Here is a 57,671-nt window from a genome sequence, read left to right on the forward strand (position 1 = left end):
GCCGCTGCGTGGACATCAACAACTCCACGACGGTCAACGGCACGCAGGCCGCGCTGTGGGACTGCAACGGCGGGGCCAACCAGCGGTGGACGTACACCGCGAGCAAGCAGCTCATGGTCTACGGCAACAAGTGCCTTGACGCTTCGGGTCAGGGAACCGGCAACGGCACCGCGGCGGTGATCTGGGACTGCAACGGGCAGGCGAACCAGCAGTGGAACGTCAACACCGACGGCACGATCACCGGGGTGCAGTCGGGCCTGTGCCTCGACGCCGCGGGCACCTCCACTGCGAACGGAACGAAGATCCAGCTCTGGAACTGCACGGGCGGGTCGAACCAGCAGTGGGACCTGCGGAGTTGAACAGGACTCCGGGGCCGGACGCCGCGCCGCGTCCGGCCCCGATTCTGTGCTCAGAGGGTGATGCGTGCACGCCTCTTGACCCGGAAGCAGCCCTCTGACTAGCTTCGCTTTCGCGAAAGTATTGCGGCTTGATAGAGAAACTTTCTACATTCGTCCGCCTCCAGGGCGCTCGCGACACCGCACCTCACAGCAGCCCGGCTCGTCGAGCCGAGCGCCGCGCTCGCCCACTGGCCTCGTCCCGGAGGAGCTACATGCGCACAGCCATCCGCGCGTTGCGGTCCCGCCCGCTCGCCTGGGCCGCAACCATGCTGCTCGCCGCGGTGGGAGCCGCCGTGGCAGACGCACCCGCCGCCACCGCCGCCACCACCGCCTCGGTGTCGATCGACGCCGGACAGAGACTGGCGACGATCCCGGCCGGCGGCGTCGGCACGAACGTCGCCGTCTACGACCCCAACATGAACAGCGCGCCCATACCCGGCTTGCTCAACGCCGCCGGCATCAACTCCGTCCGGTACCCCGGCGGGTCGTACGCGGACGGCTACCACTGGCAGACCCACACCGTCGAGGGCGGCGGCTTCGTCGCGCCCAACACCGACTTCGACACCTACATGAGCACTCTGAGGACCGCCGGAGCGCAGCCGGTCATCACCGCGAACTACGGCAGCGGCACGCCGCAGGAAGCGGCGGGCTGGGTGAAGTACGCCAACGTGACCAAGGGATACGGCGTCAAGTACTGGGAGGTCGGCAACGAGGTCTACGGCAACGGCGAGTACGGGTCCAAGTGGGAGACCGACAACCACTCCAGCCACAGCGCCACGACCTACGCGAACAACCTGGTGCAGTACGTCTCGGCGATGAAGGCCGTCGACCCCGGCATCAAGATCGGCGCGGTGCTCACCACCCCGGGAGCCTGGCCCGACGGCATCACCGGTCCCGGCGACACCCAGGACTGGAACCACACGGTGATGTCGATCGCCGGATCGAAGATCGACTTCGTGATCGTGCACCAGTACCCCAACAGCACCGGCGAGGCCGACATGCTCGGCAAGCCGCAGGCCGAGATTCCCGGCGTGGCGAGTGCGCTACATTCGCTGATCAACCAGTACGCCGGTGCCAACGCGGCGAATGTGGGCATCGCGGTCACCGAGGCCAACGGCAACGCCTACAAGAACACCGCCCCCAGCGGCCTGTTCGCCCCGGACAACTACCTGACCTGGATGGAGAACGGCGCCTTCAACGTCGACTGGTGGGCCCTGCACAACGGCACCGACTGCAGCAAGGTCACCAGTGTCGACGGTGCCACCGACTACGACGACTTCGGCGTCCTCTCCAGCGGCGCCTCCTGCGAACCGGCCCTCAACACACCGTTCGCCCCGTACTACGGCACCGAGATGATCACCAAGCTCGGCGCGCCCGGCGACGCGCTGGTCAAAGCGAGCAGCTCCACTGCCCTCGTCTCCGCGCACGCGGTCAAGCGGGCCAACGGCGACGTGGACGTCATGCTCATCAACAAGGACCCCAGCAACGCCGCCAATGTGTCGTTGAACTACGCCGGCTTCACACCGTCCTCGTCCACGCCGACGGTGTACACGTACGCCAAGAACGCCGCGTCGATCACCTCGGCGTCGTCAGGCAGCGCGACAAGCCAGACCGTACCGGCGTACTCGATCGCGGTCGTCCAACTGCATCCCGGCAGCGGCGGCACGACAGGCTCGTCAGGCCCACTGCACGCGGTGGGCGCGGCCAAGTGCCTGGATGTGAACGGTTTCAGCACGACCGCGGGCACCCAGCTCCAGACCTGGGACTGCAACGGCCAGGCCAACCAGTACTGGACGCGCACCGCAGCGAACCAGCTGACCGTTTACAGCGGTAGCAGTCAGATGTGTCTGGACGCGTACGGCGGCGGGACCAGTCCCGGCACGAAGGTCGTCATCTGGCAGTGCAGCGGCTCCGCCAACCAGCAGTGGAGCCTCAATTCCGACGGCACGATCACCGGCGTCCCCTCAGGGCTCTGCCTCGATGTGAGCGGAGCGTCCACGGCCAACGGCGCCCTGGTCGAACTGTGGACGTGCAACGGCCAGTCCAACCAGCGGTGGACCCTCGGATAGCCCCACCGCGCGACGCGGGCGGACCGGGGTCCTGCATGGGGGTCGCGGTCCGTCCGCCGTGCTGATGTACGGGTACGGGCTACAAGGGGGCGTCAGCGGCGGTGAGTTGGTCGTTGAGCGCACCGGAGCGGAAAGGCAGCAGCTCGACCGCGTCCGCGTCGAACCCGACGGCCGCGAGGTCGTCGAGGAGTCCCGAAACCCTGCCCACCGCGGGAAGGACACCCGCGGGAACCTCGATACGTGCCCGGCCCCCGCCCAGGTCCCGTACCCGCAGGTCCCCTGCCTCGATCCCCGCCGCGGCGAGCCGGGCCCGCACGGCGGTCTCCGCCCGGTCGATCCTGGCCAGCCGGGGACCGGAGATCCGCAGACCGTAGGCGATACGGCTGGCCAGGCAGGGCATGGCCGGTCTGTCCCAAGTGGGCAGGGACCAGTGGCGGCTGAGCCGGCGCACCTGCTGCTTGCTCAGGCCGGCGCCCAGCAGCGGGGTCAGGACGCCGCGTTCCTTGCCGGCCCGTATGCCCGGCCGGAAGGGGTCGGTCGCGTCGTCGGCGTTGGTGCCGGTGGCCACCTGGCCGAAGCCCTCTTCGGCCGCGAGCGCGACGATCGCGTCCAGGACCTCCGACTTGCAGAAGTAGCAGCGGTCCGCGCCGTTCGCCCGGTAGCCGGCGCGGTCCAGCTCCCTCGTCCTGGGCGTGAGGTGGGCGACGCCCAGAGAGGCGGCCAGTTCCGCGGCCCGCTCCAGCTCTCCCGACGCGAGGCTCTCGGAGACGGCCGTGACCGCCAGGACGTTCAATGGCCCCAGAGCCCGTACCGCGGCAGCCAGCACCAGCGCGGAGTCCGCGCCGCCGGAGAACGCGACGGCCAACCGACCCCCGCCGTCGAACTGTTCCAGCAGCGCCACCGCGTCGCGTTCCACACCGCTCATGTCTCGTCCTCCTCCCACCACGCCACGCCGATGGCCACGGGGCGGCGGCGTCACCCCGCACTAGCCGTTCGCGGGCCCGCCCGTGCCGGTTGCCTCCTGGTCGAAGTGCTCGCGCAGCCACAGCTCGGTCGTACTCACGTGGATCAGGGCCGCGGCTTCGGCCAGGGCACTGTCCCGGGCGGCCAAGGCGTCGTAGATCGCCCGGTGTTCCGCGATGGTCCGATCCCCGGCGTTGTCGTCGACCAGACCGCGCCAGATCCGGGCGCGCAAGGTGGGACTGGAGATGCCCTCGATCAGCGTGGCCAGCGTGCTGTTCCCCGCGGCCGCGATCACCGCGCGATGGAAGGCCGCGTCGTGCTCGTTGAGCCGTTCGATGTCATCGCTGGCGAGGGTCATCGCGTCCAGGTGGTGCTTGATCTCGGCGAGGTGCTCCTCGGTGATCCTGCTGGCGGCCAGTCCGGTGGCGATCGGCTCGAAGAGCCTGCGGACCTCGGTCAGTTCCAGCAGCTTGTCGCCGCGCAGGAGTTCCACGGCCGCGCCGAGGCCCTCCAGCAGCAGCTCAGGACCCAGGCTCGTCACATAGGTGCCGTCCCCCCGCCGGATCTCCAGAACACGTGCGACGACCAGGGCCTTGACCGCTTCGCGCATCAGGTTGCGCGAGAGCCCGAGATCAGCGGCCAACTGCTGTTCCGGGGGCAGCTTCTCCCCGGGAAGCAGCTCACCGGACTGGATGAGCTCCCTGATACGTGCGATGGCTTTGTCGGTCAGCGACATCGATCGATCCCCACTCCCTGCAGGTGCCAGGCGAGCCTAGCAGGACATCCCATGTCTGTGCCTCATCTACGCATCCCACCGCGCAACCCACCAAGAGCTGGAGGAAGAGACGTGAGGAGCGGGGCCCACTCATCCCATGTCATGGCCACCGGGAGCGGTGGCCGGGTCGGGTACGCGGGTCGCCTACGCCCGGCGGTGCGCGGGGGCGGCGCCGGTGCTGGAGCGCAGCGAGATCGGTGGCGCGAGCAGGATGTGGCGCGGCGGCGTGAGCGGCGCGGCGATGCGCTCGACCAGCAGGGCCACCGCCTGCCCGCCCATCTCGACAGCGGGCACATCCGCCGCGGTGAGCGGCGGACGGAAGTCCTCCGCCCACAACTGGGCCGCCACACCGGTGAGGGAGAAGTCCCGCGGCACGGTCAGTCCGGCGTCGGCGAGCGCCCGCTGGATGCCGGGCAGCGCGGCCTCGTTGATGGTGGTGACGGCGGTGAGGTCCGGATGCGTCCGCAGGAGTTCTTCGATGGTTTCCTGGCCGGAGCGCGCGTCGTCCCCGCACGTCACCTCGAGGCCCGTCATACCGCGCTCACCGACGGCCGCGAGGAATCCCTCCCGCGCCCTGACCGCGGGGCCGTAGCCCGCCGCGACGAGTTCCGGGGAACGGGTGATGAGCGCGATCTCGCGGTGGCCGAGGTCGGCGAGGTGCCGGACCGTATGGCCGATGAGACCGGCGTAGTCGATGTCGATCCAGCACATCGCCTGATCCCCGGCGGTGTGCCCGATACCGACGAAGGGCAGTCCGGCCTCCTGGAGCCGGCCGACGCGGGCGTCCTCCAGCCGGATCTCCATGAGGATCACTCCGTCGACGCGGCTCTCCGACACCAGCCGTTCGAAAGAACGGTCGTGGTCGCCGCCGGACGGGGAGAGCAGCACGTCCAGGTCGGCGCGGGCGGCCGCGTCGACGACGCTGGCGACGAAGTCCAGCTGCATGTGGGTGAGCCGGTTGCCGGCAGGCGGGATGACCAGGCCGACCGTGCGGGTACGGCCTTCCTTGAGCGCCCTCGCGGTCGCGTTGGGCCGATATCCGAGTTCGTCGATCACGTCCTGGATGCGTTTACGGGTACCGGCCGCGACGGGGCGCTTGCCACTGAGCGCGTACGACACCGTGCTGCGCGACACTCCCGCTCGCCGCGCGATCTCACCGATGTTCATGCCGCTCCCTAAGTACATCCGCAGACGTGATCATACCGCCTGCGAATCGATTCGGACGCGGCACGGACGAATCCTCAGTATGAGGGTGTCCGCGCCCGGCTCGGAGGAGCTCAAGAAGCGGGTACAGCACTATTGACGGGTGTGGGTGAGCGTCCTACGTTCGCTGTCGAATCGATTCGCTAAATCACCGAACGCAAGGGGCAGGTGCCATGAGCAGATCCGCAGGGCGGCGGCTCGCCGTCGCATCGCTGGCCGCCGTCACGGCGGCCGGCGCGATCACCGCGTGCGGGTCGTCGTCCTCCCCGGGCGACGGGTCCTCGTCGTCCGCGGCGGGAGGGACGTACACGGTCTGGGACCCGTACCCGCAGTTCGACGGCTCCTCGGCCTGGGCCAAACTGCTGGCCGACTGCGGCACCCGGGCCGGGGTGAAGGTCAAGCGCACGGCATTCGACACCACCGATCTGACCAACAAGACGCTGCTGGCCGCTCAGCAGGGCAGCGCTCCGGACGTGCTCATCGTCGACAACCCCGTCGTGTCCACCCTGGCGGACGGCGGGGTGCTCACCAGCACCCAGGAGAACGGGATCGACACCGCGCAGGCGGAGCCGAACCTGCTGGCGGCGGGTCAGAGCGGGGGCAAGACCTACGGCACACCCATCGGCTCCAACACGCTGGCCCTTTACTACAACGCGAAGATCTTGAAGGCCGCCGGCGTCGATCCTGCGTCGATCAAGGACTGGGCGACGCTGAACGCGGCGCTGGCCAAGGTGAAGGCAGCGGGCAAGAAGGGCATCACCTTCTCCGCGATCGGTACCGAGGAGGGCAGTTTCCAGTTCCTTCCCTGGTTCTGGGGAGCCGGGGCCCAGTTGACCGATCTCGGCTCCGCGAAGGCGGTCTCCGCCGTCACGCTGTGGAAGGACTGGCTGAAGCAGGGGTACGCGCCGAACTCGGTGATCAACAACACGCAGACCACGAGCTGGCAGGAGTTCGCCACCGGCGACTTCGCCTTCGCCGAGAACGGCACCTGGCAGCTGGCCAACGCCAAGAAGGCCGGCTTCGCGTACGGCACGATCCCGATCCCGGCGACCTCCGGTGGTACCGCCCCCGCTCCCACCGGTGGCGAGTTCGTGACCGTGCCGGTGCAGCGGGACACCGGCCGCTACAAGGCGTCGGAAAAGCTCGTGACATGCCTGACCGACGCCGAGAACCTGCTGGCGACCGACACCACCCTGTCGTATGTGGCGCCGACCGACGCGGTGCAGAACCAGCAGGTGGCCGCGGCCCCGGAGTTGAAGGTGTGGGTTCAGGCAGTGCGCGGGGCCAAGGGACGCACCAGCGACGACCTGGGCACCAAGTACCCCAGGATCTCGGAGCAACTGTGGGGTGCCGTGCAGGCGGCACTGACCGGTGCGAAGTCGCCGGCGGACGCACTGTCCGCGGCGCAGTCCGCCGCATCCAAGTAGTACCTAACTTGTCAGGATCGAGCCCCCACCGATGACCGTCTCCCCCGACAGCTCCGCCTTCGCGATTGAGGAGATACCGTTCAGCCGCCAGGGATCATGGTTCAACATCTCCCCGGTCATCGCCCAGCACAGCCTCACCCGGGACCTGCATCTGGTCTCCCACCAGAACGGCATGCATGCCGTTCTGCGCTTCGTGCCGCTCCACACCTCCGGCGGCGAGCGGGCAGAGACCAATTGGAACGTCACACCGGCCCGACTGATCTGGGAGGCGGAGGCCGGCCGGATCGAGCTGGTCTACGAGAGCGCTGACACCGTCCGGCTGCGCGGGCGCGACCTCGATCTGATGATCACGCCCGCGACCCCCGAACTGACGCCGTTCAGCGGCACGTACTTCTACCGCGACCCCGTGGACGGGTCCTACCACTTCACCTCCTACGAGACGGGCCGCCGCTACCGGATCACCCTTCTGGAAGGCGCGGTCGCCACCTCGGCTGGACTGGAGGACCTGGGGGGCGCCGACCGCCGGGTCGTCCTGTCCGGCGCGCAGGGCTGGGAAGCCGCCGTCGAGGAGATGGACAGCGCGCGTCCGCCCTACACCGCTCCTGGTGACTTCGACACCGCGGCGGCATCGCACCACAGGGCGTTCCGCGACTTCGCCGACGCGGTGACCCCGCGGACGGCCGGCCATGCGCCGGCCGCGGACCTCGCCGCCTACGTCCTGTGGTCGGCCACTGTGCGTCCCGCCGGATTCGTACGCCGTCCCGCCGTCCTGATGTCCAAGCACTGGATGGACAAGGTGTGGAGCTGGGACCACTGCTTCAACGCCCTCGCGCTGGCGGCGGGCCTGCCGGACCTGGCCTGGGACCAGTTCCAGCTCCCGTTCGACCACCAGGACGAGACCGGCGCCCTGCCGGACTCGGTCACCCATTCCGAGGTCCTGTACAACTTCGTCAAACCGCCCATCCACGGCTGGGCCCTGCGCCGAATGCGCGAACGCCTGCCCCGCCCGCTGGGGACGCACCAACTCATCCAGGTCTACACCCGGTTGACGCGCTGGACGGACTTCTGGCTCACCGCTCGCATCGCGCCCGGCCAGAAACTGCCCCACTACCAGCACGGCAACGACAGCGGCTGGGACAACGCCACCACCTTCGATGCCCACAGGGTGACGCTCACCGCGGACCTCGCCGCCTTCCTCGTACTCCAGCTGGCCGAACTGGCGGAGCTTGCCCGGCTGTTGGGGAACAAGAAGGGGGCCGCGCAATGGCTGCGCACCGCGGACTCACTCCAGGAATCCCTTGTGGAGCAACTGTGGGCGGGCGACGGCTTCCGCACCGGTTCCCCGCACGGCGGCGGGCTCAGGGCGAGCCGCAGCCTGCTGGACCTGATGCCGATCGTGCTGGGTGAGCGGTTGCCGCGCGAGATCGGCGACCGGCTCGCCGAGCGGATCGCCTCCCATCTCACGCCGTACGGCCTGGCCACCGAACACCCCGACTCGCCGCACTACGAGCCCGACGGCTACTGGCGCGGCCCGATATGGGCTCCGCCCACCGTGCTCATCGAGGACGGCCTGCGCCGCGCCGGTCACACCGGCCTCGCGGACGACATCAGCCGGCGCTTCCGGTCGTTGTGCGAGAAGTCCGGCTTCGCCGAGAACTTCGACGCCCTCAGCGGAGAAGGCTTGCGGGACCGCGCGTACACCTGGACCGCCAGCGGTTATCTGCTGCTGGCCGACGACTGCGCCCGCCGAGGAGTGGCCGGGTAGGGGAATTCGGCCTCCGGGGTGCCGGCGGGGCTGGTGTGGAGGGGGCCGTCCGGTCCGCCGATCCGGAGCCGCCAGGGGTGGGGGCTGTCGGTGGCGACCCGGAGCCAGTCGCCCTCTCGGCGCAGCCGGAAGCGCGCGGTCTCCCCCGGGCCGTCGGTGCTGGGGATCGCCACGTCGCGTTCCCATCCGTCGGGGAAGGCGTGGACCCGCAGCTCGACGCCGTCCGCCCAGGCCGACACGGGGTGCTGGTCGTCGGCGGCGAAAGGGATGACCGAGCCGGGGCGGGCGAGCAGCGGCAGCGTGTGGAAGCCGTGCCGCTCCCGCACCCAGCGGGGGCCGGTGACCCGGTCGCCGGTCAGGATGTTGGTCCAGGTGCCCTCGGGGACGTAGTAGTCGACGGTGCCGTCGTCGGTGAACACCGGGGCGACCAGCAGGTCCTCCCCGAGCACGTACTGCCGGTCGAGCACGGCCGCGGCCGGGTCGTCGGGGAATTCCAGCACCATGGCGCGCATCACCGGGAGGCCGGTGGTGTGCGCCTGCTGGGCCGCTCTCTGGAGGTACGGCGCGAGGCGGTGCTTGAGGAGGGTGAACTCACGGGTGACCTCCACCGCCTCCTCGCCGTAGTCCCACGGCACGCGGTAGGACTTGCTGCCGTGCAGGCGGCTGTGGGACGAGAGCAGGCCGAACTGCACCCAGCGCTTGAAGACGGTCGGGGTGGGCGTGCCCTCGAAGCCGCCGATGTCGTGGCTCCAGAAGCCGAAGCCGGACAGCCCGAGGGACAAGCCGCCACGCAACGACTCGGCCATGGCGTTGAAGTGGGACTCGCAGTCGCCGCCCCAGTGGACCGGGTACTGCTGGCCGCCGGCCGTGGCGGAGCGGGCGAACAGCATGGCCTCGCCCTCGCCGCGCTCCTCGCGCAGCAGGTCGAAGACGGCCTGGTTGTACAGGTGGGTGTAGTAGTTGTGCATCCGCTCCGGGTCGGAACCGTCGTGCCAGACCACGTCCGTGGGGATCCGCTCGCCGAAGTCGGTCTTGAAGCAGTCCACGCCCTGGTCCAGCAGGACCCGCAACTGCCCGGCGTACCACTCACGCGCGGCGGGGTTGGTGAAGTCGACCAGCGCCATGCCGGGCTGCCACAGGTCCCACTGCCATACGCCGCCGTCGCTGCGGCGTACCAGGTAGCCCTCGCGCAAGCCTTCCTCGAACAGGTGCGACTTCTGCGCGATGTAGGGATTGATCCACGCGCAGACCCGCAGCCCACGCTCCTTGAGCCGGGCCAGCATGCCCACCGGGTCGGGGAAGGTCTCCGCGTCCCATGTGAAGTCGGACCACTGGTACGCGCGCATCCAGAAGCAGTCGAAGTGGAAGACGCTCAGCGGGATGCCGCGCTGGGCCATACCGTCGACGAAGCTGTTGACGGTGGCCTCGTCGTAGTCGGTGGTGAAGGACGTCGTCAGCCACAGCCCCAGCGCCCAGGCCGGCGGCAGGGCGGGGCGCCCGGTGAGCGCGGTGTAGCGGGACAGGATCTCCTTCGGCGTCGGGCCGTGGACGACGAAGTACTCCAGCGACTGGTCCTCGACGCTGAACTGCACCTGGCCTACGGACTCGGAGCCGACCTCGTAGCTGACCTTGCCGGGGTGGTTGACGAAGACGCCGTATCCCCGGTTGGTGAGGTGGAAGGGAATGTTCTTGTACGCCTGCTCACTGCTGGTGCCGCCGTCGGCCTGCCAGATGTCCACCGTCTGGCCGTTCCTGACGAACGGGGTGAACCGTTCGCCGAGACCGTAGACCAGCTCGCCGACACCCAGGGAGAGCTGTCCCAGCATGTGGTGCCTACCGTCGGCGTCCGTGACGAAGCCGGTGCCGCGCGCCCCCGCGGACGTCAGCACCCGCCCGTCGGCGGTGAACTCCAGCCGCCACGGCTGGGAGGTGTCCACCCGCAGCGTCAGCTCACCGGAGCTGAGTTCCACGACCTCGCCGTGCCGGTGCACCTTACCGGCGCCCTCCCCCGCACCGGACAGCGCGAACTGCGGCCCGCGGCCCACCGATCCGGCGTGGTGGGTGGTGCGCACACCGATGACGCCCTCGGCAGGCGACCAGCATTCGACGGTCAGCAGCGGGCTGTTGAGCGTGCCGCCACGGCCGGTCACGTGCTGCACGGGCGCGTAGAGCGTCAGCCGGTGCTCGTCGGCCCGGACGTCCGCGACCTCGGCGGCGTAGCGCGCGGTACAGCCGGGGCGCATCAGCCAGTAGCCGTCGGTGAACTTCATCAGGCAGGTTCCTCACGTTCGTGCGTGGTGCGTGATCCCGCGTTCCGCGAGCCATGCGAGTCGGACCGGAGGCTGGGAGCCGTAGCCGCCTCCGTGGTCGGCGAAGGGCCAGACGGTCATGGTGCGGTCCTCGCCGGCGTAGTGGTTGAAGGCGGCGTAGACCGTGGAGGGCGGGCAGACCGGGTCCATCAGGCCGACGCTGAACAGGGCCGGCGCAGTGGCGCGCTGTGCGAAGTGGACGCCGTCGAAGTAGTCGAGGGTCGCGAAGGTCGGCTCCACGCGGTGGCGGCTGTGCCATCGCAGGTACTTGGCGAGTTCCTGGTAGGGCCCGTCACCGCTGATCTGGGCCGCGCGGCGGAACTGGCACAGGAAGGGCACGTCGGGCAGCGCCGCCGCCACCCGGTCCCCCAGGAGTCCGGCCACGGCGACGGCCAGTCCGCCGCCCTGACTGCCACCCGCCACCACCACCCTGCCGGCATCGAGTCCGGGAAGGTCCGTGACAGCGTCGACCGCACGTACGCAGTCGGTGATCAGGCGGCGGTAGTAGTACGTTTCGGGAGTCTCGATGCCGCGGGTCATGAAGCCTCCGGCCCACTGGGTCCCCGCTCCCGCGCTCAGGTCCGGGGTGTCGTGTCCCTGGCCGCGGCTGTCGACGACCAGCTGGGCGTACCCGGCGGCGGACCAGAGCAGGTGCTCGGTGGGCAGGCCGCGGCCGCCGCTGTAGCCGAGGTAGGTCACGACGACGGGCAGCGGGCCCTCGGTGACGCGCGGGCGCACCAGCCAGGCGGCCACCGGCTCGCCGTTCCAGCCGGGGAAGCGGACGTCCTCCACCTCGACGGTGTGCAGCCGGAAGCGGCCCGTGACGTCCTCGGCCTTCACCGCGACCGCGTGGGAGCGAGCTTCCTCGAGGGTGCGCTGCCAGAACGCGTCGAAGTCGTGCGGCGCGGTCGGCTCCGGCCGGTAGCCGACGAGTTCCTCGAGGCCGAAGTCTGTCAGCGGCACAGGGGTTCCTCCGGAGGGCGCGAGGGGCGGGACGGGGGGCGATGGAGAGCGGACGGCCGTACGCGCCCGACTGGCCCCCATGACCGTCACGCTAGCCGCATCAGCGGTGCCGGCCGTGGGCCGCGTTCACCCTCTGCTGGTCGATTCTCACCCTGGTCAACGGCCCGCACGGCCTGGGCACCGGCGCCGAACGGTCGGCCCGCCCATGCCCCTCCGGCGTGACGGCGAAGGGTGCCAGAATGACCCCGTCAGGCGGGCTGGGCCGACTCCTGGACAAGGCCCGCCCCACGATGGCGAACTCGACGAGCCGCCATGGAGCGGGAGAGCGAACATGGCACACCAGGCAACGGACGGGACACCGGACGAGTCGGCGGCCGAGGAGAGGGCCGCGCAGGACGACGGGCTGACCTCGGTCACGATCGCGTACGTCGCCGACGCCGCACGGAACCCGATCCCCTCCGCACCGTCGGCGCCGGGAGGCCACCCGAGTGTGTCGGAGCGGACCCGTGCCTGCATCGAGGAGCTGCTCAGCCACCACGGGTACGGCGAGTCGGACGACAGCGGCGCCGATCTCGTCGCACTCGTCTTCCACGAGCTGGCGAACATGTGGGGTGAGGAGATCCTGCGCGGGGTCGAGGAAGTGGCCCGGCGGCACGGGGTCGCGGTGGCGGCTTTCGACATCGGGCAGCACCAGGGCCGGTCTCAGCCCGTCGACGACACCCCTGGGGGCCGCCCGGACCGCTACCTGTCGGTGCAACGGCTGACGTCGGCGGAGCGCGAGCGGCTGACGGCGCGGGGTGTCCCGTTCGTGGTCTACGACCCCATCAGCGAACTGCCGGACGACACCCCCTTCGTCGGGGCCACCAACTTCCGCGGCGGCCACGCGGCGGTGCGCCACCTGCTCGCACTCGGGCACCGCCGCATCGCGCTGATCAGCGGCCCCGACCACCTGTTCTGCACAGCCCGCAAGGCCGGTTACCGTGCCGCCCTGGCCGAGGCCGGCATCACCGCTGAGCCCGAGTTGCAGCCCTGGGCCCCTCTCACCTTCGAGGACGGCCACGCGGCGGCGCGCGACCTGCTGTCGCTCCCCGACCGGCCCACCGCCGTCTTCGCCGTGACCGACCTCCAGGCGCTCGGCGTCTACCAGGCCGCCCGGGAGCTCGGGCTGTCGATCCCGCGGGACCTGAGCGTGGTGGGCTTCGACGACCTGCCCGTCGCGCCGCTGCTCGCTCCGCCGCTGACCACGGTCCGGCAGCCGCTGAAAGAGATGGCCGCCACCGCGACCGAGCTCGCGCTCGCCCTGGGGCGCGGCGAGCTGGCGCCGCAGGTCGGCCTGGAGATCGCCACGACGCTCACGGTCCGGGAGAGCACGGCTCCCCCGAAGCGCTGAACACGGTCGTCGTCACCTCGCCCCGGTGCCCCCGGGACGGACGGCGACCGTCTGCGCCGCGCGGACGCCCCGTGGGGACGCCCCGAGTTCGCGGCGGCACGCCTTGTTGAACGCCTGGAGGTCGGGGATGCCGACGGAGGCGGCGACAGCGGGGATGGAGAGCGTGGTGGCACGCAGGAAGTGCCGCGCGCGCTCCATCCGGCGGGCGCGGATGTAGCCGACCACGGTCTCCCCCGTGGCGGCGCGGAACAGCCGGGTCAGATGGTTGTGCGAGACACCTGCCGCCTTCGCGATGTCCGCCACGGCCAGCGGCTCCGCCAACCGTGCCTCGATCGCGGCCACCGCCGCCGCCACCGCCGGGTGGATGGTCCGCGCACTGCGCTCCCCGGACGGGCCGAGCTGGGCCACCCGCCACAGCGCGGACCACACCTCGGCCGCCGCCCTCGCCGGGGCGTGCGGCCACGCGGCCAGCGCCTGCTGCAACTGGGCGGTGAGCGCGGCGCGTTCGGGCCCCGCGTGCTGGACGGTGGGCACGCTGCGCACGGCGCCGCCCGAGGCCATCCGCAGGTGGACGTAGAGATGCTCGGAGCGGCCCCGGTAGCGGTAGCGCACGCTCGCGCCGGGCGGCACGAGGCTGACGCTGCCGGGCCGGACGGTGAACGCGGCATCGTCCACCGTCAGGTCGGCTTCGTAGCCGTAGAGATGGAACTGCCACAGGTCCGGCAGCCGGAACTCGTCGGTGTGCCCGCCGAGGCCGTGCACACCGATGCCGATGGCGACGGGGACGGGGGGCGTGTCCAGAAGGACGAGAGCCGTGTGCGGGGGCGGGAGTTCGGTCATGGTGCCTCGGCAGGATGTGTGGTGAAAATCGACCAGTGGAGGGTGAACGACGCCCACGCGCCGCCCGTCGGCCGCGGCCTAGCGTGGCGGTCATGGAACAGATCAGAACACTGCTCAGTTCGGTGGAGATGGCGCGCTTCGTGGCGCGCGGCTCGCTGCGGCTGGACGCGGTGGTCCCGGCGGACATGAACGCCGAGGGACTGCGGGTGCTGGCGGGCGGGCTTGCCGACGTGCCGTACGGGACACCGGTGTCCGAGAGCTACCCGGAGGGCTCCTTCGCCCGCAGGCTGCTGGAACTGCCGCAGGTGGCAGGCGCGCTGCACAGCCTGGTGGGTCCGGAGCCGACCGTGGACCACCACGCCGTGCACACCCGCGAAGCGCACGGCGGCGACGCCCAGCCGCTGCACGCGGACGCCATCATCGACGTCCGGCCGGACGCCTTCGACGTGCAACTCATGTACTACCCCCAAGAAGTGTCGCTGGAGATGGGCGGCACGCTCAGCCTGCCCGGCAGCCACCTGCGGCGGATCAACGAGTCCGACACCGGTCGCTACCAGAACCTGCGCGGTCAGGACCGGCTGGTCTGCCCGGCCGGCACCGTGGTGTTTCTGCACCACGGCCTCTGGCACGGGGGCCGGCGCAACGACAGCGACACGACCCGCTACATGTTCAAGATCCGCTTCAACCCGACGGTGCGTCAGCGCCTCCTGTGGGACACCTCGGATCTGGGCGATCCCCGGGTGCGCACCGAGCTCGACCAGGGGTTCCCCTGGTACGAGCAGGCCACGGGACGGCTGGAGCGGTACAACCGCGTCCTGCTGTGGCGCGAACTGACCGGTGACCCCGGCTTCGACCTCGACCACTGGGTGACCAGGGTCTCCAACCGTCCCGAGGGGGCCGCCGTATGACCGTGGAAGCGACAGGCACAGCCCCGCCGGCCGAACGTGGGCCGGTGCTGCGGCAGCAGGTGCTGGTGCTGTACCTGGCCACCTCCGCCCTGGACTCCTGGGTCGTCGGCTGGTCACGGTACGACGGCACCGGTCGCACCCACCCGACCACGGGCGACGGCGACGAGCCGCCGTACGAGTCGGGCACGGCGGCGCTCCGCGACGGCTGGCGGCTGATCCAGGCAGCGCAGCTGATCCCGCCTTCTCCTGGTCATGAGTACGACGTCTCCTTCCTCAAGCACGAGTTCCTCTTCGAACGGCTCGTCGACATCGGCGCGGACACGCGCTGACGCCCCGGTCCGGCACGGCAGCCCTACTGCCGCGCCGGGCCGGAACTCTCCCGGGGCGTCAGCACCGGGGTGAGGAGGGTCACCTCCTCGGTCTCCCGGCCGTCGAGCCGGGACACCACCAGTTCCACCGCCCGGGAGCCGAGTTCTCTCGCCGGGCCGGTGACGGCCGTGAGCCGGGGTGAGTACTGCTCCGCCAGCGGCTCCGGGCAGAGCGCCACCACCGACGCGTCCTCGGGCACCACGCGCCCCGAGGTCCGCAGCAGGGACAGCAGCGGGCCGAGCGCCCCCTCGTTCTGGACCACGAAACCGGTCGTCCCCGGCCGGTCGGCCAGGATGCGCGCCAAAGTGCCCGCCGTGGACTCGTACGTGCCCTCGCAGGGGCGCTGCAGCGCGGACAGCCCGAGGTCCCGGGCAGCCGTCCGGAATCCGTCCAGCGTCCGCTCGGCATAGCCGGCGTGCCGCTCGTAGACGGCCGGCGCGTAGCCGATGAAGGCCACCTCCCGGTGGCCGAGCCCGGCAAGGTGCTCCGCACACAGCGCGCCCGCCCTCGCGAAGTCGTGGTCGACGCAGGCGAGTCCGCGTGGGTCGTCGGGCAGACCGATCAGTGCGGCCTGGGCTCCGGTCTCCCGCAGAACGGCGACCCGCGGGTCGTCGAGCTGGACGTCCATCAGGATCACACCGTCGGCCAGACCGCTCCTGGCCACCCGGCGCACCCCGTCGGGGCCTTCGTCGTTCGTGAGCAGCAGGACGTCGTAGCCGAACTGGCGGGCCGCCGTGGTGACCGCGATGGCGATCTCCATCATGACCGGCACATAGACGTCCGTGCGCAGCGGGACCACCAGCGCGATGATGTGCGACCGCTTCCCGGCCAGCGCCCTGGCGCCGGCGTGGGGGTGGTAGCCGAGTTCGCTGATCGCCTTCTCCACCCGTTCCCGGGTGGGTCCGGAGATCACCCGCTTGCCGCTGAGCACATAGCTCACCGTGCTCGGCGAGACGCCTGCGGCCTTGGCCACCTCGGCCAGTGTCACCATGCCGGTGGTTCCCTCTCTGCTTCCCGCTCTGTTTCCCGCTGTGTTTCGTTCGTCGGCCCCGCTGTCGCCCACGGGCCGCGCGCGTGGGGTCACCCCTTGATGGCGCCGGTGAGCATGCCCGTCTTGAAGTGCTTCTGCATGAACGGGTAGACGAGCAGGATGGGCACCAGGGTCAGCACCACCACCGCCATCTGCAGCGAGAGCGGTGCGATCTGCGAGTGGACCGAGCCGAAGCCGCCGTTCGAGGTGCCGGGGATGTTCATACCGGCGTTGACGTACTGCAGCAGTACGTACTGCAGCGGCCACTTGGTGCTGTCGGTCGGCATGTAGAGCATCACGTTGAAGAACGAGTTCCAGTAGCCGACGGCGTAGAACAGCGCCACGACCGCGGTGACCGCCCGTGAGGTGGGCAGGACCACGGACCACAGGATGCGCCACTCCCCCGCGCCGTCCATCCGGGCGGCGTCGATCAGGTCGGCGGCGGTACCGGAGTAGAAGGCCCTGAGCACCAGGATGTTGAAGACGGACACCGCGCTGGGAAGGATCAGCGCCCAGTACTTGCCGTATCCGCCAAGGCCCGTGACCACGAGGTAGGTCGGGATGAGGCCGCCGCTCACGAACATGGTGACGACGAGCGTCATCAAGATGGTGCGGTGGCCGACCGACCGGGAGCGGGACAGACCGTAGGCGGCCAGCACCGAGACGGCCAGGGAGAGCAGTGTCCCCACGACGGTGACGGCGAGGCTGACCATGATGGCACGGGTGACCGGTCCGTCGGTGAGCATCTCGCGGTAGGCGTCCAGCGTGAACCCGTCCGGCCACACCACCAGACCCCCGGCCCGATTGATGGCGCCCGGCGTGGAGAAGCTGGTCAGGACGATGATCCACAGCGGCACCAGGACCGCGGCGAGCACCAGGAACAGCACTCCGCCTTTGATCGTCTGCCCCGCGACGGTGGGCGGCTCCTCCCATACGGGGCGGCTCCGGTGACGGTCCGGACGGAGGGGAAGGCCGTTGTGCGTGGGTGTCAGCGTCTGGCTCATTTGCGGTACAACCCGTCCTCGCCGAAGGTGTGCGCGAGCTTGTTGGCGCCCCAGATCAGCAGGAGCGAGATGACGCTCTTGAAGAGACCGGCGGCGGCGCCGTAGCTGTAGTTGTTGGTGGCGATGCCGTAGTAGAAGGAGAAGGTGTCCAGTACGTCCGCGGTGTCGTGGCCGACGGCGTTGCGCTGGATCAGGAACTGCTCGAAACCGACGCTGAGCGCGTTGCCCAGCCGAAGTACCAGCATCAAGACGATGACACCGCGCATGCCGGGGAGGGTGATGTGCCACATCCGGCGCCAGCGCCGGGCACCGTCCACCGCCGCCGCCTCGTAGAGGCTCTGGTCGATGGCGGACAGCGCCGCGAGGAAGACGATGATGCCCCAGCCGGCTTCCTTCCAGACCGACTCCGAGCTGATCAGCAGGGAGAACGTGTGCGGGTCGGTCATGATGTTCCAGGGCCCCATGTCGTGCCGGGTCAGGAAGTGGTTGAGCACTCCTGCCCCGCCCAGCATCTGCTGGAAGACGGTGATGGCCAGCACCCAGGAGAAGAAGTGCGGAAGGTACACCACCGACTGGACGAAGTTCCGCAGCCGTTCGTTCATCACCGAGTTGAGCATCAGTGCCAGCGCGATCGGCACCGGGAAGAAGAGGATCAGCTGGACGAAGCTCAGCCACAGGGTGTTGCGCAACGCCTCCCAGAACACCGGGTCGTGGAAGAGCATCCGGAACTGGTCGAGTCCGGCCCAGTCGCTGTGGAGCACGCCGACCAGAGGGTCGTAGTACTCGAACGCGGTGATCAGCCCGAACAGCGGCAGGTAGTTGAACACCAGGAGCAGTACGACCGCCGGGACGGTCATGATGATCAGCGACCGGTCGCGGCGCAGCCGCGCCCGCCAGGGCATTCCCTGGCCGCGGTCCCGCTGGGGCCGCGCCTTCGGGGGGACGTCGCTGCGGGAACCCGATCTGCGGATCTTCTTCGCCTTGGTGGTGAATGTGACGGCCACCGTTCCTCCTCGCTGCGCGGGGGCCGTCGGCCGCGGCCCGCCGCACCGTCGTCTGCTACTGGCCGGTGCCGTGCTTCGCCAGAACCTCCGTCTGGAACCAGTTCCTCAACTGGTCGCCCCCGTTGGACCTCCACGAGGAGACGACGGCCTGGTAGTCGGACACCTTCTTCAGGCCGTGGACGACGTCCTTGATGGCGTCCGTCACCGCTTGCCCGGTGTTCGCGGTGGCCAGGCGCTGCGGCACGGTGATGTTCATGCCGTAGAACAGCGGCTTGTAGACGTGCCGCACGGTGCGGGCCGCCCAGGCGGCGCTGTCCTTGGTGACCTGGTCCGCGCCGGGGTTGCTGTTCACCTGCGGGCCTGCTGCCAGGAACGGGTAGGTCTGCTGCTGGGCGGTCTTCTTGCCCGCGTCGGTGTAGGTGGGCACACCGTTCTTCATGGTGTAGTGGACACCCTCGACCCCGTAGGTGAGCAGGGTGTACTCGACCGAGCCGTAAGGCGCCGCCAGGTAGTTGGCGACGGAGAGCAGTTCCTCGATCTGGGCCGCGCTGAGCCTGGCGTTGAGGTAGCTGACGATGCTGGTCGCCGACCCCAGGAAGATCTGCGGCTTGGACTTGCCGTCGGCGGCGATGACGTCGAAGGCGAGGCGGTGGTAGTGGGGGTCGGCCGCCGTGCCGGACTGGTAGTCGCTGAGGCTGAATCCGCTCGTGCCTCCGCCCTGGATCAGCACCTTGCCCGAGTAGAAGCGGGTGTTGCCCGCGTTGGTGTTGCCGGCCAGGGCGTCAGGGTGCACATAGCCGGCCTTGGCGAGCCGGTAGTGCCAGTCCAGCGCCTCCAGAATCTGCGGCGACTCCCACACATGCGTCAACTTGCCGTTGTCATCGATCCACGCGGGCGGGAGGTTCCAGGCCGGGGACAGATACGTCCACACGTCGTCGAAGGCCCAGACGCCCGCCTTCGCGTTGGTCAGCTCCTTGCCGAGGTTCCACAGGTCGTCGGCGGACGTGACCTGGTCGGCGGTGATGCCCTTCGCGCCCAGGATGTCGGCGCGGTAGTAGAGGGCGCCCGCGAGCGCCATGCCCGTGGAGAAGCAGGGGATGCCGTAGAGCTTGTTCTCCCAGGCCCCGATCTCCCAGGCGGCCGTGGGGAGCGCGGCCAGGTTGGGGTACTTCTTGATCTTGTCCCCGGCCAGATAGGGCGTCAGGTCGGCGAGTTGGGTTCCGGCCAGTTCACCCACGTTGAAGTTGGAGTTCCACCAGGTGGGCATCTGGATCCAGTCGGGCAGCTTCCTCGACGCGGTCATCGTCGGGACGACGGTCGCGTAGTCGTTGCCGTTGGCCGGCTTGATCGTGAGGTCGACGCCCAGGGCCTTGTTGACGGCCTTGGCGTACGCGTTGTTGGCCGCCGGTATCGAACCCCACAAGGGGGTGACGGCCGTGTAGCTGCCGCCCCTGCCGGGCGTGCCCGAGACCGTGCTCACCTGGTGTGCCGGGTAGGTGAGGAACCCGGGGTCGGTGAACGCCCCTGCCGCGCCCGCCACCGAGGGGATGTCCGGCTTGACCGGGGTCGCGGGCTGGTAGGCCGGCAGCGCGGCGGACAGGCCGCTCTTGCTGCTGGTCCCGCCCTTGCTGCGGGAGGACCCGTCGCCGCAGGCGGACAGCAGCGGGGACAGCGCGGCGGCCCCTGCCACGGCGACTGCGCCGTTCACGAAGGCTCTGCGGTTCATTGCGTTGCTCATGGTGGGCGGCCCTTCGCCGTTGAGGTTCCATGTCGAGCGTCTTGTGGGGATGAGCGACGGTGCGGAAGGCGCGCACGAGCGGCTTCACCAGAGGGAGGCACAAGCCCGCCGGGAGTTGTTTCGTTCATGCGGAGCCTTCGAAGCGCTTCAATGTTGCCGAGAGGTTAAAGGCGCCTCCGGGCCGCGCACAAGAGGGTGTTCCAGAAAACTCAAGCCCAATCCGAGCGCAAGTTTCTTGGAAACTTTCTCTTGACACCCCTGTGACCCCATGTCAGCGTCGAAGGGCTTCAACGCCCGGCGGGACGGCCGTCGTCGCTGTCCGCCGGCGCTGATCCCCGTCTGCCATGAACTGCAAGGGACCACCACCTGTGAGCACCGCTGCCGTCACGCTGCCCTATCGCGATGCCGGGCTCCCGCTGGCCGAACGGGTCGAAGACCTGCTCTCCCGGCTCACGCCCGAGGAGCGGATCGCGATGCTGCACCAGTACTCCCCGGCGATCCCCCGCCTCGGCGTCGAGGAGTTCCGTACCGGTACCGAGACCCTGCACGGTGTCGCCTGGCTGGGCGAGGCCACCACCTTCCCGCAGGCCGTCGGCCTGGGCGCGACCTGGGACGAGGCCCTGGTCCACGAGGTCGCCGAGGCGGTCTCCGTCGAACAGCGCGCCTTCCACCACCACAGGCCGCCGGTGACGGGAGCGGGCCGCAACAGCCTCCAGGGCTGGGCCCCGGTGGTGAACCTGCTGCGCGACCCGCGCTGGGGCCGCAACGAAGAGGGGTACTCCGAGGACGCCCTGCTCTCCGCCCGCCTCGGCGACGCCTTCTGCCGCGGTATGTCCGGCGACCACCCGGAATACCTGCGCACCGCGCCGATCCTCAAGCACTTCCTCGCCTACAACAACGAGGACGACCGCTGCACCACCTCCTCGGGCGTGCGCCCCCGGGTACTGCACGAGTACGACCTGGCCACCTTCCGGCTCGCCATCGCCAGCGGCGCCGCCACCGGCGTGATGGCGGCGTACAACCTGGTCAACGGTCGGCCCTGCCATGTCAGCCCGCTGCTCGGGCAGGAGCTGCGCCGCTGGGCGGAGCCCACCGGCCACGAGCTCTTCGTCGTCTCCGACGCGCAGGCTCCCTCCAACCTGGTCGATCCCGAGCACTACTTCGACGACCACGCCGAATCCCACGCCGCGGCCCTCAGGGCGGGCATCGACTCCTTCACCGACAACGACACGGACACGCGGACCACGTTCCAGCGCATCAGCGCGGCACTCGAGCGCGGGATGCTCGCCATGGAGGACGTGGACCGCGCCGTCCGCCGCCAGTTGTCGATACGCTTCCGCCTCGGCGAGTTCGACCCCGAGCGCGACCCCTACGCCGACACCTCGTGGAAGGTCGTCAACTCCCCGGCTCACCAGCGGCTGGCGCTGCGGGCCGCCACGGAGTCGGTCGTGCTGCTCAAGAACGACGGCGTGCTGCCGCTGGCCGCCGAGCGCAGCGTGGCCGTCGTCGGACCGCTGGCCCGCACGCTGTACGAGGACTGGTACAGCGGCACGCACCCGTACCGGATCACGGTCGCCGACGGACTCGGTACCGAGGGCGTCGAGGGTGCGGACCGGATCGTGCTGCGCACCGCCGACGGCCGCGCGCTCGCCGCCGTCGGCCCGGAGGGCCTGCTGGCCCTGACGGACGCGCGGAACGAGGACGCGACCGTCCAGTTCGACGTCTTCGACTGGGACCTGGGCGTTCTCACGCTGCGCTCGGCGGCCACCGGCCGGCACGCCTCGCTGCGCGACGAGGACCAGAGCGTCGCCGCCGACCGCGCCCAGCCCGGCGAGTGGGCCGTCCACGAGACCTTCCATCTCGACCCCGCCGAGGGCGGCGCCGAACTGCTGCGCAGCGCCCTCACCGGCCGCTGGGCACAGTCCGACCCGGACTCCGGCGTCATCACCATGACCGCCGGGAGCGCCGACCGGGCGACCCGGTTCACCCGGGCCGTGGTCCGCGACGGCGTCGCCGCCGCGGTCGCCGCGGCCCGGGCCGCCGACGTCGCCGTGGTCGTCCTCGGCAACGACCCGCACATCAACGGCCGCGAGACCCAGGACCGGGCCGGGCTACGGCTGCCCCCCGCCCAGGATCGGCTGCTGCGCGCGGTCGCCGCCGCACGGCCGGACACCGTCCTGGTCGTGATGTCCAGCTATCCCTACGCCGTGGACTGGGCCGACGCCCATCTGCCCGCCGTCCTGTGGACCTCGCACGGCGGCCAGGAGACGGGGCGCGCCCTGGCGCGGGTGCTGCGCGGCGAGGCCGACGCCTCCGGCCGCCTGCCCCAGACCTGGTACCGCGGCGACGATGAACTGCCCGGCCGCCTCGACTACGACATCATCAAGGCCGGCTGGACGTACCAGTACCACCAGGCGGCCCCGCTCTACCCCTTCGGCCACGGGCTCTCCTACACCTCCTTCGCGTACGGCGAACTCAAGACCGCCGCGAGCGAGCTGGGCCAGGACGGGGAGATCGCCGCGACCGTGACCGTGGCCAACAGCGGCACGCGCGCGGGCGTGGAGACCGTACAGCTGTACGCCAGGGCCCTCGGCGCCCGGTACCAGGCACCGCTGCTGAGGCTGATCGCCTTCCGGAAGCTGCGGTTGGGCGCCGGCCGGACAGCCGAGCTGGAGTTCCGGCTCCCGATCGCCGACGCGCTCAGCCACTGGGACGTGACAACGGGCCGGTTCGCCGTCGACCCCGGACCCTACGACCTGCTGGTCGCCAGGTCCGCGGCGGAGCCGGTCGGCAGCGCCCAGCTGACCGTCACCGGCCCGGCTCCCAGGGCCCGCCAGGTACTCGGCCGCCCGCTGCGTGCCGTCGACTTCGACGACCACCACGGCGTCGTCCTGACCGACGCCACCCGCACCGCCGGTGACGCGGTCACGCCCGACGGCAACCGGGGCGAACTGCTCTTCCGCTCCCTCGACCTCAGCGGCGCGTACACCGTCACGGCCGAGGTCTCCCGCCGCGCTTCCGGCCCGGCCATGCTCGAACTCTGGACGGGAGAGCGCCTGCTGGCGGCCTTCACCATCCCCTCCACCGGGGACCGCTACGCCTGGACGAGGGTGACGTCCGCCCTCGCCGAGCCGCCGGAGGGCGTCCACGACCTCCGGGTCGTGCTCGTCGGGGAGCAGCGGCTGACCACGCTGGCCTTCGCCCCCTGAGACCGGCGGCGGCCGCGCTCCTGCCGAGTCGAAGCGCGGCCGCCGCCCCACGCACAGCCCGCACCGCCATCGGCGTGTGTGCCCGGCGCCGCCCGCGCCTACGTCGCTCCGGTCCCCCAAGACCTCTCTGCCCTAGGACGTCCACCGTGTCCAACCACCCGGCCACCGCGGCCAACCCGGTCATCCCCGGCTTCCACCCGGACCCCAGCATCTGCCGGGTGGGCGAGGACTACTTCCTCGCCTGCTCCAGCTTCGAGTACTTCCCCGGCATCCCCCTCTTCCACAGCCGCGACCTGGTGAACTGGACCCAGATCGGCAACGCCCTCGACCGGCCCAGCCAGCTGAACCTCCCGGCGGGCACCCTGTCCTCCGGCGGCCTGTACGCGCCCACCCTGCGCCATCACGACGGGCTGTTCTGGCTGATCGTCACCAATGTCAGCGGCGGCGGCAACCTGGTGTACACCGCGACGGACCCGGCCGGCCCCTGGTCGGAACCCGTGCCCGCCCCCGGCGTCCCCGGAATCGACCCGGACCTCGCCTGGGACGAGGAGGGCAACTGCTGGTGCACCGTCGCCGGCGTCGCCCAGGTGCGCTTCGACCCCCGTACCGGCGAGACCATCGGTGAGCCGTACCCCGTCTGGTCCGGGACGCCCGGCGCCGCGGCCCCCGAGGCGCCGCACCTCTACCGGATCGGCGGCAACTGGTACCTGATGGTCGCCGAAGGCGGCACCGAGCGCGGCCACGCCGTCTCCATCGCCCGCGGCCCTTCGCCCAGCGGCCCGTTCGAGCCGTGCCCGGCCAATCCGGTCCTCACCCACCGCGGTACGAACCGGCCCGTCCAGAACACCGGCCACGCCGACCTGGTCCAGGCACCGGACGGAAGCTGGTGGATGGTGCTGCTCGCCGTCCGGCCGCAGGGCGGCACGCCCGGCTGGCACGTCCTCGGGCGCGAGACCTTCCTCGCCCCGGTCACCTGGGACGACGGCTGGCCCGTGATCGGCGAGGTCGGTCCCGAACTGCCGGAGCTGCCCTGGGCGCCGGGACCGGGCGAGCCGGAACCGTCCCGCGACGACTTCGGGTCGGGCGGGCTGCGGCCGTACTGGATCTCGCTGCACGACCGACCGGCCGAACTGGTCGACACCCAGGAGCGCGACGGCTGGCTCACCCTGCGGGCCCGCGGCGGCTCACTCGACGCGCCCGACGCGGTCTTCGTGGGACGCCGCCAGCAGCACCTCGCCTTCGAGGCGCGGACCCTGGTCGACCCCGCCGAGGGCAGCGGCGGCCTGGCCGTGCGGCTGGACGAGCGGCACCACTACGGCGTCGAGGTCAGCGCGGACGGGCAGGTCCAGGTGATCGCCCGGATCGGGCCGCTGCGCGTCCTGGCCGCCGAAACCACCGTCCCCGCAGGGCCGTTGGTGCTGTCGGTGCGCACCGCCGCGGCACCCGAGCCGCACGACGCGCGCACCGGCCCCGACTCCCTCGTCTTCGGTGTCGAGACCCCGGACGGGGCCGCCACGGAACTGGCCTCGCTGGACGGGCGCTACCTCTCCACCGAGGTCGCCGGCGGCTTCACCGGCCGCGTCGTCGGCCTCTACGCCGCCTCGGGCACCGTCCGCTTCGACTGGTTCGACTACATACCCGCCTCCCGGTGACACCACCAGCTCCGCTGTCCGCGGCCACGGCCTGACGCAGCGGTTCCCACCCCCCACCCGCCCGAAGGGACAGCACGTTGCACGAGACACCGCGCACCACTGGGCCCGGACAACGCCACCACGACCGCCGGGCCGAGCCCGGCACCCCGCGCTCCCGCCGGATGCGGCAGACCGTCGGTCTGCTGCTCGGGCTGGCCGCGACAAGCCAACTCGCCTGGGGCGGCACCGCGTTCGCGGCACCCGAGCGGCCCACCGTATCCGCGGGCTCCGCGGGCTCCGCGGGCTCCGCCGGAAGCGACCGCATGGCGGTCGTCGCGGCCATGCAGCCGAGCTGGAACCTGGGCAACACCCTGGACGCCATCCCCGACGAGACCTCCTGGGGCAACCCGCTCACCACCAAGGCCACGTTCGACGCCGTCAGGAAGCAGGGCTTCCGGAGCGTCCGCATCCCGGTCACCTGGAGCGACCACCAGTCGGCCACGGCCCCCTACACCATCGACGCCACGTACATGGCGCGGGTCAAGCAGGTCGTCGACTGGGCCATCCAGGACGGACTCTACGTGGACCTGAACGTCCATCACGACTCCTGGCAGTGGATCGCCGCGATACCCACCGACCACGACGGCGTCCTGGACCGCTTCAAGGCGACCTGGACCCAGATCGCGAGCGCCTTCCGCGACGAGCCGCGCAAGCTGCTGTTCGAGAGCGTCAACGAGCCGAGCTTCACCGGCGCCACCGGCGACGCCCAGAAGACCCAGCTGATGAACGAGATCAACACCGCCTTCCACACCGTCGTACGTGCCTCCGGCGGCCGCAACGCCAAACGGCTGCTGATCCTGCCCACCCAGGGCTGTACCGGAACCCAGCCGCTGATGGACGACCTGTCCGCCGAGATGGACTCCCTGCACGACGCCAACCTCGTCGCCACCATCCACTACTACGGCTACTGGCCGTTCAGCGTGAACGTCGCCGGCGGCACCACGTACGACAGCACGTCGCGCAAGGACATGGACACGGTGTTCACGGCCGCGCACGACACCTTCGTCGCCAAGGGCATCCCGGTGTACATGGGCGAGGACGGGCTGCTGAGCTACCCGGACTACACCCATCCGGCCACGGTCGAGCGCGGCGAGGCGCTCAAGTACTACGAGGATCTGGCCTACCACGCACGGGTCGCCGGGGTGACCACCGCGCTGTGGGACCCGTACTCCTACCTCGACCGGGAGACGCTCACCTGGCGCGACCCCGCGCTGTTCTCGTGGATCAAGTCGAGCTGGACCACCCGCTCCGGCACCGCCTCCACCGATGAGCTCTACGTCCCGGCCGGCACGCCGGTGACCGACCGGACGCTCACCCTGAACACCAACGGCCTCCGCTTCCGGTCGCTGCGGGTGAACGGCGAAAGGCTGCGCGCCGGACACGACTACACCGTGGCGGGCGACAAACTCACACTGGCCGCGACCACCGTCGAGCGGCTCACCAAGGGCCACGGCTACGGCACCGCGGCGACGCTGGAGGCCACGTTCTCGGCCGGACAGCCCTGGCAGATCCGGCTGATCGTCTCCGCGCCGCCGGTCCAGGCGAACGCCACCGGGACCACCGACGGGCTGACCGTGCCCACGCGGTTCAACGGTGACGAGCTCGCCACCATGGAATCCACGTACGCCGACGGCAGCGCCGCGGGCGGCATCACCTGGAACACCTATCAGGCGTTCAACACGGCCTTCTCGCCGGACTACCCCCACAACGCCATCACTCTCCAGCCCGACCTGCTCACCCACCTCGCGGACGGCGCACCGGTCACGCTGACCTTCCACTTCTGGAGCGGCACGACCCTCACGTACCACGTCACCCGCGATGGCACGGCGGTCACCGGCTCCGCTTCCTGAGCCGACCCACCGCCCCACCCGGTGCGGAGCCACTCCCCTGGCTCCGCACCGGCCCCTCCCCGCCCCTCGAACTCCCCGGCCCGGAGGCCACACGATGACCGCACTGCCACCACGCGTGCTGTTCGGCGCCGCCTACTACCCCGAGTACCACCGCATGGACCGCGTCGAGGCCGATCTCGACCTCATGGCCGAGGCGGGCTTCACTGTCATCCGCGTCGGCGAGTCGGTCTGGTCCACCTGGGAACCCGAGAACGGCCGCTTCGACCTCGACTGGCTGCAGCCGACCTTGGACGGCGCTCATGCCCGCGGCATCCGCGTGGTGCTGGGCACTCCCACCTACGCCGTGCCGCCATGGCTGGCCCGGCTGTATCCGGAGATCGCCGCCGAGGACGCCGCCGGCCGCCGCGCGGGCTGGGGCGCCCGCCAGGAAATGGACGTCAGCCACCCCGCCTTCCGCTTCCACGCCGAGCGCGTGGTCCGGCGCGTCCTCGCCCGCTACGCCGGTCACCCGGCCGTCATCGGCTACCAGGTCGACAACGAGCCCGGCTGCCGGCTGCCGCACAACCGCGGTGTCTTCCAGCGCTTCGCCGACGACCTGCGCGCCCGCTACGGCGACGTCGAGACGCTCAACCGCGAGTGGGGGCTGGTCCACTGGTCGCACCGGCTGTCGACCTGGGCCGACCTGTGGACCCCCGAGGGGAACGCCCAGCCGCAGTACGACGTGGCCTGGCGCGCCTTCCAGGCCCGGCAGACCACCGAGTTCATCGCCTGGCAGGCCGATATCACCCGCGAGTACGCCCTCCCGGACCAGTTCGTCACCACCTGCCTCGCCTACGGCCTCCCGGCCCTGGACGACGACCGGTTGACGGACAGCCTGGACGTGACGGCCGGCAACCCGTACTACGAAGTGCAGGACGCCCTGGCCCTGCCCGCCGCCGCGGACCGGCCGCCGCACGCCTGGATGGCGAGCGGCGTGTGGGGGCTGCTCCGGAGCGCGGACCGCATCTACTCCTCACGCCAGGAGCCCTTCCTCGTCACGGAGACCAACGCCCAGGCCATCGGCGGTACGTACGACAACCACCCGCCCTACGACGGGCAGTGGCGCCAGGCGGCCTGGGCGCTGGTCGCCCGCGGCGCGCGCATGGTGGAGTACTGGCACTGGCACACCCTGCACTTCGGCGCCGAGACCTACTGGGGAGGCGTGCTGCCGCACAGCGGCCGCCCCGGCCGTGCCTACGCCGAGATCGCGCGTCTGGGAGCGGAGTTCGCGACGGCCGGGGAAGCGGTCGCCGGGCTCGAGCCGGACTCCGACATCGCCATGGTGTACTCGCTGCCGAGCGAGTGGCTGATGCAGAAGTACCCCCCGCTGGCCACCGCGGACGGCAGCCCGGACGGCGGCTCGTACCAGGGGCTGTTCGACCCCTTCTACCGGGGCGCGGTCGAATCGGGGCGTCAGGTGCGGATCCTGCACGCCCGTCAACTGCACGACCCCGCCGACCCGGCCGCGGGCCCGAGCCCCGAACTTGCCGCGCGGCGCCACCCGGTCCTGATCGCCACCGGCCTCTATGCCGCCGACGACGGCATCCTGGACTGGCTCGCCGCCTATGCCGGAGCCGGCGGCCACCTGGTGCTCGGACCGCGTACCGGCTACGCGGACGCCGAGGCGCGGGCGAGGACCGAGCCGGCCCCGGCCCGGCTGACCGCCGCGGCCGGCGTCCGCTACGAGGAGTTCAGCAACCTCTCCGGCGAGCTGCCCCTGCACGCCGCCGGCGGCGGACCGCTGGAGCTGCCCGCCGAGGCCCGTGCCACGCGCTGGGTCGACGCGCTGACGCCGTCCGACGCCGAGGTGCTGGCGGAGTACCGGCACCCGCACTTCGGCCGCTGGCCGGCGGTGACCAGCCGCGCCCACGGGCGCGGCCGGGTGACCTGTGTCGGCACCGTTCCGAACGGGGACGCGACCCGTGCCCTGGTCGCCTGGCTCGTCCCGGAGCCGTGCAGCGGCTGGCAGCACCTGCCCGGCTCGGCCACCGCTCTGACCGGCACCGCTCCGGACGGACGCCGCGTCCACATCCTGCACAACTGGAGCTGGGAACCGGCCGCCGCCGTCGCCCCGTGCGCGCTGCTGGACATCCTCGACGCCGGGCCGGACACGGCGAAGGCGACGGTACCGGCGGGGGCCCCTGTCCCGCTCGGCCCGTGGGACGTGCGCGTCTTCACGGCCGTGCGATGACCCGTCAGCGGCCCGTACGTGGGGGCGGGCCGCTGACGAACCCCTCCAGACCTCCGCGGCCTCCCGCACCCCGTCCCCGCCCGAGGCTTCGCAGCGGTTTCCCCTGACAGGAGATGACATGACGCCCGACCAGTTGACCGGCCGGCTCCGAGGACTGGCCTTCGGCGGGGACTACAACCCCGAGCAGTGGGACGAGGCGGTCTGGAAGGAGGACGACGCGCTGATGCGGCGCGCGAGGGTCAACCTGGCAACCGTCGGTGTCTTCTCCTGGGCGCTGCTGGAGCCGGAGGAAGGCCGCTACGACTTCGCCTGGCTGGACGCCCATCTGGACCGGCTGCACGCCAACGGCGTGGCGGTGGACCTGGCCACGCCGACCGCCTCCCCACCGCCCTGGTTCTCCCTCGCGCACCCCGACGGACTGCCGGTCGGCCCCGACGGGGTCCGGCTGACCCACGGCAGCCGCGACACCTACTGCCTCGCCGCCCCCGCCTACCGCGAGGCCGCGCGCCGCATCGCCGAGGCCCTCGCAGGGCGCTACGGCGATCACCCGGCTGTCGCCCTGTGGCACGTGCACAACGAGTACGCCACGCTGTGCTGGTGCGACCACGCCGCCACCGCCTTCCGCGCGTGGCTGCGCGCCCGGCACGGCTCCCTCGACGCACTCAACGAGGCGTGGGGGACCGCTTTCTGGAGCCAGCGGTACGGCGGTTGGGAGGAGATCCTGCCGCCGCGCGCCACCCAGTGGCACAGGAATCCCGGCCAAGCCCTCGACTTCCGGCGGTTCTGGTCGGACGAGGTGCTGCACGCCTACCGGGAGCAGCGCGACGCCATCCGCGCCCGCAGTGACCGGCCGGTGACCACCAACTTCATGCTCCCCGCCTATCAGAACGTCGACCTGTGGGCGTTCGGCCGCGAGGTGGACCTGGTCACCGTCGACCACTACCCGGTCGCGCCGGGACTGGAGGCCGCGGCCGACTCGGCCTTCGGCGCGGACCGCGCCCGTTCCTTCGGCGGCGGCCGACCGTGGCTGCTGATGGAGCAGGGGACCAACACCGTCTACGACGGGGACCGGGTGCTCGGCAAGGAGCCCGGGGAAATCCTGCGGCACACCCTCGGCCACATCGCCCGCGGCTCGGAGGGCGCGCTGTTCTTCCAGTGGCGCCAGTCCCGGGCCGGCGCCGAGCAGTGGCACTCCGCGATGGTCCCGCACGCCGGCGCCGACAGCCGCGTCTTCCGTGAGGTCGAACAGGCCGGTGAGGCCGTCGCGCGCCTCGGGGAACTGGCGGGCTCGACCGTGACCGCGCGGGCGGCGGTCCTGCACGACGCCGACGCCTGGTGGGCCCTGGAGGCCGACGGGCTGCCCTCCAGCGAGTTGGACGCCCACGGGGCGCTGCGCCGGGCCCACCGTGCGCTCTGGGACTGCGGCGTCACCGCAGACCTGGCCTCTCCCGAAAGGGACCTGGCCGGTTACGGGCTGGTGCTCGCCCCCGCGCTGTTCCTGCTCTCCGACACGGCCGCCGCCCGCCTGCGCGACTACGTGGAAAGCGGCGGCACCCTGCTCGTCCAGCACGCGAGCGGCTGTGTCGACGAACGCCTGCACGCCCGCCTCGGCGGCTATCCCGCCGTGCCGCTGCGCGAGGCGCTGGGCATCCGCGTCGAGGAGCACCGGCCGCTGCGCGAGGGCGAGCGAATCCTCCTGTCCGACGGTACGGCGGCCGCCTCGTGGTCCGAGAGCCTGCGCGCCGAGGGCGCGCAGACCGTGTCCACGTACACGCACGGGATGCTGGCCGGCCGCCCGGCGCTGACCCGCCACCGCTTCGGCTCCGGGGAGGGCTGGTACCTGTCGACCCGCCTGGACGACGCGGACTACACCGCCCTGATCCGACGGCTGCTCGGGTCGGCCGGTCTCGGCCCCGACGCACCGGGCCTGCCGGCACACGTCGAAGCCGTGACCCGGCAGGCGCCGGACGGGCGTCGCTGGCAATTCCTCCTCAACCACCGCCCCGATCCCGTGGCCCTGCCCTCCCCCGCCCACGACCTGCTGACCGCCGCCACCGTGTCCGAACTCGCGCCTGGTGGCTGCGCGGTGCTCCGCAGCTCCTGAGACTCCCTCCCGCCATGCCCCCGCACCCTTCCAGGAACGGAGAACCGTGACCGAGACCGAGGGCCGCCCGGACGTCCGCTGGGGCCACGACGCCCTGCGACTGGAGATCGGCGCCGACCCCGACGGCCGACCCCGTCTGCACCGCCTCGCGGTCCCCGGGCGGCCGTGCCAGGAACCCCGGCCCGGATCGCCGTTGCCGCTGGTCGAGGTCTCCACCACCGACCACGGATTCCACTGGTCGAGCCACCGCGCGATCGACACCGACATCGGCGCGCGCCTGCGCTACCGGGAGCACGAGGTCGCACGGGACGGCGTCTGGCACGAGCTGACCGTCATGCTCCACGATCCCGAGACCGGACTGGCCGCGGACGTGGTCTACCGCAGCCCCGACGGCGTCGCCGCGTTGCGCGGCCAGGTGGTCCTGCGCAACGAGGGGACGCGGCCCATGGCTCTGGAGTCCGTCACCTCGCTCGTGGTGGGCGGACTCACGCAGGACGACACGCAGCTCGACGCCGCCGATCTGCTGTGGGCCGAGAACGACTGGCTCGCCGAGTACCGCTGGCAGCGCCGGGCGATGCGGTTGACCTCGCCCGTCCTGAGCGGCAGCGTCCACTGCTTCAACGGCAAGGGCGGATTCTCCAGAGCGGGCCAGGGCACCTGGTCGAGCGGCGGCCACCTGCCCATGGGCGGCCTGACCGACCGGCGGACCGGTCGCACCGTACTGTGGCAGATCGAGACCAACGGCGGAGGCTGGCACTGGGAGTGCGGCGAGCGGGCCGACGCCGCCTATCTGGCCCTGTCCGGCCCCAGCGCGGAACGGCACGGATGGTCGCACCTCCTGGAGCCGGGAGGAACCTTCCGCACCGTCCCGGTCGCCCTCACCCTGGGTGACGACGGGATCGACGACGCCTTCGCGGCACTCACCCGGTACCGGCGGGCCATCCGCCGCCCCCACCCCGACCACCGGCGCCTGCCCGTCATCTTCAACGACTACATGAACTGCCTGATGGGTGACCCCACCACGGCCGCGCTGATCCCCCACGTCGACGCCGCGGCCGAGGCAGGCGCCGAGTACTTCGTCATCGACGCCGGCTGGTACGACGACGGGGGCGGCTGGTGGGCCGCTGTCGGCGCCTGGCAGCCCTCGGCCTCCCGCTTCCCCGGTGAGCGCGGCATCCAGGAGGTCCTGGACCGTATCCGGGCACACGGCATGGTCCCCGGTCTGTGGCTCGAACCGGAGGTCATCGGCGTGCACAGCCCGCTGGCGGACTCCCTGCCCGAGGCCGCCTTCTTCCGCCGCGGCGGGATCCGCGTCATGGAGAACGGCCGCTACCACCTGGACCTGCGCCATCCGGCCGCCCGGGCACACCTCGACGAGACGGTCGACCGCCTCGTCGGTGACCTGGGCATCGGCTACCTCAAACTCGACCACAACATCGACCCAGGACCGGGCACCAGCAGCCACCCGCGAGAGGCGGCCGCCGACGGACTGCTCGGCCACAACCGCGCCCATCTCGACTGGCTCGACGGGGTGCTCGACCGCCATCCCGACCTCGTACTGGAGAACTGCGCCTCCGGCGGGATGCGCACCGACTACGCCCTCCTCTCCCGGGTCCAGCTCCACTCCACCAGCGACCAGCAGAACCTCCGGCTCTACGCACCCATCGCGGCCTCCGCCCCCACGGCGGTCACCCCGGAACAGGGAGCGGTCTGGGCCTACCCGCGGCCCGAGGACACCCTGGACGAGGTCGCCTTCACGATGGCCGGCGCGCTCCTGGGCCGGATCCACCTGTCGGGGCAGTTGCCCGCGCTCTCCCCCGAGGCACGCGCCCTGGTCCACGAGGCGGTGGCGGCCCACAAAGCGGTCCGAGCCGAGCTGGCCACGGCGCTGCCGGCCTGGCCGCTGGGACTACCCGCCTGGGACGACCCCTGGATCGCACTGGCTCTGGAGACCTCCACCGCCGTCCATGTCACCGTCTGGCGCCGCCCCGGAGGCGAGGCCACCGCCGGTCTCCCCCTGCCCCGGCTCCGGGGTACGACCGTCCGCGTCGAAACGCTCTACCCGGCCGCCGGCGGCGCCGGGACCCGCTGGAACGCGGACACCGCCGTTCTGGCGGTCACCCTGCCCACGGCCCCCTCGGCCGTCCTGCTGCGCCTCACACCGGGGCCGGCGCGCACCGGGAGCGGCTGAACGGCCGGGCCCGGCCCAGCTCCGCCGCCGCCCCCCTCACCGGCTCGGGGGATGCCAGAATGGCCCCCACAAGGAGCCGGTACGTCGCGACTGCCGCACGCCGGCGCGACCTGGCACTGCGATGGATCAGGAAGGGTGAACGTGACGGACAACCGAGCGGGCGAACCGACGGCTGACGAGCAACGCTCGCAAGGCGAAGGGCCGGGCTCGGTCACCATCGCGTACATCGCGGAAACCGCCGGAGTCTCGATCCCGACCGTGTCGAAAGTGCTCAACCGGCGCACGGGTGTCTCGGACCAGACCCGCGCCAGGGTCGAGGAACTGATCACGCGCTACGGCTACCGCAAGCCGATCGTCAACCGCACCAACGTCGTGGAACTCGTCTTCCGCGAGCTGGAGAGCCTGTGGGCGACGGACGTCATCAGAGGTGTGGAGCGGGTGGCCCGCAAGCACCACTTCGGCGTGACGGTCTCCGAGATCGGCCCTCTCGACCACACGCCGGTGCCCCTGGACGACACGATCAACCGTCGCCCCAACTGCGTCGTGTCGGTCGCCCAGCTGTCGCCGTCCGAACGCGGGCAGCTGAAGGCCAAGGGGATTCCCCTCATCGTCTTCGACCCGATCGACGAACTCCCCGACGACGTGCCCTTCGTGGGCACCACCAACTTCCGTGGCGGCCACGCCGCGACCCGGCACTTGCTGGAGCTGGGGCACGTCCGCATCGCCATGATCAGCGGCCCGGACCACCCCGTCTGCCTGGCCCGCAAGGCGGGCTATCTCTCCGCCCTCGCCGAGGCCGACGTGCCCGCCGACCCGGAGCTGCTGGTCCAAGCCCATCTGATCCGCGACGCCGGGTACGACGCCGCGCGCGGGCTGCTGTCCCGCGCCGACCGGCCCACCGCGATCTTCGCCACCAACGACATGCAGGCGCTGGGCGTCTACCAGGCCGCTCGGGAACTGGGACTGTCCATCCCCGGCGACCTGAGCGTCGTCGGCTTCGACGACCTCCCGATCGTCGCCTGGGTGGATCCTCCGCTGACCACCGTGCACCAGCCGCTGACGGAGATGGCCGTCGCCGCGACGGAGCTGGCCCTCGCGCTGGGCCGTGGCGAGGAGGTGTCGCAGGCCGGCCTGGAGATCGCCACCACGCTCACGGTCCGCGAAAGCACCTCCGCGCCGAAGAGCCGCACCGCCAGGGCGGCGCGAAAGAGCTGAGGCGTCAGCTGGCGGTGAGGCGCCAGAGGTGGTCGGCCGTACCGTTGTCGCCCCACTGGAGTACCTGGGCACCAGAGGAGGTGCTCATGTTGGTGACGCCGAGCAGCAGTCCGCTGTTGTAGTTGGCGAACTTGTACGTGCCCGCGGCAGTGGGGATGAGCTGCCAGAGGTGGTCGGGCGTTCCGTTGTCGCCCCAGATCAGCGCGCTCTGGCCCTGGTCGGTGGAGGCGTTGGTGACGCCCAGCAGCAGCCCGGACCTGACATTGCGGACCTTGTAGAGCCCCGAACCGGCGGCGACGAGTTGCCACGACTGGCCGGTGCCGCCGCCGCTGGTCGCCTGGACGACGAGTGTCCCCGACGCGGTGCCGGCGTTCTGGGTGTCGAGGGCCAGACCGCTGTGGACGTTGGTGAGGCGGTAGGTGCCGGCGAGCGTGGCGGAGGTGCCGGTGGGAGTCACGACGAGGTGGTATCCGTCGGTGCCGTTCGTCGTGACGGGCACCGTGATCGAGCCACCGGTGACCGGGTAGTCCGCTTCCGAGATGGTCAGCGGACCGGCTGACGCCGAGAGGCGACCGGTGTTGGCGGTGTACTCCAGCTTGACGTGGACGGTGCCGCCGAAGGCCGGCAGGGCGTTGAGGCCGTTGACCTTGACGGCGCTGGAGCCGGCCGCGCCACCGAAGACGACTCCTACCTGGGCACCGTCGGACGAGACGTCGGCCGCGCCGTCGATCCCGGTCTGGTTCGGCGGCACGGTCGTGACCATGTTCCCTGTCATGTCGCCGTACCACTTGTAGAGCCAGTAAGCGCCGTTGGGCGCGCCCCCGGTGTCGGTGAGGGTGTCGCCGAGGGTGCCGTAGTGGTTCCAGAAGGCCATCTCGGCGTTGGACACGCCCGCCCGCTCGAACTTGGCGACGTAGCCGACCATGCTGCCGGGGACACCGACCTCGCTCGGCGTGCCGTACTCCTCGATGGAGATCGGCCGGGCGCTGATGCCCAGGCTCGACTCCAGGGAGCGGTAGGCGGCGACGTCGGCGGCGATGTTGGCGTCACCGCCGAGTTCGTGCCAGCTGATGACCTCGGGCACGGCGTGGTGGTCCCGGGCGTAGGTCAGCCAGGGCCTCATCAGGTCGACGTCCCAGTGGCTGAAGCTGGGGCCGACGACTGGGGTGGTGGTCCTGGCGCGCACTTCGCCGTAGGTGCGCACCCATCCGTTGTCGAAGTCGCCGGCCGCCGAAGCGTTCCAGGTCCAGTCCGGCTCGTTCCACAGTTCGTATCCGCTGATGTCGGTGGCACCGGACGCCTTGACCGAGGCGATCTGGGTGTCGACGGCGGACAGCCAGTCGCTCCAGCTCACCCACTTGTAGGGGAAGTTGGGGTACCAGTCGGGCATGCGGACGATCACCTTGGACCCGCCGGCGGCCGCCTTGCGGGCGACGGTGAGGGCGTCACCGGCCGGCCGGGGTTCGCCGTTGGGCAACTGGCGGCCTCCCGGCGCCATCTGGACGTAGGTGTTCGCGTGCAGGGCGGTGGAGACGCTGTCGGCCGGGGTGCTGTCGTCGGCGAGGCCGTAGAGACTTCCGGCGGCGACGTGGGTGACGGGTCGGAAGGGCTGGTCGGCGTTGACCACGAGCGTCGTCGAGGCCGTGGGGGCGGCCTGGGCCGCGGGAGCGGCGAGCAGGGTACTCGCGGCCACGGCGGCGGCGGTGACGGCGGTGAGCACGCCGAGCACCCGCCCTCGTATGCCGCGCCGGGCAGAGCGCCGTTTCTGAGTGGACGTCGGTACGGACATGGGTCCGGTCTCCAGGTGGGGTATGCGGTGTGGGGGGCGTGGTACGCGGGGGGCCGCAGTGCGGCCGGGGGGGGTGGTGCGCCGGTACGGGCGGGCCGGAGCGGGGGGCCGCGCTGCCTGGCCGCGCGGCCCCCGCGGGCAGTCATGTCCCTCAGTCCTTCACGGCGCCGGATGTCACGCCGGCGGCGACATACCGCTGGGCCAGGACCAGGAGCACCGTGGCGGGGATGGACGCGACGACCGCGGTGGCCATGATCGCGTTCCACTCCTGGTTGTTGTTGCCGATGTAGCGGTAGATGCCGAGCGTGATGGGGCGCATGTCGCCCCCGCCGTCCAGGGTGTTGGCGAAGACGAAGTCCGACCACGCCCACAGGAAGCTGAACAGGGCCACCGTCACCACGGCGTTGCGGCTGACCGGCAGCGCGATCGACCGGAAGGTGCGCCAGACGTTCGCTCCGTCGATCCTGGCGGCCGACATCAGTTCTTCGGGGATGCCGGACATGAAGGCCGCGAAGATCATCACGCCGAAGGGGACCGCGAGGGTGGAGTCGGCGACGATCAGTCCCCACCAGGTGTTCATGATCCCGAGGTTGAGGAAGATGCCGTAGAAGCCCATCGCCATGACGATGCCGGGGATCATCTGGGCGACGAGCAGGAGCAGCCCCACCACCCCGGCGCCGCGGGGGCGCAGCTTGGCCAGCGCGTAGCCGGCCGGAGCGGCGAGTGTCAGGGTGGCGGCGACGGTGCCCAGACCGATCAGCAGGCTGACGCCGAGATAGGGCAGCTGGTCGTTCAGGACGGCGCGGTAGCCGGCGAAGGTGGGGTGCAGCGGGATCAGGTCCGGCGGGTCCTTGCGCATGTCCTGTTGCGGTGTCAGGGAGACGTTGACCATCCAGTAGACCGGGAAGAGCATCACCGCGGTCAGCGCGAGGCCGATGGCGGTGTTCCTGCGGGAGCGGGTGATCATGACGTCTGCCTCCTTTGCACGCGGATGTAGACCAGGCCGAAGACCAGGGCGATCAGGATGAGGAAGTTCCCGACGGCCGCTCCTGGGCCGAACTCGGGGAGCAGCGAGCCGAATCCGAGGCGGTAGGACCAGGTGGCGAAGGTCGACGAGGAGTCACCGGGGCCGCCCCTGGTCATGATCCAGATCAGGTCGAAGACCTTGAGGGTGTAGACGAACCCGAGCAGCACGGTGATCGCGGACACGGGCCGGAGCAGCGGGAAGGTGATCCGCCAGAACTGCTGCCAGCCACTCGCCCCGTCCAGCGAGGCGGCTTCGTAGAGTTCGGCGGGGATGTTCTGCAGGCCGCTGTAGAGGATGACGAGGTTGAACGGGATGCCGATCCACACATTGGCGATGATCACCGACGTCAGCGCCCAGGACGGCGAGGTGAGCCAGTCGACCTGGCCGACGCCGACCAGGCCGAGCAGGTAGTTGACCACACCCGACTCGCTGTTGAGCATCCACGACCAGGTCGAGGCCGACACGATGAGCGGCAGCAGCCAGGGAATCAGGAACAGGGCGCGCAGGGTCGGCGCCAGCCGGAAGGCGCGGTTGAAGAAGACCGCGAGTGCGAGGCCGATCGCGTACTGGAAGACGATCGACACCAGTGTGAAGACCATGGTGTTGCGCAGAGCGGTGCCGAACGCCGGGTCGTGGATCACCTGCCGGAAGTTGTCCCAGCCGGAGAACGGCGCCCCACCCTGCACGAAGGATCGGACCGTGTAGTGCCGCAGCGACAGGTCCACGTTGCGGTACAGCGGATAGGCGTAGAAGGCTGCCAGGTAGGCGACGACCGGAGCCAGGAAGGCCCAGGCCGCCCACTGCGAGGTCCGCGGTCCCCGTCGGCGCCGGGGGCTGTGTGCGATACGGCGTCGCTCGCCGGTCGCCTCACGCGCGGTCGACTGCCGTCGGTGGCCGTCGACTTGGGCGGTGGTCATACGTGCTCCTCGTGCGAGGGACGGGATCCGTCGGTCGAGCGGTCAGTTCTTGTGGTTGTCGGCGGCCTTCTGGGCCGCCGCGAGGGCCGACGCGGGGTCCTTGCCACCGGACAGCGCCGCCTGCACCGCCGTCCACAGTTGTTCGGAGATGAAGGGGTACCTGGTGTTGAGGCCGTCGCTGGTCCGGCCGCGCGCGGCGGCCACCGCGTCCACCCACGGCTTGAGCTCGGGAGCCTTGTCGACCTGCTGGGACTGCACGACGCCGGTGGGGCCGATGTAGGACAGCGTGCTGTCGGTGGACAGCAGGTTCGCGTCGGAGGTCAGGCAGGAGACGAGGGCGGCGTCGGTCTTGTAGCGCGCGGAGTCCTTCTGCACCGGCACGGTGGCGAACTCCCCGCCGGTGGGGGCCGGAGCGGCTCCGCCAGCGCGCGCGGGGATACTGATGACGCCGTAGGGGAAGCCCGCCTTCTTGGCGTTGGCGAGCTGCCAGGTGCCGTTCTCCCCGAAGGCGTACTGGCCGGTGGCGAACTCCTGCCAGGAGGTGGTCTGAGTGTTGGACAGCACGTCGTTGGGGGCCAGTCCCGCGGACACCCAGCCCTTCCACAGCGCCAGCGCGGCGGTGCCTTCGGCGCTGTCCAGGTGATTCAGGTCCGCCTTGGCACCCCAGAACCACGGCAGGAACTGGAAGCTGCCCTCCTCGGTGCCGATCGCGGAGAAGGTGATGCCCTTCTTGCCCGCGCCCCTGACCTTCCGCAGCGCGGCGGTCAGTGAGTTCCAGTCCTTGATCGACGCCGGATCGACATGGGCGGCGTCGAGCACCGACTTGTTGTAGTACAGCGCCAGGGTGTTGGCGCCGATCGGTATGCCGTAGGCCGAGCCGTCGACCGTGCCCGCGCCGATGATGTTGGACTGGACCACGTTCGTCGCGACGCCGATGTCGCCCATCTTGTTGAGGATCCCGGCCTGCACGAGCGTGGAGACGACCGGGTTGTCCACGAGCATCACGTCGGGGGCGTTGCCCTGCTGCGCCGCGAGCAGGGCCTTGTTGCCCAGGTCGGTGGTGTCGTACGCGGTGCGCTTGACCGTCACCCCGGCCTTCGTGCCGCACGAGCTGACGAGCCGGGCCCAGCCGGAGGACTTGTCGAACTGCGGGTAGGGGTCCCAGAACGTGAAGGTGCCCGAGGATGCCGACGAGGCGCCGCCGGCGGAGCCCGAGCACGCGCTGACGCCGACGAGGGCGGCGCCGACCGTGACGGCGGCGAGGACGGTGCGAGTGAGTCTCATGAGGTCGTCCTTGTGGTTCGGGGAATCGCGAAGGGAGGATCGGGTGGGGTGCGGCTGAGTGCTGCCCGCGGGTGGCGGCCGGAGGGGGCGCCGGGGACGGTGTCCCCTGGGTTGTCAGGTGGTGGGGAGCCACACGCGCATGGCGCCGTCCGCCCTGTTGGCCCAGGCGTGGTACGGAACGGCGGTGAGCGCGAGGGAGGCGCTGCCACCGGGTGCCCGGCCGGACCGATCAGCGGTCGCGTCCGGGCCCGCGGTCACGTCCCGGTACGGCCACCAGTCGGCGGTGTCCGGAACGTCGCGCCGCCGACCGCTCGCCCGCACGGTGACGACACCGCCGAGCAGGTCGGGACGGTTCTGCTCGGTCAGCGGCACGCTGGTGTCGATGACGATGTCGTCGAGGCCGCCGCCGGGGTGGTCGGCCTGCTCCAGGCAGTACACCAGCGGGCCGCGCTCGATGGCGACGCTGCCGCGGACGGCGTCGACGCGGGGATCCGCCGCGGTGAGACGAGGGGTGACATCGAGGTCGACGACCACCTCGGTGCCCGGGGTCCAGCACCGGTGGAGACGCAGCCAACCGTCCCGCGCGGTCTCCCCGGCAGCCTGGCCGTCGACGCGCACCGCCGTGCGGGCGCTCCACCGCGGGATGCGGAGCGACAGCGTCCAGGGCAGGTCGGCAGGCGACTCGTCCACCGTCACGGTGATCCGGCCCTGGTACGGATAGGGAGTGTTAACGCTCACAACAAGGGCTTCGCCCGCACGCTCTCCGCCGTAGGTGCCGGTGGCGTACTGGTGGAGCTGGACGCCTTCGTCGTCGGTGGTGGCCATGTAGTGCTCCAGGCCGGCCAGTAGCCGCATCACGTTCGGCGGGCAGCAGGCGCAGCGGAACCATCGGGTACGGCGGGCGGACTTGTCGTCCCCCGTGTAGATATGGCCGTCGCGGACCTGGAGGGGGTTCACGTACAGCCAGCGCTCACCGTCGAGGGAGACTCCGGCGAGCAGCCCGTTGTACAGGGTGCGCTCGATGAGGTCGCTGTAGCGTGCCTCACCGGTGAGGAGCGCCATGCGCCAGCCCCACTGCACCGAGGCCACCGCGGCGCAGGTCTCGCAGTAGGCACGTTCGTTGGGCAGCTCGAACGGGTCACCGAACTCCTCCTTGTCGTGGTGGGCCCCGAGCCCTCCGGTGAGGTGGGTCTTTGTCGCCACCATGGCTTCCCACAGCCGGGCGCATGCCTCGCGCAGTGCCGCCTCCCCGGTCTCGGCGGCCAGGTCCGCGGCGGCGGCCAGCAGATAGAGCTGCCGTACGGCATGGCCCTCGACGTTCTCGGCCTCCCGCAGCGGGACGCGGTCCTGGCAGTACGTCTCACGGCCGAACACCCCGTGACCGTGCCGGTCGACGAAGTGGAGGGCCAGCCGCAGATAGCGGCGCTCCCCCGTCTCCCGGAACAACTCGACCAGAGCGGTCTCCACTTCGGGGTGGGCGTCGAAGCCGTCGATCGGCTTGTCCGGCCCGAAGACGGAGTCGATGTTGTCGGCGAACAGCACGGCGACGCGCAGCAGTTCCTCGCGGCCGGTCGCGCGGTGGTGTGCCACGGCGGCCTGGATGAGGTGGCCGGCGCAGTACAACTCGTGGCCCCAGCGCAGGTCTTGGTAAGCCCGGCCGTCCTTGGTGACCTGGAACCAGGTGTTGAGGTAGCCGTCGGGCCGCTGGGCTTCGGCGACGAGGCCGATGATGCGGTCGACGTCCTCGCCGAGCTGCTTCGCGGCGGCGCCGTCGCCTTCGCCCGCCCGCTCCGCCTGGGCGAGCTGCCAGGAGGCGGCCTCCAGCCACTTGTAGACGTCGGAGTCCATGAACGGGTAGTCGCCCTGATAGGCGCCGGTCGCCGTGCCGGCCGCCAGCCGCAGATCGTGCAGGTTTCCCGCGGCTTCCAGGAGATCGGGGCCCTGGGGAATGCCGACGCGCGCGTTGGCCTCCCGGCGCCGGCCCCAGAAGCCGCCGCGGACGGACGCGACGGGGGCCGGCCGCAGGGCGGTCGAGGCGGCCGGCGTCAGCCGGACGGGGCCGACCGCTGCGAGCGGAGGCGGTTGCCGCCTCGGAGGGTGCTGGGACATCGGTCTCCCCGGGGATTCTTGATCGGGTGGGCCGGAGGTCGGCGCCGGACAAGGTGTTGCCTTGGGCGCGGACTCCGGCAGGGGGAACGGGTGACGCTCGCCTGCAGAATTGAGCAACGCTTTTCCCATCCGCAACGTAGGGTCACCTCCTCAGGCCAGTCAAGGTAGTTGCAACGTTTTTCGACCTCCGTGCACGTGACATCGATGCCTTCGCACTGGCAGGATGTCGTCTGCGCGACTGTGAGAGCAAAGGATTTCCTGTGCCAGAGACCGACCGCCGACTGCCCCCCGTACGTCCCAAGCTCGCAGAGGTCGCCGAACTGGCCGGTGTCAGCGTCGGGACCGCGTCCAAGGCCATCAGCGGCAACGGCCGAATGCGTCCTGAGACGCGTCAACGGGTACTGGAGGCAGCCCAGCGACTCAACTTCCAGCCGAACGAGCAGGCGCGCAGCCTGCTGGCGGGCCGTAGTTGGACCGTGGGACTGGTCACCACCGACGGAATCGGCAGGTTCAGCACGCCGGTTCTGCTCGGCGCCGAGGACGCCCTGGGCGCCGGCAAGATCTCCGTGCTGCTGTGCGACACCCGCGGCGACGCGATCCGGGAGCAGCACTACGTGCAGACACTGCAAGCCCGCCGGGTCGACGGCATCATCGTCACGGGCCGGCGCACCGACCCCAGGCCACCGCTCGCGGGGCTCAACAACGTGCCGACCGTGTACGCCCTGGCACCGTCGACCGACCCGCATGACATGTCGGTCGTCGCGGACGACGAGGGCGGCGCGCGGTTGGCCGTCGAGCACCTCATCGGAACAGGCCGGCGCCACATCGCCCATGTGACCGGACCGCGGCACCACGCCGCCGCACGCCAGCGCGCCGGGCTCACCGGGGACCTGCTCGACCAGGCGGGGCTCGCGTTGTCCGGCGGCCAGATCTTCTACGGCGACTGGAGCGAGTCCTGGGGCCGCCGGGCGGCGTACACGCTCCTGCGCACCGCCCCCGAGACGGACGCCTTCTTCTGCGGCAACGACCAGATCGCGCGCGGAGTCGCCGACACACTCCGTGAGGAAGGGCGCCGCGTCCCCGAGGACATCGGCATCGTCGGCTACGACAACTGGGACATCATGGCCCTCGCCGCCCGGCCGCCGCTGACCACCATCGACATGGACCTGGGCGAGATCGGCCGGATCGCCGCACTGCGTCTGCTGGAGGCGATCGACGGCGCCGCCACCGCGGGGGTGCGGATCGTTCCCTCCCGGCTGATCATCCGGGAGTCGACATGACGGCGCCGCGTGGGGCCGTACCGCCGGTTGCCCGATGGTACGGTCCCACGCTTTGTGCCGTGCCGCGTTCACGCCGTGGGGGTTCGGGTCGGACGGGCTCGGGGCGTCAGGCCCAGGGGGAGGCGACGACCCAACTCGTGTCGTCGCTCCAGGCGTTGGCGGAGTCCCATGCGTTGGAGCCGCCGTCGTCCGCGATATAGACGGTGTAGTTGTAGTGGCGCAGGAACTTGCTGGTGTAGTTGGCGGACTGGAAGGACAGGCCCTGGCCGTTGTGCCCGGGCTGGGCGCAGAACGTGGCGTCCTGGGCGAACTGCGAGCTGCCGTCGTTGGCGTTCAGCCTGAGCTGGAAGTTGTAGTGGCGCAGATACTGCCCCGAGGCGTTCGCCGACTCGAACGATACGCAGGAGCTGTCGGACAGGCCCGCGTGCACGATCCAGGTCGCGTCACCCTTGTCGGTGGCCGAACTCGAGGAGGAGATCGGCGAGATGACGGCGTTGGCGTCGGTGTCGTCGTGCCGGATGTAGTCGGAGGTGCAGCACGAGGTCGTGGCGCGCAGCGAGATCCGCGAACCGGGCGCGGGGCCGGTCCCCGACGCCGACGTGGCGTAACCGGCCGAGGTGATGTTCGCCTGGACCGCGTTCTCGGTGGCGTCCGAGGGGTAGCCCGAGGTCATCACGCCTTCGTAGAACGTACCGGCGGAACCCTTGCTGTTGTCGCCGCCGATACCGAGGATGATCGCGCCCTCCTTGTGCATCGGGTTGTAGCCCGAGACGTTGGGACGGACACCGCTGTAGAAGGTGGACAGGCCGCCCGACTGCGCGTCGCCGCCGCGGATGGCCCACTGGTTCGCGCCGCCCTTGACCATGGCGGTGAGGTAGCGGTGGTTCACGGTGGGGTCGTTGGCGTTGTAGTGCTGGTTCACGCCGGAGAACAGTCCGTTCTCCAGGTCGGCCATGACCCAGGGGCCGTTGCCGGCGCCGTAGCCCCAGACCTTGATGTTGCCGAAGTAGATGGCCTCCATGTGGCCGTTGCCGGTGTCGTTGTTGCTCGTCTCGGCATTGCCGTAGTCGAAGCAGCAGCCGCCGTTGTAGTGCGTGCCGTCGAGGATCGCGTACATCCCCTCCGGCTGGTCCCCGGTCGCGATGCCGTTGGTGTGGTCGTTGCGGTATCCGGTGCCGGCGGCCACATAGACGCCGTACGCCTTGTGGCCGCCCACGGTGGTGGGCGCCGCGGTCGCGTTCGCGAGATTGTCGGGGCCACCGGCCGCGCCGCCGCCGGGTGCCTGGGTGAGGTGGTTGCCCCGGCCGGACTGGTCGTAGAGGACGGTGATGACACAACTGGTGCTGGCGCAGAAGGAGTCCTGCGCGGCGGCGTTGGCGTAACCCCCCGCGCTCAGGACCCCGATGTCCCGGGTGGCGTTGTCCGAGGAGCGCCTGACCTGGTAGAGCGGGCCGTTGTACGCCGCGTACAGGGCGCGGGTGGTGCTGTGGGCGGCCACGCACGGGGTGCCACCGGCGGCGTAGATGTCACAAGGTCCCTGCGCGGCGGCCTGCGAGGTCTGGGTGCCGCCGAAGAGGACTCCGGCGATGAGGGTGACGGCCGCGGCTGCGGACAGAGCCCATTTTCTGAGGTTGCGCAGTGGTCGGGCGGTTGCGGGTGCGGACACCAAGTCCTCCTTGGGTGTGGGGGGTTACCGGGCAGGGGCCCGGGGCATGGCGAGGAGCGGCCGGACGCCATCGGCGTGGTTCCGGCACGTGTGGGGGTGAGGCGCGGGATCAGCCGCGGCGTGCGACGCTCCTGGCGCGCAGCCGGTCGGCGGTGATGGCCAGGCCGAGGACGCAACCCAGCACGATGTTGGTGTAGTTGGAGTTGATCTGCAGGGTGGTCAGGCCGTTGTTGATGAGTTCGAGAAGGATCGTGCCGGCCACGATGCCCAGGATGCGTCCCTGGCCGCCGATCAGGCTCACACCCCCGATGACGGCGGCGGCGATGGCGGACAGCTCCCAGCCGACGCCGACGCCGCTGGCCGAGCCGACGCCCATGCGTCCGAGCACCATGATTCCGGCGAAGGCGGAGAGCAGGGAGCTGGTGACGTACATCGACACGACGTGGCGGTGGCCCCGGATGCCGGCGAGACGGGCAGCCTCGGGATTGCCGCCGACCGCGTAGACCTGACGGCCGACGTAGGTGCGTTCCAGGAAGAACCAGGCGGCCAGGGCCACCACCGCGAAGATGATCAGGGGCAGCGGGATCTGCGCCACATACGTCTGGCCCAGGTCGCTGAACGTCCCGCCGATGCCGGTGATGGACGTGCCGGAGGTGATGGCGAGGGTGACGCCCTGGGCAACGGTGTAGGTGACGAGGGTGACCACGAAAGGCGGCATCTTCAGGCGGGTGACGGCCAGTCCGTGGATCAGCCCGACCGTTCCCGCGATGGCGAGCGTGACCAGGATCGCCAGGACCGGTGGCAGTCCGGCGCGCACGTTGAACCAGGACATCAGGATGACGCTGGTGCCGAGCAGCGCGCCGACCGACAGGTCGATGCCGCCGGTCAGGATGACCAGGGACTCGCCGATGGCGATCAGCCCGTACTGGGCCAGGTCGAAGCCCATGCCCTGGAGGTTGACCGCGCTGGCGAAGGTGGACTTGTCCAGTGCCAGAGAGACGAAGACCACCACGCAGGCGGCGACGACCCCCACCTCGGGGGTCTCGGCCAGGCGGCGAAGGAGCGGCCTGCGCCTGTCCTGTCCGGCATCCACGTCGGTCCGCGCCGGTGCGGTGCTGGTGTTCATGGGCTTGCCTTCCCTTGCGTGGTCGCACCGGTGGTACTGCCGGCCGCCGCGGTCATGATCACTTCTTTGCTGAACCGGTCGCGCGGGATGTCGGCGACCACCCGGCCGTGCGCCATCACCACGATGCGGTGGCAGATCCACAGCAGCTCCTCCAGCTCGGAGGAGGCCACCAGCACCGCGAGACCGTTCTGTGCCGCGGTGTCGATGAGGTGGTAGATCTCGGCCTTGGCGCCGACGTCGACCCCCCGGGTGGGCTCGTCGAGCAGCAAGAGCTGGGGATCGGCTGCCAGCCAGCGGCCGAAGACCGCCTTCTGCTGGTTGCCGCCGGACAGGTCGCTGATCGGCTGCTCCTGGTTGTGCAGCCGCACCCCGAGGTCCTTGACGATCTTCGCCGCGTGGTCCTTGTCCGCCCGCGGACGGAGCACGCCCTGGTTGCTGATCCGGCGCAGGGTGCTGAGCGTGACGTTCCAGCGCACGGAGTGCACGGGCAGCAGCGACTGGACCTTGCGGTCCTCCGGCACCAGACCGATGCCGGCCTCGACCGCGTCGGCCGGGTGGCGCGGCCGGAAGTCGGCGCCGTCGAAGGTCACCGAGCCGCCCGTCCGGGGCTGGGCCCCCATGACGGTGTGCAGCAGGCGGCTGCGTCCGGAGCCCATCAGGCCGGCGACGCCGACGATCTCTCCCGCCCGTACATCGAGGTCGACCGGCCCGAGTCCGTCCGCGGTCAGGTCGCGTACGGACAGGGTGGTGGTCCGTTCCACCGAGGTGGGCGGGGTCAGGTCGGCGCGGGCGAGCTCGCTGCCGACCATCTCGCGGATCATGCGTTCCTCGGTCGCCTCGGCCGGTGTCAGGTCGGCCACCATCCGGCCGCTGCGCAGCACCACCACACGGTCGGCGATCGCCTGGACCTCGTCCAGGCGGTGCCCGATGAACAGCACCGCTCCCCCGGCCGCGGCGTGCGCGCGGGCCAGGTCGAGCACCCGCTCGGCCTCCACCGGGCCGAGCGAGGACGTCGGCTCGTCGAGGATCAGCACGACCGGGCGGTGGCCCCACGCCTTGGCGATCTCGATCATCTGCCGGACCGGCACCGGGAATCGCTCCACGGGCCGGTCGACATCGACGTTCCTCACGCCCACTTCCGCCAGCAGCGCCCGCGCCTCCGCCCGGGTGCCGGAACGGTCGAAGATCACGCGCCGCAGCCGTGCCTGCCCGGTCCGTGCCGGGTGGCGGCCGAGCAGCAGGTTCTCCGCCACGCTCAACTGGCCGACCAGCGGGAACTCCTGGGCGACCAGTGCCACCCCCAACGCCCTGGAGTGGTCGGGGCGCCCGGCCTGGAGCCGCTGCCCCGCGATGTCGATGGTGCCGGTGGTCGGGGAGACGGTTCCGGAGAGCACGCCCATGAGCGTGGACTTGCCGGCCCCGTTCTCCCCGACCACCGCGACGATCTGACCCCGCGAGAGGTCGAGCCGCGGTATGTCCAGCACCTTCACCGGGCCGTACACCTTGGTGACGTCCCGAAGCGATACGGCGGTGTCGCCGGCGGTCGCGGCACTGGAGTCGGTGGGCAGGTCCATCAGCCGATTCCCAGCGCCTTGAGCTTGGCCTGGTAGTCGGAGAGGTTGCCGCCGGTGACGAGGCCGACTCCGGAGGACAGGGTGGTGCCGTCGGACTCCAGGTAGGGCTTGACCAGGTTGAGTGTGGCGTCCTTGCCCAGCACCTTGAACGCCGCCAGCAGGTAGGCGCCGGTGTAGCCCTGCTGGTAGGGCTCCTGGACGACGGTGGCCTGGATGACGCCGGACTGGATGAACTTCAGGGTCTGCGGGTCGCTGTCGTCCGAGATGATCTTCACCCGGCCCGACTTGCCGGCTGCCTGCACCGCCTGGCCGGCCGAGGGGCCGTCGTAGGAATAGACGCCGTACAGGCCGTTGATGTTGGGGTTGGTCTGGATGGCCGTCTGCGCGTTGGTCAGCGCCTTGGAGGCGTCCATGCCGTCACTGAGCTTCTGCACGACCTTGATGTCGGTGCCCTTGAGCGCGTCCTCGAAGCCCTGGATCCGCTCGACCGCGTTGGACGTGGTGAGCGAGCCGACCAGGACCACGACCTGGCCCTTGCCGCCGAGCGCCTGCTTCATCGCCTCGCCTGCCTTCTGGCCGGCCTGGTAGTTGGGCGTGCCCAGGTAGAGCGCGGCCCCGTCCTCCTTGGGAAGCGGGGAGTCGATGGCCAGGACGGGGATGCCGGCGCCGTTGGCCGACGCGATGGGCGACTTGATGGCGGTGGGGTCGATCGCGGAGACGCTCAGGCCGGTGATGCCCTGGCCGCGCAGCGTCTGGATGATCGACAGCTGCTGGTCCAGCCGGCCGTTGGCGGGGGCCTGGTAGATGCCCTTGATGCCGAGGTCGGACAGCCCCTTGTTGAAGCCGGTCTTGCCGGCGTTCCAGTAGTCCACGGCGACGTTCACCACCATCGCCTCGTGCAGCTTCGACAGGTCCTTGCCCGCCAGCGCCGACTTGAGCGCCGCGTCCAGCTTGGCCAGGTTCGCGTCGTTGAAGGTGATGTCGCCCTGGATGGACACCGCGGGGGATCCGCCGCCGGAGGTGTTCCCCGCGTCCGACGACGGACTGCCCGCCCCGCTCTTGCTGCACGCCGCGGCGCTGACGACCACCGCCACTGCCACGGCGGCAACGCCCAACCGTCCGAATCTCCGGCTACGGGACCGCACTTCACGCATGATCGACTTCCTGTCCAGAAGGGCCTTGCGGCCTGTTAGCGCTCACATCTTGCTGAGCTGAATTGTGTTCCTCACCGAACGACCAGCTACCGAGCCGCACTTCACACGGTCCACCCCGCACCCATCGGACCAGCGGCGTTTCCCTGGGGCCGGGAGTCGAGCCGCGGTGTTCCGTTGCCGCATCGCCGCTTCCTTTCGCAGGTGAACCCGGACAGCGGGCCCACCCCACAGTGCGACGAGGGACTTCCGTAGCCCATGGGACCACTCCCATGCCCGACGCGTACTCCCTCGTCTGGCAGAGATTGTTAGCGCTCACCGCCACGGCGTCAAGGTGTAACACCGAAGAAATACGGACGACGGGCAGGACCGGCCATGGCAGTTGCGGTCGGCGTACCGGCCGATGGACGCGCCGACATAGCGCGCTCGCACGTCCGCGCGGAAGCCGCCCGACGTGCCGAGTCAGCCAGAGGTCGACGGTCCGTCCGTCCGGGAGCGCGCCGGACGGGGTGCGGGAGACGGTAGCCACTCACAGACCCCCGGCGAGCCGGAAGTAGGCCTGGTTCCAGCGGATCTCCTTGGTGAACTGCCGCATGGTGGTGCCCGCGTCGATGAGCAGGAGTTCGGTGCCCAGCATGTCGGCGAGGTCGGTGATCTCCTCGGCACCCACCGCGCTGGACAGCACGGTGTGATGGGGGCCGCCGGCGGTCAGCCATGCCTCGGTGGACGTGGGCAGGTCGGGAGTGGGCCTCCAGACGGCACGGGCGACGGGAAGCCGGGGCAGGGGCTCGGTCGGCGGCACCACCTCGATGCTGTTGGCGACGAGGCGGAAGCGGTCGCCCATGTCGGCCAGGCCGACGACGATCGCGGGTCCTGGGCGGGCATCGAAGACCAGGCGGACCGGGTCCTCGCGACCGCCGATGCCCAGGGGGTGGATCTCGCACGACGGCCGGTCGGCGGCGATGCTGGGGCACACCTCCAGCATGTGCGCGCCGAGGATGAGTTCCTTACCCGGAGTCAGATCGTAGGTGTAGTCCTCCATGAAGGAGGAGCCGCCGGACCGGCCCCCGCCCATGGCCTTGATGGTGTGCAGCAGCGTGGCGGTCTTCCAGTCGCCCTCCCCGCCGAAGCCGTAGCCTTCGGCCATCAGACGCTGCACGGCCAGGCCGGGCAGCTGCCGCATGCCGCCCAGGTCCTCGAAGTTGGTGGTGAAGGCCCCGAAGCCGCCGTCGGTCAGGAAGGTCCGCAGGCCCACCTCGATACGCGCGGCGTAGCGCAGGGACTCGTGCCGCGCGCCGTCGGCGGCCAGTTCGGGCGCCAGCCGGTAGCTGTCCGCGTACTCCTTGACCAGCGCGGTGACCGCGGCCTCGTCGACCGCGCCGACGGCCTCCACCAGATCGTTGACGCCGTAGGTGTTGACGGAGACCCCGAACCGCAGTTGGGCCTCCACCTTGTCGCCTTCGGTGACGGCGACGTCCCTCATGTTGTCGCCGAACCGCGCCACCCGCAGCCGGCGCAGGGCGTCGTGGCCCAGGGCCGCGCGCATCCAGGAGTGGATACGGGGGACGACGGCCGGATCGGAGACATGGCCGGCGACTGTCTTGCGGGCGACGCGCAGCCGGGTCTGAACGTACCCGAACTCGCGGTCGCCGTGGGCGGCCTGGTTGAGGTTCATGAAGTCCATGTCGATCGTGGCCCAGGGCAGTTCCACGTTGGCCTGGGTGTGCAGGTGCAGCAGCGGCTTGCGCAGGGTGTCCAGCCCGGCGATCCACATCTTGGCCGGGGAGAAGGTGTGCATCCACGCGATCACCCCCACACAGGCCGGATCGGAATTGGCCGCGAGCATCGTCCTCACGATGGCGTCCGCATCCGTGAGCACGGGAAGCCAGCGCACCGCCGCCGGCCTGTCGGCGTTCCGGGCGAGCTGGTCACATATGCGCTGGGACTGCTCGGCGACCTGGCGGAGGGTGTCCTCCCCGTACAGACCCTGGCTGCCGGTGAGGAACCACACCTCACGCGCGTCGGGCGATGTCATGCTCTCAGGCTCCTTGTTCGGCGGACGGCGCTGGCTGCCCGTAGACGTTCTGGTAGCGGTCGTAGAGGCGGTCGACGGCGGAGCGGTCCAGGGGCAGGGGTTCGCCGAGCTGCCGGGAGATGTGCACGGTACGGGCCACGTCCTCGCACATCACCGCCGCCTTGACCGCCGCCCGCGCGTCCTTGCCGACGGCGAACACACCGTGGCTGCGCATGAGTACCGCGGGCGAGCGGTGGTCGGCGAGGGTCTCCACGATCCCCTTGCCGATGGAGTCGTCGCCGATCAGCGCGAACGGCCCGACGGGGATCTCGGCGCCGAACTCGTCGGCCATCGCGGTCAGCACGCACGGCACGGGCTCGCCGCGCGCGGCCCACGCACACGCGTACGTCGAGTGCGTGTGCGCCACCCCGCCGACGTCGGGCATGTGCCGGTAGACGTAGGCATGAGCCGCGGTGTCGGACGAGGGTGACAGACCGCCGTCCACCACCCGGCCGTCGAGATCACAGACGATCATGCTCTCCGGCGTCAGCCGGTCGTAGTCGACACCGCTGGGTTTGATCACGAAGAGATCGGCGCCCGGGACGCGGGCGGAGACGTTCCCGGCCGTCCAGACCACGAGGTGGTAGCGGACCAACTCCTGGTGCAGGTCGCTCACCTGCTGCCGGAGGCCCGCGACGGCCGGGGGAAGAGGAGGGGGAAGAGGATGGCTGGGCATAGGCGGACCTCGATGTCGGGGAAGCACGGGGAGGTGCGGACGTATGTCGACGAGAACAAGGTGAGCGCTAACATATGAGGGTGAGCGCTCACAATCGGCCCCCTCACGCCTGGTCGCGAAGGGCGCGCAGCCGGTGCATGACGTCGTTGCCACCGCGGCCGAAGTGGTCGTGCAGCGTCCGGTACTCGGCGTAGAGGCGTTCGTACGCGGCCGCGCGTGCCGGGTCCGGTGTGTAGGCCCGGCGCTGGAGGCGGCCCATCGCCGCGGAGGCGGCGCGGATGTCGGGGTACGCGCCGGCGGCGACCGCGGCATGGATGGCCGCCCCCAACGCCGGCCCCTGCTCGGAGACCAGCAGGTTGACCGGCCGGTTCAGCACGTCGCTGTAGGTCTGCATCAGGAACGGGTTCCGCAGCAGACCGCCCGCGGCGGTGAATTCCGCCACCGGCACGCCGGACCGCTCGAATGCCTCGATGATCGTGCGGGTGCCGTACGCGGTCGCCTCGACCAGGGCGCGGTAGACGTCCTCGGGGCGGGTGTCCAGGGTGAGGCCGACGATCAGCCCCGACAGGTGGTGGTCGACCAGCACCGAACGGTTGCCGCTGTGCCAGTCCAGCGCGAGCAGGCCGTGGCCGCCGACCGGTTGTGCGGCCGCCTTCTCGGTGAGCAGCTCGTGCAGGGAGATGCCACGCCGACGCGCCTCGACGGCGTAGTCGTGCGGCGCGGCGGTCCGCACCGCCCAGGCGAGGATGTCACCGACACCGCTCTGGCCTGCCTCGTACCCCCACAGCCCCGGCACGACGCCGTCCCGCACCACCCCGCACATGCCCGGTACCTCGGCCAGCACGTCGGAGTTCATGATGTGGCAGGTCGAGGTGCCCATGATGGCCAGCATGTGACCCGGGTCGAGGGCCTGGGCGGCGGCACTGGTGACATGGGCGTCGACGTTGCCCACCGCGACGACGGTCCCCTCCGGCAGGCCGGTCAGTGCCGCGGCCACGGCAGTGAGCTTGCCCGCGGGCGCTCCCAGCGGGGACAGCGGGTGGTCGAGCTTCGCGGTGAAGTCGGCGAAGCCGGGATCGAGCGAGGCCAGGAACTCGCGGTGCGGGTAGGCGCCGTCCTGATGGATGCCCTTGTACCCGGCAGTGCAGAGATTGCGGTTCTCCTCCCCCGTGAGCTCCCAGACGATCCAGTCCGCGGCTTCGATCCACCGGTCCGCGGCCTCGTACGCCGCCGGGTCCTCGCGCAGCGTCTGCAGGGCCTTCGCGTACTGCCACTCGCTGGAGATCCGCCCGCCGTAGCGGGCCAGCCAGCCCTGATCCGATTCCTGGGCCCGGCTCACGATCAGGTCGGCCTCGGGCTGCGCGGCGTGGTGGCGCCACAGCTTCGGGTACGCGTGCGGCCGGTCGGTGAAGGCCGGCAGCTCGCACAGCGGAGTGCCGTCGGCGGTCGTGGGAAGTACGGTGCAGGCGGTGAAGTCGGTGGCGATTCCCACGACCTGCTGAGGTCGCACCCCGGCCGCTTCCAGGGCCCGCGGGATCGCGAAGCGCAGCACGTCACGCCAGTCCTGCGGGATCTGCAGCGCCCAGTCCGCGGGCAGCACCCGCCCTCCGGGCAGGGCGCGTTCCACCACGGCGTGGGTGTACTCGTGCACGGCGCTGCCCAGTTCCCTGCCGTCGTCGACGGCGACCACGAGGGCGCGTCCCGACAGCGTCCCGAAGTCGACGCCGATGGTGACATCAGGCAGTGCGGTGGTCATGGTGGTCTCCGTAAAGGGGGAAGAGTCCCGGCGCACCGGAACGAAGAGGCGTCGCGTCAGGACGGCGTACTGCTGCCGCGGACGATCAACCGCGGCTCGATCACGACGCGTTCGGCCTCGCGCGTGACCCCGGACTCCAACTGGCTGATCAGCAGCCGGATACTGGCCTGGCCGACGGCCGCGAAGTCCTGGCGGACGGTGGTCAGCGGCGGAGCGAAGAACTCGGCTTCGGGGATGTCGTCGAAACCGGCGATGGCGACCTGGCCGGGCACGGACAGCCCCGCCTCGCGGAAGGCCCGCATGACGCCGAGCGCCATCTGGTCGTTGGCGACGAACACCGCGGTGACACCGTGCGACTGCCGCCGCGCCGCACCGGCCGCCACCCGCCCCGCCAACTCCTGGCCGGCCCGATACCCCGACAGCGGCGTCCAGTCGCCGATGAGCGGCTCGGGCACCTCGGCCCCGGCTTCCTCGAGGGTCGCCCGCCAGCCGTCGACCCGGGCTCCGGCCTCCAGCCAGTCGGGCGGACCCGCCACGTGCCACACGGTTCGGTGGCCGCCTGCCAACAGGTGACCGGTCACCATGCGAGCACCGAGTTCCTGGTCCACCGAGACCCCGTGTATGGGCAGCGAGTGGCCTCCCTCCACGGTCACCACGGGAAACGGCAGCCGTAGTTCCGACAGCGCCGCGACAGCCGCGCGGTGCGGGACTATCACCACGATGCCCTCCACACCCCAGTCGCTGAGGTGCTCGATCGCCTCCTCCAGCGCCCTGGAGGTGAACTGACGCAGCGTCACCGCGGAGACCATGTAGCCCTCGTCCCGGGCCGCTTCCTCCAGACCGAACAGTGTGCTCGCGGGGCCGAAGAGTGTCGGGTTGCACGCCACCACCCCGAGCGTGAGCGTGCGCCGGGTGACCAGTGCCCGGGCGGAGGAGTTCCGGCGGTATCCCAGCTGCTCGATCGCCCGCTGCACCTCGCTCCGGGTCGACTCCCGGACGTTCGGGTGGTTGCTCAGCACCCTCGAGACGGTCTGGTGGGACACACCCGCGACCTGGGCGACGTCTGCCATGGTGGGAGCACGGTGCGGAGGCCCGGCACCCTCGGCGGTCTGTGACATGACTCTCCGATCCGTAATGCTGGTATTGTTAGCGCTCACAGAGTGGCTAGTCAAGGTGGCGGGCCGTGCGAACCGGCAGATCACGCCGTCGCACCACTGCGCAGCCGCACGGGGTACGGGCCGTACCCGCCAATCGGCAGGCACGGCCCGATGAACTCCCCCTAACTCATCACCCCGTCGCACGCGCAGTCACATGGGAAGACCGACCGGACCCGGCCCTTCAGGACGGCGAGTCATTGATCACGACTCCATACCTGCCCCAGCCGCCGTGCGCCCGCCCGTGCTGCCTGAGCCGGAGCGTGACGGCCTCCCCCGCGCGCCCGGCCATGTCGGCGAGCGACTCCAGGCGGTGCGGGACGGTGGTCAGTACGCACAGCGCGCCGACGGCCGTGCCGCTCCCGTCCAGCAGGGCCACCGCCGTCCAGTTGACGCCGTCCACGACGGTCCCGCGGTCGAAGGCGGCACCTCGCCGCCGGATGGCGGCGGCCTCCCTGGCCCAGAAGCCGGGCAGCGGCTCCGGGACCAGGCCGGCGCGGCCTGCCGCCTGCGCCTTACCCGGCGCGGTGAACCACGGCCAGGTCGCCACGGTCAGCAGTGGGGCCAGCGCGGCGTCCCGGCCGGGCGACCAGTCCAGGATGAGCGTCCGGCCTTCGCGCAGGGTGCTCACCCCCACCGTCGCGCCGGTCGCCGCGACCAGCCGCCGTACCGGCTCCCTGGCCGCCGTCCGCAGACCGGGAGAAGGCTCCCAGCCCCGCCCGAGCCGGAACATCCTCGGACCCACCCGGTAGGCGTCGGCGCGGCGCTCCACCGCGCCCAGCTCGGCCAGTTGCCGCAGCAGCCGGTGAGCCGTGGTCTTGGGCAGTCCGGCGCGCGCCGCGAGGCTGGTCACCCCGGCCTGTCCGGCTTCGTCGAGCGCCGCCATCAGCCGGAAGGCCCCCTCCAGCACGCCCCGCCCGGCAGGACGCCCGTCCGGCCCGGATCCCGCGCCGGGAACTCCGGACCGGCGTCTGTCCACGTCTGTCGTCATCTGCTCCATCGAATCCCCCCGTTGTCGCTACAGGAGAACTGTGGCCGGGAGCGGGCGGGTGGCACCTGAGTAGCGGCTACTCACACGTCTCCCCGGGGGGTGGGGCGGGGAGCCCGCGGCGCTCCCCGCCCCCGGCTCAGAAGCCGACCACCCAGCGCTGGGCGAGCGTGCCGTTGCAGCCGTAGATCTGGAGCGCGAGCCCCTCGGTCGGCGCCGCGCCCGGCACGTCGAGGCAGTAGCCGGTGTCCTTGTTCCCGACCCTGGTCTCCAGGGGCACGACGTTGGGCAGCGAGGTGTTGGCGTTGAAGTCGCTGTTGCTGAAGTTGCACACGTCCTGCAGAACGCGACCGCCGTTGAAGGCGCCGTCCCAGGCCCAGATGCAGTATCCGCTCAGCTGGTTCTCCAGCCGGTAGTGGTTGGTCGCGGTGCGGATGTACTGCCAACCCTGGGCGACGTCGGCGGTGTTGCAGGTGACCTGCACGATGGGCGCGAACAGCGCGGTGGAGCCGCCCTGCGGCTCCAGGCACTTGTTGTCCCCGACGTTCTTGATCGGGTGGAAGAGACCGGTGAAGGGCCGGACGGACGCGGTGGAGGCCGATGCGGTGGAGGTGGACGCCGCCGCCGGCTGCGCCACGGCTCCCGTCGCGGTGGCGGTCAGGAGGAGACCGGCGGCCAGGGTGGTGCCGACGGCGCTTGCGAGCGTGGTGCGTAAGGTGACACTCATGATCTCGACGTACTCCTTCGACGAGTTGCGCTGACAAGGCCGAGCTCGCGGGGGCGCCCCTGCGAGCTCTACGGCAACGAACTATGGAACGCCGGGAAGGCGCTGTCGCGCGGTGTTCCGCTCAGCGGAGCCGCCCGTCGTGCTCCATCGGGTCTTCCCGCGGCGGTCAGTTGGGCGACGGCTGGTCGTCCGGGGCCGGCGCGCCGAGGAAGCGGGGCAGTTGTCCGCGGTTGGTGATGCCGAGCTTGGCGTAGATGTGCTGCAGGTGGTTGTCGACGGTCCGCACCGAGAGGTGGAGGTCCACGGCGATGTCCCTGCTGGAGGTGCCGGCGGCGGCACGCACGGCGACCTCGTGCTCCCGCTCGCTCAGCGATCTGGCGGCCGGTGCGGTGTGCGTGGTGACGAGCAGCGGGGTGCGCACTCCCGGGCAGCGCTCGGTGTACGCCCGCGCGTGGTGGGCGGCGGCGGTGGCCCGGCGGGGGTGGCCGGTGCTCCGCCACACGGCCGCCGCCGCCGATGCGGCTTCGGCGGCGAGCAAGTGCGCGCCCAGGTCCTCCAGTTCACCCGCGACCGCCTGGAGCACGGCCGCGTCGTCCTCGGCGAGGCCGGTCGCCAACCGTATCCGTGCGGCGGCGAAGGGACCGTCGTAGAGCCGGCCCAGGGCGGTGAGCCGGTCGACCACCTCCGCCGCGCCGCCCAGCCGGGCGACGTCCGTCAGCAGCTGCAGCTCCGAGGTGCGGTGACCGGTGCGCCGGGCGTCCCGGGCGGACTCGGTCAGCACGGTGCGGGCCTCCGCCAGGCGTCCCTGGGCGACCAGCAGCCACGCCTGGGCCAGTCCCTCCTCCCCGGCCGCGAAGCCGACCTCGGGACTGTTCCGCATCTCCGCCACCGCCGCCTCGGCCGCCCGCACATCACCGAGGAGCGCCGCGGAGGCGCCGAGTCCGGCCCACGCCTGGCGCAGCGGCGGCAGGAAGCCGTGGGTACGGGCCTGGGCGACCGCCTCGGCGTACCACCGGCGGGCCGCCGCGACGTCCCCGGCCAGCCACTCCACCCGGCCCCGGAACGCCGTCATCCAGATGCGCGGCAGGGCGACGTCGGCGTCGACCAGGCCGGCCAGCGCCACCTCCGAGGTCTCCCGCGCGAGGTTCAGCTGCCCCGCGTCCCCCAGCGCGAAGACCAGCATATTGAGCTGGGAGTACGGGGTGCGGGTCGCCTGACCCTGCTGGGCGAGCAGTTGGTGGGCCGCGTAGACCCGCCAGCCCCACTCGACGGCCTCCTCGACCCGGCCGCCGCAGCACAGGGCCGCGGTCCTGCTGAGCGCGGCGGCCTCCCACACGCCGCTCTCCGGCGACGCGGTGGCGTCCTTCGGGAGCCGGAAGTCGGCCTCGACGTCCGCGAGCAGCTTCGCGCCCTCGGCCGGCCGGCCGGCGGTGGCGAGCATCGCGCCCTTGTTGAGCCGGAGCAGCCGCCGACTCGCCGGGTCGGAAACCAGCGCGAGCGCCGCTTCGTTGACGTCGATCGCCTGCTGGGTCCGGGCCGCGGCCCAGTAGAGGTTGGCAGTGCGCACGATCACCGAGGTGACCCGTTCCCGCTCGCCCACCGCCCGGCTCTCCGCCTCCGCCATCAGCACGTCGGCCCGCTGCCAGCGGGCAAGGTACATCAGCGCCTCGCCGTTCATCAGGCAGGTGCTCGCGGTGCGGTGGCCGTCGGGAAGCGCGCTCAGCAACT

General features: G+C 71.0%; 41 protein-coding genes (2 of these 41 cut by a window edge). 15 read left to right on the plus strand and 26 right to left on the minus strand.

Annotated elements, in window-relative coordinates; all coding sequences use genetic code 11:
• Nucleotides 1–359, plus strand: the 3' portion of a protein-coding gene (locus AB0M29_RS09035) for a ricin-type beta-trefoil lectin domain protein (RefSeq protein WP_365381141.1). 1,015 nt of this gene lie to the left of the window's left edge; the window shows 359 of its 1,374 coding nt (coding positions 1,016–1,374); its start codon lies beyond the left edge, outside the window; its stop codon occupies nucleotides 357–359.
• A 251-nt stretch (nucleotides 360–610) separates the two neighbouring features.
• Nucleotides 611–2,467 (plus strand): ricin-type beta-trefoil lectin domain protein, encoded by a 1,857-nt coding sequence (locus AB0M29_RS09040; protein WP_365381145.1) that lies wholly within the window; start codon nucleotides 611–613, stop codon nucleotides 2,465–2,467.
• A 79-nt stretch (nucleotides 2,468–2,546) separates the two neighbouring features.
• Here AB0M29_RS09040 and larE read toward each other — a convergent pair whose 3' ends face one another.
• The 3 genes from larE to AB0M29_RS09055 form a co-directional block, all read right to left on the minus strand.
• The gene (gene larE, locus AB0M29_RS09045; RefSeq protein WP_365381148.1) at nucleotides 2,547–3,392 is read right to left on the minus strand and encodes an ATP-dependent sacrificial sulfur transferase LarE; all 846 of its coding nucleotides are present in this window, start codon (nucleotides 3,390–3,392) and stop codon (nucleotides 2,547–2,549) included.
• 60 nt (nucleotides 3,393–3,452) lie between these two features.
• Nucleotides 3,453–4,166, minus strand: coding sequence for a FadR/GntR family transcriptional regulator (locus tag AB0M29_RS09050; protein WP_365381151.1), 714 nt, complete (start codon nucleotides 4,164–4,166; stop codon nucleotides 3,453–3,455).
• A gap of 183 nt (nucleotides 4,167–4,349) precedes the next feature.
• Nucleotides 4,350–5,372 carry a LacI family DNA-binding transcriptional regulator gene (locus tag AB0M29_RS09055; protein ID WP_365381154.1) on the minus strand — a complete coding sequence of 341 codons (1,023 nt, stop codon included), beginning with the start codon at nucleotides 5,370–5,372 and terminating at the stop codon, nucleotides 4,350–4,352.
• 209 nt (nucleotides 5,373–5,581) lie between these two features.
• On the opposite strand from AB0M29_RS09055, the gene AB0M29_RS09060 reads away from it, so the two are divergent.
• Together AB0M29_RS09060 and AB0M29_RS09065 are read left to right on the plus strand one after the other, a co-directional pair.
• On the plus strand, nucleotides 5,582–6,835 hold the full coding sequence (locus AB0M29_RS09060) for an extracellular solute-binding protein (RefSeq protein WP_365381157.1): 1,254 nt from the start codon (nucleotides 5,582–5,584) through the stop codon (nucleotides 6,833–6,835).
• 31 nt (nucleotides 6,836–6,866) lie between these two features.
• Complete coding sequence (locus AB0M29_RS09065) at nucleotides 6,867–8,600, plus strand: trehalase family glycosidase (protein WP_365381159.1); 1,734 nt, start codon at nucleotides 6,867–6,869, stop codon at nucleotides 8,598–8,600.
• Here the strand turns inward: AB0M29_RS09065 and yicI are convergent.
• Entirely contained in the window at nucleotides 8,552–10,870 is a 2,319-nt protein-coding gene (gene yicI / locus AB0M29_RS09070) for an alpha-xylosidase (RefSeq protein WP_365381161.1), read from the minus strand. The two genes, AB0M29_RS09065 and yicI, sit on opposite strands and share 49 nt — an antisense overlap.
• Nucleotides 10,871–10,882: 12 nt before the next feature.
• A complete protein-coding gene (locus tag AB0M29_RS09075) occupies nucleotides 10,883–11,872 on the minus strand; it encodes an acetylxylan esterase (protein ID WP_365381164.1) in 990 nt (329 codons plus the stop codon).
• Nucleotides 11,873–12,203: 331 nt separating this feature from the next.
• On the opposite strand from AB0M29_RS09075, the gene AB0M29_RS09080 reads away from it, so the two are divergent.
• On the plus strand, nucleotides 12,204–13,262 hold the full coding sequence (locus tag AB0M29_RS09080) for a substrate-binding domain-containing protein (RefSeq protein ID WP_365381166.1): 1,059 nt from the start codon (nucleotides 12,204–12,206) through the stop codon (nucleotides 13,260–13,262).
• Between the two features lie 12 nt (nucleotides 13,263–13,274).
• On the opposite strand, the gene AB0M29_RS09085 is transcribed toward AB0M29_RS09080, so the two are convergent.
• The gene (locus tag AB0M29_RS09085) at nucleotides 13,275–14,102 is read right to left on the minus strand and encodes a helix-turn-helix transcriptional regulator (protein WP_365381169.1); all 828 of its coding nucleotides are present in this window, start codon (nucleotides 14,100–14,102) and stop codon (nucleotides 13,275–13,277) included.
• Between the two features lie 92 nt (nucleotides 14,103–14,194).
• Here AB0M29_RS09085 and AB0M29_RS09090 point away from each other — a divergent pair, with 92 nt between their 5' ends.
• Entirely contained in the window at nucleotides 14,195–15,010 is an 816-nt protein-coding gene (locus AB0M29_RS09090) for a phytanoyl-CoA dioxygenase family protein (RefSeq protein ID WP_365381171.1), read from the plus strand.
• A gap of 47 nt (nucleotides 15,011–15,057) precedes the next feature.
• Nucleotides 15,058–15,339, plus strand: a complete 282-nt coding sequence (locus AB0M29_RS09095) for a hypothetical protein (protein ID WP_365381571.1) — start codon at nucleotides 15,058–15,060, stop codon at nucleotides 15,337–15,339.
• Nucleotides 15,340–15,362: 23 nt separating this feature from the next.
• Here AB0M29_RS09095 and AB0M29_RS09100 read toward each other — a convergent pair whose 3' ends face one another.
• The 4 genes from AB0M29_RS09100 to AB0M29_RS09115 all read right to left on the minus strand — a co-directional run bounded on the left by AB0M29_RS09100 (nucleotide 15,363) and on the right by AB0M29_RS09115 (nucleotide 20,155).
• Nucleotides 15,363–16,370 (minus strand): LacI family DNA-binding transcriptional regulator, encoded by a 1,008-nt coding sequence (locus AB0M29_RS09100; protein ID WP_365381174.1) that lies wholly within the window; start codon nucleotides 16,368–16,370, stop codon nucleotides 15,363–15,365.
• An 89-nt stretch (nucleotides 16,371–16,459) separates the two neighbouring features.
• The gene (locus tag AB0M29_RS09105; protein ID WP_365381177.1) at nucleotides 16,460–17,413 is read right to left on the minus strand and encodes a carbohydrate ABC transporter permease; all 954 of its coding nucleotides are present in this window, start codon (nucleotides 17,411–17,413) and stop codon (nucleotides 16,460–16,462) included.
• The gene (locus AB0M29_RS09110; protein WP_365381180.1) at nucleotides 17,410–18,417 is read right to left on the minus strand and encodes an ABC transporter permease subunit; all 1,008 of its coding nucleotides are present in this window, start codon (nucleotides 18,415–18,417) and stop codon (nucleotides 17,410–17,412) included. Before AB0M29_RS09110 ends, AB0M29_RS09105 begins: the two co-directional genes overlap by 4 nt.
• A 55-nt stretch (nucleotides 18,418–18,472) precedes the next feature.
• The gene (locus tag AB0M29_RS09115; protein ID WP_365381182.1) at nucleotides 18,473–20,155 is read right to left on the minus strand and encodes a Tat pathway signal sequence domain protein; all 1,683 of its coding nucleotides are present in this window, start codon (nucleotides 20,153–20,155) and stop codon (nucleotides 18,473–18,475) included.
• 344 nt (nucleotides 20,156–20,499) lie between these two features.
• On the opposite strand from AB0M29_RS09115, the gene AB0M29_RS09120 reads away from it, so the two are divergent.
• The 7 genes from AB0M29_RS09120 to AB0M29_RS09150 all read left to right on the plus strand — a co-directional run bounded on the left by AB0M29_RS09120 (nucleotide 20,500) and on the right by AB0M29_RS09150 (nucleotide 34,645).
• Nucleotides 20,500–23,364 (plus strand): glycoside hydrolase family 3 C-terminal domain-containing protein, encoded by a 2,865-nt coding sequence (locus tag AB0M29_RS09120; protein WP_365381185.1) that lies wholly within the window; start codon nucleotides 20,500–20,502, stop codon nucleotides 23,362–23,364.
• A 146-nt stretch (nucleotides 23,365–23,510) separates the two neighbouring features.
• Nucleotides 23,511–25,016: a glycoside hydrolase family 43 protein gene (locus AB0M29_RS09125; RefSeq protein WP_365381188.1), complete on the plus strand. Its 1,506-nt coding sequence runs from the start codon at nucleotides 23,511–23,513 to the stop codon at nucleotides 25,014–25,016.
• Between the two features lie 77 nt (nucleotides 25,017–25,093).
• Nucleotides 25,094–26,905 (plus strand): cellulase family glycosylhydrolase, encoded by a 1,812-nt coding sequence (locus tag AB0M29_RS09130; protein ID WP_365381191.1) that lies wholly within the window; start codon nucleotides 25,094–25,096, stop codon nucleotides 26,903–26,905.
• 94 nt (nucleotides 26,906–26,999) lie between these two features.
• Entirely contained in the window at nucleotides 27,000–29,135 is a 2,136-nt protein-coding gene (locus tag AB0M29_RS09135) for a beta-galactosidase (RefSeq protein ID WP_365381194.1), read from the plus strand.
• 118 nt (nucleotides 29,136–29,253) lie between these two features.
• The gene (locus AB0M29_RS09140; RefSeq protein WP_365381197.1) at nucleotides 29,254–31,239 is read left to right on the plus strand and encodes a beta-galactosidase; all 1,986 of its coding nucleotides are present in this window, start codon (nucleotides 29,254–29,256) and stop codon (nucleotides 31,237–31,239) included.
• A gap of 46 nt (nucleotides 31,240–31,285) precedes the next feature.
• Nucleotides 31,286–33,430 carry a glycoside hydrolase family 36 protein gene (locus AB0M29_RS09145; protein ID WP_365381200.1) on the plus strand — a complete coding sequence of 715 codons (2,145 nt, stop codon included), beginning with the start codon at nucleotides 31,286–31,288 and terminating at the stop codon, nucleotides 33,428–33,430.
• Between the two features lie 141 nt (nucleotides 33,431–33,571).
• Nucleotides 33,572–34,645, plus strand: a complete 1,074-nt coding sequence (locus tag AB0M29_RS09150) for a LacI family DNA-binding transcriptional regulator (protein WP_365381202.1) — start codon at nucleotides 33,572–33,574, stop codon at nucleotides 34,643–34,645.
• A gap of 4 nt (nucleotides 34,646–34,649) precedes the next feature.
• Here the strand turns inward: AB0M29_RS09150 and AB0M29_RS09155 are convergent, their stop codons facing one another.
• From AB0M29_RS09155 to AB0M29_RS09175, 5 genes are all read right to left on the minus strand, one after another.
• Nucleotides 34,650–36,365 (minus strand): RICIN domain-containing protein, encoded by a 1,716-nt coding sequence (locus tag AB0M29_RS09155; RefSeq protein ID WP_365381205.1) that lies wholly within the window; start codon nucleotides 36,363–36,365, stop codon nucleotides 34,650–34,652.
• A 220-nt stretch (nucleotides 36,366–36,585) separates the two neighbouring features.
• Nucleotides 36,586–37,401 (minus strand): carbohydrate ABC transporter permease, encoded by an 816-nt coding sequence (locus AB0M29_RS09160; RefSeq protein WP_365381208.1) that lies wholly within the window; start codon nucleotides 37,399–37,401, stop codon nucleotides 36,586–36,588.
• Entirely contained in the window at nucleotides 37,398–38,378 is a 981-nt protein-coding gene (locus AB0M29_RS09165; protein WP_365381210.1) for a sugar ABC transporter permease, read from the minus strand. The genes AB0M29_RS09160 and AB0M29_RS09165 overlap by 4 nt, the downstream gene beginning before the upstream one ends.
• A 42-nt stretch (nucleotides 38,379–38,420) precedes the next feature.
• Nucleotides 38,421–39,662, minus strand: coding sequence for an ABC transporter substrate-binding protein (locus tag AB0M29_RS09170; RefSeq protein WP_365381213.1), 1,242 nt, complete (start codon nucleotides 39,660–39,662; stop codon nucleotides 38,421–38,423).
• 114 nt (nucleotides 39,663–39,776) lie between these two features.
• Nucleotides 39,777–41,771: a beta-L-arabinofuranosidase domain-containing protein gene (locus AB0M29_RS09175; RefSeq protein WP_365381216.1), complete on the minus strand. Its 1,995-nt coding sequence runs from the start codon at nucleotides 41,769–41,771 to the stop codon at nucleotides 39,777–39,779.
• A 260-nt stretch (nucleotides 41,772–42,031) separates the two neighbouring features.
• Between AB0M29_RS09175 and AB0M29_RS09180 the strand changes: the two genes are divergently transcribed.
• Nucleotides 42,032–43,051 (plus strand): LacI family DNA-binding transcriptional regulator, encoded by a 1,020-nt coding sequence (locus AB0M29_RS09180; protein ID WP_365381218.1) that lies wholly within the window; start codon nucleotides 42,032–42,034, stop codon nucleotides 43,049–43,051.
• A gap of 106 nt (nucleotides 43,052–43,157) precedes the next feature.
• Here the strand turns inward: AB0M29_RS09180 and AB0M29_RS09185 are convergent, their stop codons facing one another.
• From AB0M29_RS09185 to AB0M29_RS09235, 11 genes are all read right to left on the minus strand, one after another.
• Complete coding sequence (locus tag AB0M29_RS09185; protein ID WP_365381573.1) at nucleotides 43,158–44,666, minus strand: alpha-L-arabinofuranosidase B; 1,509 nt, start codon at nucleotides 44,664–44,666, stop codon at nucleotides 43,158–43,160.
• 160 nt (nucleotides 44,667–44,826) lie between these two features.
• Entirely contained in the window at nucleotides 44,827–45,843 is a 1,017-nt protein-coding gene (locus tag AB0M29_RS09190; protein ID WP_365381221.1) for an ABC transporter permease, read from the minus strand.
• Nucleotides 45,840–47,417 (minus strand): sugar ABC transporter ATP-binding protein, encoded by a 1,578-nt coding sequence (locus AB0M29_RS09195; RefSeq protein WP_365381223.1) that lies wholly within the window; start codon nucleotides 47,415–47,417, stop codon nucleotides 45,840–45,842. Before AB0M29_RS09195 ends, AB0M29_RS09190 begins: the two co-directional genes overlap by 4 nt.
• Nucleotides 47,417–48,532, minus strand: coding sequence for a substrate-binding domain-containing protein (locus AB0M29_RS09200; protein ID WP_365381226.1), 1,116 nt, complete (start codon nucleotides 48,530–48,532; stop codon nucleotides 47,417–47,419). Before AB0M29_RS09200 ends, AB0M29_RS09195 begins: the two co-directional genes overlap by 1 nt.
• 565 nt (nucleotides 48,533–49,097) lie before the next feature.
• Nucleotides 49,098–50,603, minus strand: coding sequence for an L-arabinose isomerase (gene araA, locus AB0M29_RS09205; protein ID WP_365381228.1), 1,506 nt, complete (start codon nucleotides 50,601–50,603; stop codon nucleotides 49,098–49,100).
• A gap of 4 nt (nucleotides 50,604–50,607) precedes the next feature.
• Nucleotides 50,608–51,318, minus strand: coding sequence for an L-ribulose-5-phosphate 4-epimerase (locus tag AB0M29_RS09210; protein WP_365381231.1), 711 nt, complete (start codon nucleotides 51,316–51,318; stop codon nucleotides 50,608–50,610).
• Between the two features lie 103 nt (nucleotides 51,319–51,421).
• A complete protein-coding gene (araB, locus tag AB0M29_RS09215; RefSeq protein ID WP_365381234.1) occupies nucleotides 51,422–53,074 on the minus strand; it encodes a ribulokinase in 1,653 nt (550 codons plus the stop codon).
• A gap of 56 nt (nucleotides 53,075–53,130) precedes the next feature.
• Nucleotides 53,131–54,192 (minus strand): LacI family DNA-binding transcriptional regulator, encoded by a 1,062-nt coding sequence (locus tag AB0M29_RS09220; RefSeq protein ID WP_365381237.1) that lies wholly within the window; start codon nucleotides 54,190–54,192, stop codon nucleotides 53,131–53,133.
• Between the two features lie 220 nt (nucleotides 54,193–54,412).
• Nucleotides 54,413–55,219 carry a helix-turn-helix domain-containing protein gene (locus AB0M29_RS09225; protein WP_365381240.1) on the minus strand — a complete coding sequence of 269 codons (807 nt, stop codon included), beginning with the start codon at nucleotides 55,217–55,219 and terminating at the stop codon, nucleotides 54,413–54,415.
• Nucleotides 55,220–55,355: 136 nt separating this feature from the next.
• Nucleotides 55,356–55,943: an RICIN domain-containing protein gene (locus tag AB0M29_RS09230; protein ID WP_365381242.1), complete on the minus strand. Its 588-nt coding sequence runs from the start codon at nucleotides 55,941–55,943 to the stop codon at nucleotides 55,356–55,358.
• Between the two features lie 166 nt (nucleotides 55,944–56,109).
• A protein-coding gene (locus AB0M29_RS09235) for a LuxR C-terminal-related transcriptional regulator (protein WP_365381244.1) crosses the window boundary here: on the minus strand, nucleotides 56,110–57,671 show its 3' portion. Its footprint extends 1,141 nt past the window's final position; 1,562 of the gene's 2,703 nt are visible here — the last part of the coding sequence; its start codon lies beyond the right edge, outside the window; the stop codon is at nucleotides 56,110–56,112.

The sequence above is a fragment of the Streptomyces sp. NPDC051976 genome (assembly GCF_040680795.1).
Lineage (GTDB): Bacteria > Actinomycetota > Actinomycetes > Streptomycetales > Streptomycetaceae > Actinacidiphila.

What these genes read in the sequence shown, in the direction of transcription:
- AB0M29_RS09040 (WP_365381145.1), top strand. Translation starts at nt 611, where the DNA reads ATGCGCACAGCCATCCGCGCGTTGCGGTCCCGCCCGCTCGCCTGGGCC.
- larE (WP_365381148.1), bottom strand. Translation starts at nt 3,392, where the DNA reads ATGAGCGGTGTGGAACGCGACGCGGTGGCGCTGCTGGAACAGTTCGAC.
- AB0M29_RS09050 (WP_365381151.1), bottom strand. Translation starts at nt 4,166, where the DNA reads ATGTCGCTGACCGACAAAGCCATCGCACGTATCAGGGAGCTCATCCAG.
- AB0M29_RS09055 (WP_365381154.1), bottom strand. Translation starts at nt 5,372, where the DNA reads ATGAACATCGGTGAGATCGCGCGGCGAGCGGGAGTGTCGCGCAGCACG.
- AB0M29_RS09060 (WP_365381157.1), top strand. Translation starts at nt 5,582, where the DNA reads ATGAGCAGATCCGCAGGGCGGCGGCTCGCCGTCGCATCGCTGGCCGCC.
- AB0M29_RS09065 (WP_365381159.1), top strand. Translation starts at nt 6,867, where the DNA reads ATGACCGTCTCCCCCGACAGCTCCGCCTTCGCGATTGAGGAGATACCG.
- yicI (WP_365381161.1), bottom strand. Translation starts at nt 10,870, where the DNA reads ATGAAGTTCACCGACGGCTACTGGCTGATGCGCCCCGGCTGTACCGCG.
- AB0M29_RS09080 (WP_365381166.1), top strand. Translation starts at nt 12,204, where the DNA reads ATGGCACACCAGGCAACGGACGGGACACCGGACGAGTCGGCGGCCGAG.
- AB0M29_RS09085 (WP_365381169.1), bottom strand. Translation starts at nt 14,102, where the DNA reads ATGACCGAACTCCCGCCCCCGCACACGGCTCTCGTCCTTCTGGACACG.
- AB0M29_RS09090 (WP_365381171.1), top strand. Translation starts at nt 14,195, where the DNA reads ATGGAACAGATCAGAACACTGCTCAGTTCGGTGGAGATGGCGCGCTTC.
- AB0M29_RS09100 (WP_365381174.1), bottom strand. Translation starts at nt 16,370, where the DNA reads ATGGTGACACTGGCCGAGGTGGCCAAGGCCGCAGGCGTCTCGCCGAGC.
- AB0M29_RS09105 (WP_365381177.1), bottom strand. Translation starts at nt 17,413, where the DNA reads ATGAGCCAGACGCTGACACCCACGCACAACGGCCTTCCCCTCCGTCCG.
- AB0M29_RS09115 (WP_365381182.1), bottom strand. Translation starts at nt 20,155, where the DNA reads ATGAGCAACGCAATGAACCGCAGAGCCTTCGTGAACGGCGCAGTCGCC.
- AB0M29_RS09120 (WP_365381185.1), top strand. Translation starts at nt 20,500, where the DNA reads ATGAACTGCAAGGGACCACCACCTGTGAGCACCGCTGCCGTCACGCTG.
- AB0M29_RS09135 (WP_365381194.1), top strand. Translation starts at nt 27,000, where the DNA reads ATGACCGCACTGCCACCACGCGTGCTGTTCGGCGCCGCCTACTACCCC.
- AB0M29_RS09140 (WP_365381197.1), top strand. Translation starts at nt 29,254, where the DNA reads ATGACGCCCGACCAGTTGACCGGCCGGCTCCGAGGACTGGCCTTCGGC.
- AB0M29_RS09160 (WP_365381208.1), bottom strand. Translation starts at nt 37,401, where the DNA reads ATGATCACCCGCTCCCGCAGGAACACCGCCATCGGCCTCGCGCTGACC.
- AB0M29_RS09165 (WP_365381210.1), bottom strand. Translation starts at nt 38,378, where the DNA reads ATGACCACCGCCCAAGTCGACGGCCACCGACGGCAGTCGACCGCGCGT.
- AB0M29_RS09170 (WP_365381213.1), bottom strand. Translation starts at nt 39,662, where the DNA reads ATGAGACTCACTCGCACCGTCCTCGCCGCCGTCACGGTCGGCGCCGCC.
- AB0M29_RS09175 (WP_365381216.1), bottom strand. Translation starts at nt 41,771, where the DNA reads ATGTCCCAGCACCCTCCGAGGCGGCAACCGCCTCCGCTCGCAGCGGTC.
- AB0M29_RS09190 (WP_365381221.1), bottom strand. Translation starts at nt 45,843, where the DNA reads ATGAACACCAGCACCGCACCGGCGCGGACCGACGTGGATGCCGGACAG.
- AB0M29_RS09195 (WP_365381223.1), bottom strand. Translation starts at nt 47,417, where the DNA reads ATGGACCTGCCCACCGACTCCAGTGCCGCGACCGCCGGCGACACCGCC.
- araA (WP_365381228.1), bottom strand. Translation starts at nt 50,603, where the DNA reads ATGACATCGCCCGACGCGCGTGAGGTGTGGTTCCTCACCGGCAGCCAG.
- AB0M29_RS09210 (WP_365381231.1), bottom strand. Translation starts at nt 51,318, where the DNA reads ATGCCCAGCCATCCTCTTCCCCCTCCTCTTCCCCCGGCCGTCGCGGGC.
- araB (WP_365381234.1), bottom strand. Translation starts at nt 53,074, where the DNA reads ATGACCACCGCACTGCCTGATGTCACCATCGGCGTCGACTTCGGGACG.
- AB0M29_RS09220 (WP_365381237.1), bottom strand. Translation starts at nt 54,192, where the DNA reads ATGTCACAGACCGCCGAGGGTGCCGGGCCTCCGCACCGTGCTCCCACC.
- AB0M29_RS09225 (WP_365381240.1), bottom strand. Translation starts at nt 55,219, where the DNA reads ATGACGACAGACGTGGACAGACGCCGGTCCGGAGTTCCCGGCGCGGGA.
- AB0M29_RS09230 (WP_365381242.1), bottom strand. Translation starts at nt 55,943, where the DNA reads ATGAGTGTCACCTTACGCACCACGCTCGCAAGCGCCGTCGGCACCACC.